This is a genomic window from Magnetococcus sp. PR-3, from assembly GCF_036689865.1.
GTDB lineage: Bacteria > Pseudomonadota > Magnetococcia > Magnetococcales > Magnetococcaceae > Magnetococcus.
Genome location: NZ_JBAHUQ010000025.1, coordinates 1 through 57,671 on the forward strand (window position 1 = coordinate 1; position 57,671 = coordinate 57,671).

Sequence of the window (57,671 nt, forward strand, 5' to 3'; positions counted from 1 at the left end):
TTCTGCATGCCTCAATTTTTTCCCTGAACATACATGGGGATTATACAGACTTATGGCCCCCTTATCCTGCATACCGCTCTTTCAGGATTTTATACTGCTCTGAGTACGCCTATATCTTACAGGTCAGAAATACCAAGAGAATAGATACAAAGGGGTATGATCAAAGCCCGCTACGTAGGATCCCGAAGCAGTCACTAAGAAAATCATACAACTCTTCAAGAAAATCTGATCATCCAAGAAGATCATAAATACCAAGAATCCGTTGCATGGCTGAACTATCACGTTTTTTATCCGAACATCTAACCTGATCATCCAGCGCCATGAGAATGCGGCCGAAACCTGCTTGAACGAACACAAATAGGTTACGTTGTCATACAGACCTGCGCTAACTATTATTAAACACTAAGAAGATTTATAAGGCATCACATCCATGGATCCTCAGAGATCCCACAAGACCTGCAGAGATATTCCACCTTCAGTCAACATCTCATTTAATCACAGACTTAGAAACTTTAATAACTGCTTGCTCTAAACCTACAAATATTCCAAGATCGAAGAGGAGAACCTTCGTTTTAAAGAACAGGATTAGGTGCAGTGGCTCTCAAACCCTGAAGAAAAGATGCGGCATGAAAATTCTCGCCTCACGACCTCCTTTTCAGATATTACGGGCCATTTTCTTGGTGCTGCTAGGGCTCTTAACCCTCCCTCCTATAACCATAGCTGCTACACCACAAACCCTGGTTGTGGCGACCTCTGAAGCATGGCCCCCCTTCTCCTTTACGGATGAAGACGGCACGCTAAAAGGCTTGGTCGTCGATTTTTGGAAAGCCTATGGTGTTCACACAGGGAAAAATATTCGCTTTCGACCCTCCCATTGGAAAGGAACATTGGAAGGTATAAAAAGTGGTGACGCACATATCCATTCTGGTCTTTTTTATTCCGATCATCGTGATACCTTTTTAGATTTTTCGGAAGATTTAGCGATCCCACTCGCTTCTCGGCTGTTTCTTTCAAGCCAACTAAAAGCCACAGGCTTTTCAGACTTAGGGCTAGAACCTGTTGCCGTTACAAAAGCAGGCTTTGCTGCAACCTTTCTTTCTCAGCACCACCCTGCCATACAGCTCCACCCCTACCCCAACAGCAAGCAGACCATGGAAGCCGCAGTTAAAGGAGATATTAAAGCCTTTGTTACGGACTACCCTGCTGCCATGTACTACTTACATAAACTGGGAAAGCCAGAACAGTTTCGTGTCGTCGATACGCTTTATACCAAATATCTAAAGGCCGCGGTTGCGCAGGGAAACCAAACTCTACTCGACGAGATCAACCTAAACCTTAAAAGTTTTCCGCCAAGTGAGTGGCAACGTATTGTTCAAAAATGGATTAGTATTGAGCCCATTGGTATCACACCCCCCTGGCTCTACCCAACGGTACTGGGATTAATGCTTATACTGGTTTTGTCTGGGGTTGCTATCCATACCCGAACACTAAGAAAGCAGGTCTACAACCGTACCCAGGATTTAGAACAGCAAATCACTGAACGACGACAGCTAGAGGTCAATTTAAGAAATTCAGAAAAAAGCTATCGAGAACTGTTTGATAGCATGGATGACGCCATTTATATCCATAATGCAACCGGGCACTTTATAGCCGTGAACCAAGCTGTTGAAAAACTGTTCGGACTTCCTAAAGAGACATTTGTTAACAAGACCCCTCATGATTTTAGAGCTGCAAACCTTAATGATATGAGCAGTATTGAACACGCGTGGAATCAATGCCTTCAAGGGTTTCAACCTAGGTTTGAGTATTGGGGTGTCAATAACCAAGGCATCCCTTTTCCCCAAGAGATCCAGCTAAGTTCTGGGGTGTATATGGGGCAATCAGTGATCATTGGGGTTGGTCGTGACATCACCCAACGAAAAAAAATGGAAGAGCGGCTAAGAGAGAGTGAACTACGATTACGTACTGCGGGTAAAGCGTCCTATGATCTTATCTACGAATGGAATGTTGATAGTGATGAACTACTATGGTTTGGGGATATAGACCATTTTCTTGGATTTAGTGCAGGTGAAATTTCCCGAGACATCCAAGCTTGGCTGGCTTTAATTCACCCGGACGATGCCCCTACCCTGGCCGATGCGGTCATCCACCATCGAGAATCGATAGAGCCGATCCGGTTTGATTACCGCATCCGCCGTAAAGATGGTAGTTATCGCTACTGGTCAGACCATGGTTTACCTCTTTTGGACGATCAAGGTAAACCCTACCGCTGGATTGGTGTTTGTACAGATATTACTGAACGTCAGGAGATGGAGATTGCCTTGCGGGAGAGCCGTGATCGAGCACAACAGGCCAACCAAGCAAAAAGCGAATTTTTAGCTGCAATGAGCCATGAAATTCGTACACCAATGAATGTGGTCATAGGATTAAGTGACCTGTTAATGGAGACCACGCAAGATCCCGAACAAAAAGGGTATTTGGATCGTCTACAACATGCCGGGCAAACTCTAATGGAGTTGATCAATAATATTCTTGATCTCTCTAAGGTTGAAGCAGGCCAACTTAATATCGATCACAGCCCCTACCCGCTCCAAACCATAGTGCATAAAAGTGTCGAACTTTTTCGTATATCGGCTCAAGAAAAAGGGGTTGAGCTAAACCTAACCCTAGACCCCACGTTACCTGAAATGATTATGGGGGACGCAGGACGGCTACAGCAAATTTTACTCAACCTGCTCTCCAACGCCCTTAAATTTACCGATCAAGGTGCTGTTTTAGTCGAGGCTCAACGCCTGGGTGATGGTGAACTGGAAATCTCAGTAATTGACAGCGGTATTGGTATTGACCCTAAAGAACTCCCGCGCATTTTTGAAAAATTCACCCAAGTCGATGGTAGCCTGACACGTCGCCATGGTGGTACAGGGTTGGGGCTGGCGATCTCTCGCCAATTGGTGGCATTAATGGGGGGAACGCTGCTGGCGTACAATAATCAGGTTCAGGGTTGTACTTTTCGTATCAACCTCCCATGCATAGAGAGTGATGCACGCCCCAAGGCGGAAGAAGATACGATTAATCTTCAGGCCTGTACGCAAAGTTATCGCATTTTAATGGTCGAAGACTCACCTGATAATCAAATTTTAATTCGCGCTTATCTTAAACAGAGTCATCACCATTTAGAGATGGCAAATAATGGCCAAGAGGGCGTTCTAAAAGCCCAAAAACAGACGTTTGATCTGATCCTTATGGATATGCAAATGCCAGTTATGGATGGCTACCGTGCTACCCAGGTTATTCGTCAACATGAAGCAACCCATGGCATAAAGCCGGTGCCCATTGTGGCGCTCACGGCCCATGCGTTGGCCGATGAACGGGACAAAACCCTCGCAGCAGGATGTAATGGTTTTCTCACCAAACCGATTAAAAGAGATCAGTTGCTCAAGGCCATTGTGCAGTATGCCCACACACAATCTAATGAAGAACTGGCAGCTATGACATAAGCACACTGCGGCACTCAACGCTTTGTCAGCAGATTCATAAAAGGTGGGTAAACAACACCGGCTGTATACAACCTACAGTCACATCATGTTAAGGCTCTAGCGCCCCACTCGTTTCATGCAGGATCAGAATATAGCTAAAGCCAATAGGCTGGATATCCTCTAAACCATATGGCGCACAGCTGCCCCGTAAAGACCAGAGGAGAAGCCTGCCGTTGGCGGGTATACCCAGCTCAAGCTAACCCTGTTTAGGGGTTAGCTTGAGTGGATAAGAGGCTACCACCATCAGGCGGCTTTGACCTCAGGGCGCAACAGCTGTTTTAAGTCACTTTTCGCATCGCTGGTGAGCTTAAGGTTAAAGTTTTTGACCAAGAACTCCAGGATCCCTTCATTCACAAACTGAGGAGCCTTCGGACCAATGGTAATATTCTGAATACCCAGGCTAAACAGGGCCAAAAGAATGATCACAGCCTTTTGCTCCATCCAACTCAGAACAATGGAGATGGGCAGCTCGTTAACAGGAGTATCCAGTGCAGCACTTAATGCCAAAGCAATATGCACGGCACCATTACTGTCATTACACTGCCCAAGATCCAGATAGCGTGGAATCTCCGTACCAGGAACAGTACCAAAATCGATATCGTTAAAGCGGAACTTACCGCAACTGGATGTAATGATCACACAATCATCAGGTAAAGATTGTGCCATTTCACGGTAGTAGTCACCCGCACTTCCAGGTGCATCACACCCTGCGATCACAAAGAACTGGCGGATCTTCCCACTATTAACAGCATCAACAACCGCAGGTGCCAGGGTTAACAGGGTTTTATAGTGGTGACCGGTCGTAATGGCCGAATCAGATTCAAAACCATCGACAACAGGCAGTGCCAAGGCTTGCTCGATCAAAGCTTCAAAATCATCGCCCTCAATGGCCTTAATCCCTTCAACACCAACCATTTTATAACCATAGAGACGGTCAAGGTAGTTGGCATCTTTACGTAAAGGGGCAATGCAGTTGGTATTGACCACCATGGGGCCATTCCACTGTTGGAACAGCTTCCCCTGATCATGCCATGCACCACCAATATTCCCCTTCAAGTGAGAATATCTGTTCAGCTCAGGGTAAGCGTGAGCTGGCAGCATTTCAGAGTGGGTATATATATTAACCCCTCGTCCTTCTGTGGCCACCAGCAGCTTCTGCAGCATATCCAAATTATGTCCAGAAACTAAAATAGCATGACCTTCAGCCCGGTTTTGAGAAACCTTTACAGGTGTTGGAATACCCAAATGGTTGGTGTGGGCATCACTCAACAGGTCCATGACTTTAACCCCAGCGTTGCCCACTTTCATCAATTGAGCAATATGCTGGTCAAAATTAAAATTTACATTGGTCATGGTAAAGTAGAGCGTCTCATTAATGACATCATCTACCTCAAGGGTATCTGCCTTTAACTCACGGGCATGCTCACGATAAGCGGCCAAACCTTTAAGACCAAAGATCATCAGATCTTGTAAACGTGCAATGGTGTCATCTTTACCACAGGTCCCCAGGGTTTGACCGGTAGAGCCACAACCACTTGGGGCACTCATGGAACATTGATAACAGAACATATCTACGGAATTGGCATCCTTCGCCATTGATCGAACTCCCACATTTAAACGTGATCTCTTTACAGGGCAGGAGGCCCTACAAAGTTATATTTGATAACAGGAGGCGGAGTCTACGACATAGGAAGGAGGCTGAAATTGATGCAAATCAACAACCACATAGTTAAGCTTAACTGTTGTTATTAAATGTTATTATAGGTTTATAACAACAAAATGCGGCTTAAGCCGTTGCAAAAACAAAAACCGTGACAGAAATCTGCCACGGTTTTTATCAAAAACATTCTGTCAGGTCTATCTTTTAGACCTTACCTTCCAGTACAGGACGGTATTGCATATCAAAACTCTTAATATGCACCAAAAGCCACTCTAACAGCCAACTACGCATCTTCATGGTGATCTCTTCGTTCTGAGACACAACACCATTTTGGAAGACCTGCAGTTCACCAACCAGCTTAACATGTTGTTGGCTGTGCTCGATGTAGCCTAAATAGTCATTGGCCCGCATCGCTTTCTCTTCATCTTCAAAATGCTGGCGAGTATATAGAACCAAGCTACCGATCAGGTCACCAAGGCTATTCCAGCTATCTTGCGCCAATTCACTTTCGATCATGCCCTCAAGAATCTGATCAATATCAATAATGATATCGACCAATTTCTGATGCGCATCATTAAAACGTGCCACCCCCACATCGGGTAGTGTTTCAGCCAACTTAGAACGAAACACTTCACCTGCCTGATTCATAGTCATCCCCCATTTAAATCATTAAAGTTTGAAGAAGTTACCAATTCCTGCAAAAGCGATCAAGCAGATTGTTACTTTTGTTAGAGAATGTGTCAATTTGTCAGGACTTGCCTTCAACTAGAACTGAGCAACACTTTCTTTGACGCCGACAATTCGGCACAATGCTCATCTACCCTCAACAAATGATAAAGTTGATCACATTATGCTTCAAGACCCTCGCTGGACACTGCTGCTATGGCTGGTCATGGCCGTGTTAGTACAAGCTATACCGATCATTCAATGGCCATTTATGCTGTTAGAAAGTTATTTTCATGAGCTCGGTCACGGTCTGGCAGCACTTCTTACTGGAGGTCATTTTCATCGCATAGAGCTGTTTGTGGATGGCCGAGGTTTGGCCACCACAGCAGGAGGCTGGCGTTTATTGATTCTTTTCAGTGGATATTTCATGGCTGCTCTAAGCGGTACCATCATCTACTTAGCCGTCAGTTTGCCCAATCCCAAACAAGCCCCACGATTGGCATGGTTGCTGGCCATTATTGTTGGATTAAGCGTTTTATTGTGGATGCGGGACGTAACCAGTTGGATGATTGGAGGCAGTTTAACACTGCTATTTCTCTTGGCCGTACAGTGGGGAAAAGCCCTATTTGTTCAGGCATTTTTGCAGTTTTGTGGCATATCCGTCTTAGTCAGTGCCGTGCAGTCCCCACTTTATCAGTTGGGGCAAACCGGGAGTGATGCTGCAAAACTGGCTAACCTCACCTTTATACCTGCAATCGTTTGGGTCCTGTTATGGATGGCAACAGCGTTATGGCTGCTCTATCAACTGTGGTCTTGGCAGGGGCGCCAAATGCATAAAGCAACGGACTAATTGGACTTTTCTTGGCGCATCTCCTTTAAGACCTCTAAAATCTCATTGGTATCTTCTTCAATTTTGCGGTTTAACTGTTCGTTCTGCTCACTAATGGCAACGATTTTTCGGTTAAGATCTTGATTCTCTACCGATACCTCTTGTATGGCGTGATTAAGATCTCGGTTCATGGAGACCAACTGCTCAATACGCTGATTCTGATCATGTAACATATCGGTCGTTGCGGCCCGAACCACTCGGTCTAGTAGCATGGAGCCAAAATAACCCGCTAGCGCACCAAAGACACCAATCCCTGTCGCCGCTAAAGGAATGGCCAACAAACGACCAACCAGGGTTACAGGGTAAAAGTCCCCGAAACCAATGGTCGTAACAATCATAAAAGAGAGCCAGGCGGCATCCCCCATAGACTTAACATTGGCTGCGCTATGGCTTGATTCAGCCCAGAACATGAATGGGGCGCATAAGATCACCATCATGGCGGTAATACCACCTAAGGTGGATATCACCATCAACCAGCTATCTCCTTGCTGACCCAGGTGACGTAAACGCTGCATTATTTGTGAAAAAACCACGCATGACTCCAGCATAAAAGGGGAATAAAACAGACAAGAGCAGACCCAACAGCCCTACCTTACCTATTCCATGGATAGTCCCTGCTCTACACCAGGCAAATTAAGATATCCAGGAACACCCAGACGCAACTGGTGCTTTCGGTTATCAAAGAGCAGGCGCACTGCAACCAAACCACTGGCCGGATCAACAACCGGGGAGATAAACTCTATTTGACCGGTGATTGAAAAACGTTTAGCGCCATTAAACAATGTTAATGGGATCTTCTGACCAATGGTAAGGCTCTCTGTAATTTGCTGACTTAAACTGCATACCATCTCCCCTTGGGAGACATCAACCAGCTCCAGAAGGTGGGCATTGGCTTCTGCCATCTCTCCTTGCTGGCGGTACCTTTTGGTTACTACACCTGCAAAGGGCGCCTTAACCTGTCGACGGGCCACCTGTGCACGGGCAATGGCATACTGAACGGATTCAACCTTCTCCTGCTGTTCCAGGCGGGCGACTTCAGAAACCGACAGTTTATACTCCAGGCGACGTTTATCCAGATCCTCCAGGCTAATGGAGCGGGTTTCCTTAAAGAGGGCTTCAGAAGAGTGCAGCATCTGTTGCTGTAGAGCAGCATTCAACTTTGCAGCCTTTAATATTTCCCGATCATAAAGAATCAGATACTGTTTGCGTACCTCCAGCGATTCCAATGAATCTTCCAACTGAACCAACAGCGCCCCAGCTTTAACCGCTTGCCCCTCCGTTACAGCCATTTTTTTTATGGCCCCTGCCACGGGACTACTCAGCGTCGCAATTTGTACTGGGCGACTCATACATGAGAGCGCATCCATCTCCTCCCCAACGTCCTCAGCCCACCCTGAAGTTGTGAGACATGCACCCAATAGGGCAACCCCCAGCCCTAGGGACCTGATCATTTATATCAGCTCCTGATTGTAGGCTTGCAGTAAAGAACCTTCCACAAGCTGTAACTTGATCATCGCTTTTTCCAATGCAACCCGAGCTTCCAGCGTTGCTTGCTGAGCCGTATTCAGGTTTTCCTCTCGCTCCAATACTTTACGGCTATTACTCTGTCCTATTTTTAACCGCTTCTTCTCTAAGTCATAGAGCTTTTGGTTAATCTGCTCAGCTTTTTTAAGCTTATTCAAGCGGGCTTCAGCATGTTCAATACCATGTAAAGCACTGTTAATACTGGTCGCAATGGTTACTTCAATCTCCTTCAGAGCAAACAGCGCACGGCGTTTTTTATGGATCTGGGACTGCACCGCACTCTTCGCGGCATTGTTACCCCCTAAAGGCATACTGAAGTTAACCCCTACGGACCAATCTTTATAATTTTCGGTAAACGCTTCATGAAAAGCTCGGTAGTAGCGCCGGTCGATCCCACTCCGTTCAAAACTGGCTTCAATATCCACCTGGGGTAGCTGTTGATCTTTCGCGTAGGCTAGGCGAATACCCTCTTGCTCAATACGATTTTTCTGAGAAAGGTATTCAGGGCGGGCCATGAACGCCTCTTTAAGACGCTCCAACTGATTTTGAGCAGGTAGCTGATAGTCACCAATCGCTGAAGAGACCACTAATTTGGCCTTATTAACATGGGGGAACATCACCAATTTGGTGCGTAGCGCATTCACCGCTTCCCAAACGCCTTGTTCCGCCAACTCCAGGGTTGCTTGACGGTTGGCCAAGATCGCCTCAGTTTCTAAAACTGTACTCTCCTGCCCTTTACCCAAATCCAGCCGCTTTTGGTCATCAGCTAACAGCTTCTCTACAATAGAGACGGATTTTCCACGTCTGTCCAAGATCTGCTGGGCTTGATAAAGATCCCAGTAACTCAAAAGCCCCTGATAGATCTGATCCATCAAGATACGCCGGAACTCCTGTACTGAAATTTTGACATCCTCTTGGGCGAACCGAATATCCACCATCGTGGCATCCTTACCGCGCCCTTTAAGCAGAGGCTGGGTAATGCTGACACCTGAGGTGAATTCGTATTCAACCTCTCTGGCTTCAGGCTCTAGAATATTGTTGTTGGTACGGTTTAGATCGGCCTTGAGTTCAACCAACATACCGGTGGAGAGGGTTTTCTCCACCCCCAAGGTATAGTTGGCCCCATAGTTACGGTACTCATCGCGATTATTGCGGCTGGCTTTCTGTTCATTGGTATTCGGATTAACGGTGTTGCCAAGAGATGCCGTAGAGCTTACAGAACCCTCAAAAATTGAACGGGCCTGTACAATGGCCAGTTTCGCCACACCCTGATCAAGACGGGACATCTGCACCTGCACATTGTGCGCAACAATCTGCCCGACCAGATAGGGAATCTGCAACTCCATCACCAGCCCAGTACCCTGTTTAGATGGCTTTGGTGCAGGAGCGGGGATGTCATTGGCAAGCTTGGATTGTGTATCCAACTGAATGAGTGTGGGACCTTTTTCCATCTCAGGTGGATCTGGATGAAAGGCTTGATCTGAAGCCATGTCACTCACACTGACCTGGCCAGCCTGGGCAACCATCATAGCCTTAGGCGCTGGCATCGAGACACTCTCCTTAACCAGGTGGGACCAGCTTGGGGTCTCTACAACCCCATCCACATGTTTAAGTGAGGCCAACCGGCTGTTCCAACGCGACTGGTATAGGGCATAATTATCAACATTCACCTCGACCACCAAGGGGGACTGCCCACTGGTTACGGCATAGTCTGCAGCGAGCTGTTTAGCGGCTTGATAGCTCACAAGACAGCCCGCCTGCAAGGTAAACCAATGTCTATTGTTCTGCCCTTTTTTTTCCAACACAGAGTAGTTAAATGTTGGATATTTGCGCTGCTGTAGCCGTTCTTGCAGAACACTCAATGACTGCGTTGAAAACGCCTGTACACAATAGACCTCAGTCACAGGCTGTTTTGCCATCACCAAACTCGGTGAGCCAAACAGTGCCACCGTTGCCAATAAAGAGAAGGGTACAATACCTTTTGCCTTGGTCATGATCAGACTCGTTTCCAGCAAAGTTTCAGCCCCACACAGAGCCGTAAAAAACATGTCAAACCCCTTGGCGTTTACCAAAGGAGAGAGATTCTTGTAGCCAATTATCCATCCATAACAACTGCATACGCCCTGCTGCACTGCGCTTTTCAGAACGATGTTGTGCATGGCGTAAACTCACGCCAGCCACCCACTGTGACCCGGGTAGTCTAAGTTTTAAACAGCTTTGTAGTAGACGTTGAACAACCCCAGGTAAATGTCGCTTGGCCAGTTCATCTTCCACAGAGCTAAAAAGTCGTACCGAGCCAGGGTCACCCTGCCTGGCACAGCGGCCATACAGTTGCCGGTCAATACGGCGGGCATCGTGACGTTCGGTTGCCATCACATGTAAGCCCCCAGACTGCGCAACCCCCGCCCCCAACTGTATATCGGTACCACGCCCCGCCATATTGGTGGCAATGGTCAGTTGCTGCGGCTGACCCGCACCGGCAACAATCTGAGACTCCTGCTCATCCTGGGTAGCATTGAGCAGATGACAGGGTATCTTTAATAGTTCAAACCGTTCAGCTAATTTTTCACTGGCATGAATGCTTCGGGTACCAATTAAAACAGGTCGCCCCAAACCCCGTTGTTGCAAACTCTCTTCCACAATGGCATCCAGCTTGGCGCTTTCACTGACAAAAACCCTTTGTGATAAATAGTGACGCTGACACGGGTTGTGAGGTGGAATAGGCAAAACCAACAGACGGTAAATACGCCAAAACTCACCTGCCCCATCGGCGGCGGTCCCTGTTAAACCACAGAGGTTACGGAACATCCTGAAAAAACGTTGATAACTAAGGCGGGCTAAACTTTCAGAAGGGGGCGTTATCTCCAAGCCCTCCATCGCCTCAACCGCCTGATGCAACCCCCCACCCCAGGTTCGCCCTGGCATCAGTCGACCACTGTATTCATCCACAATCACCACTTTTTCTTCCTGAATGACATAATCACGATCTTTCAGATAGAAACGTCTTGCCAATAGTGCAGAGTGTATAAGCTCTTCCTGGCGGCCTTCTGCACGCCAAACGGGTGGCAGTTGATGGGCCCAATCCCTTAATTTTTGTCGCCCTACTGCGGTTAAGGAGACCTCTTTATAGGTGGTATTGATCAAAAAATCTGTCTCTGGATCAAGTTGGTTGGCCAGGTCACTGGCTGTTTGTACCGCCTCTTTCCATAACAGGTTCTCCCGTTGTGTTGAGATCACCACCGGTGTTGTCGCTTCATCAATAAGCAGACTGTCCGCCTCATCAACAATGGCACTTTCAAGCCCTTGAAGAATAAGTCCAGCACTATCCTGGCCCGTTTTTCCGCGACGCTGCTGCTCAATCAACCGCCGTGTGGGGTGTTGCATCCCCCCCAACTTTAAGCGATCTCTTAAAAAATCAAAGACCAGCTCCTTAGCGGTCACATAGACCACACTTTGAGCATAGAGTGGTTGCCGCTGCTCAGGTGTCATACCAGACTGTATAACACCACTGCTCAGCCCACAGCGTTCAAAGAGCGGTGTAAAGGTGTCACAATCTCTTTTTGCCAGATAATCATTGGCTGTAATACAGTGGCAAGGGCGCCCACCCCAGGCGGCGAGTACCCCGCGTAATGCCACCACCAAACTCTTGCCCTCCCCTGTCTGCATTTCCGTCAAATAACCACGGCACAGGCCGAGAACGGCCATGATTTGAGAGGGGTAAGGGTGCAGATTTAACGTGCGCCTGGCCAGCTCTACCAGCAGCGTTAAACCTTCAGAGATCGGCTGTTTATGCGGCTGACCACTATGACGCTGAAATTGAACCTGAATGACCTCTACTTGAGCATTCAGTTCATGGTCTGTGCATGTCTGTAAAGCCGAGGCTTGTTGATGGATTTTTTCTGCCTGTTTAAACAGCTTAAACCTAAGAGGACCGTATCGCTGCACAGCCCCCAACAGATGGTGTGTCCACCGGTCCAACCCCGCATAAGGCGTTTTAGGCTGTGCCACCCAGGTTTGTCGGTAACTGCTATAAGGGAGCTTCATATCTGGAACCTCCCCTGGACAAAACGCAGAAACCTATCTTTTATTTGAGCAAAAAGAGGACTAGGCGGCAGCTCAAGCCGTAGATGGCCAAGCTGGCCATGATGAACCACAAAATGATCTGGCAGATCCAAGGTTGCTTTGAGCAGAAAAAAGTCTTCCATCGCCACAGGATTACCTGCTTCATCCATACGTACAGGCAGATCTCCACCACCAAACCAACCCAAAGCTGGTGAAGGCAAGTAACGGTGCTGATACGGAATCAGCGGCTGTGGTACAGCGGTTAGAGCAATATGCTCTTGCCCACTGATACGGATTTGAGCGTGGGTAATGGCATGTTCAAAAATAGCGGCTGCCTGTGCTTGGGAAACCACGGCCGAAAAGTGGTATTGCTCTGGGTTAATAATGGTTCCCAGTTCAGATCCTCGCGGTAGCCAGCTTCCCAATTGACGTCCCACCTGTGGAGCAACCCAAATACCCGCCTGTTTAGCCTCAACCGCCAAGGCTGCTCGGCTCTGCTCCAAGATCAAAATCTGTGCTTTAAGGGTCTGTTGTCGCTGACGAATGGTACTTAGATCCTCCACATCATAGTGTGCAGCTTTTTGTGCCATCGCTTGTAGCTGGCCATATTCAGCTTCAACCTCCTGCAGTTCCAGATCAAACTCAGGGTTACTCAATGAGACCAAAGCTGAGTGTGCCGTAACCGTCTGGTTGGGTTCCACCAAGAGCTTATCCAAACGACCGGGTGCATCGTTGACCACTTTGACATAATGGGCAGCCTCGACCACACCCGGCAAACGCACATGGTCTGCAACTGGCCACGAGGCCCCCCCTGCCCCCACAACCAGTGTAAGCGCCCCCACCACAGCCAAAGCTTGCAGACGGGTACGGACCAAACGCGGGCTAAAGAACAGAAAATAGATAAACTTGATCCATGGAATTAAGATCGATGTGGTTAAAACCATAAAAGCGATCAAAACCCCCAATACCAAATAGGCATCGGCAACAAACAGGGCAATACCTGAGAACAGCACCAAACGGTAAAGGGCACTGCCTATCCCATACAAGGGTAACCAAAAAGCCTCCGCGGTTGAACGGGCCATGGAGTCCGCCCGACCGTTCCCCAGCACAAACCGTTCCCCCAAATAAGTCAGCTCCTTACGGGCTCGGCTATATAGATTGGGTATATCCAGCAAGTCTGACAAAATGTAGTAACCATCGAGCCGCATCAACGGGTTAGCATTGAGCAACAAGGTAGAAACCGTGGTGACAAACAAAATGTTATAGGCCAAGCTATGGAGCAACCCAGGTTCGGTTTGGCTCCATACCACCATGGCCAATGCACCGATAAAAAACTCAACCAACATACCACCAGATCCAACCATGACCCGTTGCCAGCGGTTTCGCATCTTCCAACTGGAGGTTGCATCGACGTACGGCATGGGCGTGAAGATCAGAAACATGACCCCCATGGTGTTAACCGAGCCACCAAAGTGACGGCAGATCACACCATGCCCAAGCTCGTGTAGTACTTTAACCAGGAAGAACCCCCCATAAAGAAGCGCCAGATTATCCGGTGCCAACACCCCTTCGGTATCCCCTGCCAAAGCTTGCCAGTTCTGAGCGGCCAACGTACCACCGTAGAGCATGGTACCGAACCACAACAGCGCCCCAAATGGAGAGAAGAGAAAACGCACGTAAGGTAGCAGCGCTTTAATAAAAGGATCTGGATTGATCAGAGGCAGTAGAAAAAAGAGAAACCCTTTTATCTTAGCCTGACGCACTTTTTGGGTCCGTTTTTCATGGCGATCAAAAAAAGCCGCTGCACGGGTGGGTGTACTGTAGTAAAGAAGGTCGGCACCATGCAGTTGGGTGAGCATACGTACCACCTCTTCCTGGCCTGGAGCGGTTTCAGGCTCGACCTCCAGAGAGGTTTTCCACACCTCCTCAACCGTTTGCCTTGGGTTCAGGCGAGCGACAAAACGGTACACGTTGGGACGTAACCGGTAATAGCGATTACTTAATGGATCCTGCAGCACATACCACAACTGCCCGCGGAAGTGATGTTTGCGGATCTCCACCGTTGGGCGAATGGCCAGTTTTAAGTCCGCCACCCGGTACCATACATCGCTAAAGGTTTTTTCCCGTTTGGCCATGGCTAGTACCAGAACAGGAGACGTAAAAGGTTAACGGTCCGATGGGAGAGTATCCAAAACAGCCGACGTTCCCCCACCTCAATTTTTGCAACACCACTCATACCCGGTCGCCACCAATTGGCCGCTTCAACCGTGGTTTTTGCTCGAACAATATAGCGGTTGGCACTCTCCCGAGAGACCGCAACAGGATGAATAACCTCTACCTCAATAGGAAAACTGAGATCAGGCTGGCTGCGAAAAGCGATCTCCCCCACATCCCCAGGCTTAATTTCATGAATTTCCGTTTCATCCACCTCTATCTCAGCATAAAGATCATCGGTGGTGGCCAGCTTGAGCAACACCTCACCCTTGCGAACGGGGGAGCCCAACATTTTACCCAACTCCCCCTCAACCAACACCCCATCCATTGGTGCACGAAGTGTGGCATGCTCCAGCATATAACGAAGCCGTTTTAGCCGAGCCCGAGACTGTTTCCGTTTGGCTTGGGCAATACGCATATCGGCCAGTTTGCCCAGCGCTTTGGCTTTATCGACCGCCAGACTGTGGGAGAGAATATCGGCCAGGATGGAAGATTCATCCAGGTGCAACTCCCTAACATCCATATTGGCCATCAAATCCCCAGCCTGAACCTGATGCCCCAGTTGCACATGAGACTGGGCCAAAAAACCATCAAATGGTGCGGTTAAAAAAAGCACATTATCGGTCTGGAGTTGAAAGTCAGCTTCTACTCGGTAGGTCCATTGGGCTATGGCCAGATAAAGGATAGAGGCCGTGATCAACATACCCACCAGCTTACTTAAGGTATGTTCAGGACCTAACAGACCTGATGCCGCCTGACGGAGCGCCTGCACCATACGCGCCCCAACCCAACGGTCGGTACGCTTAAGATCATGCAACCGTCGACTGATCACATCACTGAGTAGGCGCAGATCCTGGGCGTCATCCAAGGTAAAACCTGTTTCCATACGCTCCAAGGTAACCACCCCCACGACCTGACCGCCAATACGGATCGGTAGTGAAATAAGATAGTTCACCCCTTCATGGCGACTTAAGCGCTCATGATCTCGAACAATAGCTGTTTCAGCCGCTGGTTTAGGCCACAGAATTTCTTGATCCTGATCCGCCGCCTCCTCCATCGCATTTTCCAGCCGTTGCAGGGCCTCCAAATTACCTTTGAACTGCTCCAAATGGCTGATGGCCTGCACTTTAATATAGGCTCCGACCTGCCAGCCCAACGCGACCCGAACACATTGATACCGCGCAGCTAGCTCATTGCACAAGGTCATGGCCGCTTTAAGGAACTTGCGGTCTTCATTGATAAGCACCAGCATATCCAGTGCTTGAGTGGTGCTGTGAACAGCCTGCTTTTGATCATGCTGGCTCAGGTTACCCGCATAGGTCCGGGGCAGATCCGCTGCCATGCCTAAAACCATGGCGCGTTGGGGACGCATACTCGCTTCGAGCATGGAACTAGAGAGATGAAAGATCAGTAAGCTCTGGGGCTGACCTTCGCCCAAAACCAGCTTAACCCCCACCAAAGCATGGTTTTGCCCACCGATCTGATGAGGGCGCTCCAACATACCTTTTTCGAACAGTTCCAGCGCAAAGCTTTGCAACCCCTCTTCGGTTAAACCTTGGGGGGTCAAACGGGCTTCATCCTGCCAGTCAGCCAGGACCTTCCACGTCACATCCTGTTCCTGAACCATAAGAAAACCACAATCTGCCCCAATCATCTGCCCGACTTGACGCATCAAATCGGGCCAGAATTGAGTCACATCGGCATGGCAGGCACGTAAGGCATAAAGAGCCTCAAGTTGCTGACGCAGTGCTGCAGAGATTAAAGCCATTTACGCTTTCTCACCTTTACCATCGGTGGAAGCCGGTTGTGGCTGTGGATCAATCTTTTGGCCTTTCAATACTGCTTTCAGGGCACTGTTATTTTCCAAAGTCGGTAAAGCGGCCAACTTTTCTAACATCAAGGAGCGCAGTTCCAGCATAGCCTCTGGTTCAGACGTGCCATCTTCCGGGGCCGTCTGTGTATCATCATTTGTACCCGGTTCTGTCGCAGGCTCTGTACCCTGGGTTGTTGTACCACTCCCCGTATCCGTTGGAGTTGTCGTATCCGCTCCCGAGCCTGTCGACGTGGAACCATCATTGATATCACGGGCTCCAGAACCATCTAAAGAGTTGCCTCCAGAGGTACCACCGGCTGAGGTACCACCCAGGCCACCCCCGGCTGAGGTACCACCCAGACTACCCCCGGCTGAGGTACCACCCAGACTACCCCCGGCTGAGGTACCACCCAAACTACCCCCGGCTGAGGTACCACCCAGACTACCCCCGGCTGAGGTACCACCCAAACTACCCCCGGTTGAGGTACCACCCAGACTACCCCCGGCTGAGGTACCACCCAGGCCACTACCGGTTGAGGTGCCACCCAGGCCACTACCGGTTGAGGTGCCACCTAGGCCACCACCGGCTGAGGTACCACCCAGGCCACTGCCACCAAAGGCACTTCCACCACCTAGACTACTGCCCCCAAAGGGACTACCCCCGCCAAATGGGCTACTGCCCCCAAAGGGACTGCCCCCACTAAGGCTACTGCTCCCGCTTAAGCTACTGCCCCCACCAAAAGCACGACTACCTGCCAGTGTAGATGCCCCGGAACTCAAGGTTGTTGAGGTCGATGACCCACTGGAAGAGGATGTTGGGGCACCACCACTGCCCAGAATGGGGACAGGAAGCAGCGAATGGGAGCCTGACCCACCATCCAGAATGTTCACACCAGAAATACTCTCACCTGGGGCATTGGTACCCAAAGGAGGTGGTGGCGCAACAGGATCTAAAGGATTACTACCCGGTTCAGTAGAAGGCCCATCATCAGGCCCATCACCTGGGGCTCCATCTGTAGGTCCTGATGGCACACCAGACATGGCTTGTTGCAGGAAGGGCTTGATGATATCCCCTACTTTTTCAAAATCTTTATTGGAGCCATCCAGAATAAGTGACAAGTTTCCAGGTACAGAACCTGAATCCGTCAGCTTCATCACCCCCCCACCAACATCAATGATGAGATCGGTAGAGGAAACCAGGTTCAGGGCGACAATATCCAGATTGTTGCGATCATGAATACTCACCCCCTCGGCCGATGCCTTTTTATCCGTCAGATTTAAGGAGAGGGTGTTGATCTCAACATCCAAGTTTGACATGGAGCCAGAGGTCACACTGAGTGCATTAGCAAAGAGCGGCAAATCACTGCGCAGCTGGGTCAGCGAGCTGGTATTCAACACAATATTGCCAAAGGTGGTTAAGTTCTCAAAGCCGAGGTTTCCGACAACATTGGCCGCAATGTTACCAGAGCCCGCTTTTAAGTTGGCCAACAAATCACCCTGGTTATTCAGTGTCATATCCCCAGGGCCACGCATCTCTACATCCGCTTGGCTAACCTGAGTTTGCACATTAAAGCCGTTTGCTGCCGATCCTGTGAGGGTTTGACCACTAAAGCTCGCACCACTTTGCTGAATTTGACCCCGATCTGCCCGCATGACAATATCACCACCTGTGGAACCTGACGTTCCCTGCATGATGATATCCCCATTAATGGCCAACAGATAGATGGTGCTACCTAGTGTTGTTGTCAGTTCACCCTGACTACCACCCGTCATACCCAGTTCTGCTTGAGCATTAATCAAGTGCCCAGCTTGCACCACACCATCCACCGCAATGGAAGCCCCAGAGGAGATCAGGTTCACTTCATCAGAAGCGTAGAGACCACCGGTATGGGTAATATCCCCTTCACTCTTCAAGGAAATACGGCTATCGGCACTCATAGCTGGGGCATTTTGGGCAATCAACAGATCACCACCTGCCACCATCTGACCGGCCACCTCGAGTGATTGGGTCGCGGTAACGGTCAGTTGGCTACCCACATCTGTGGTGGTCATCTCACTGCCTGCAAGCATCTGGAACGTGTTACTGGTGAACTGCAGAGTTTGCCCAGCATTGAGATCACCCGAAACCACCATCGAACCCGCAGCCTGGGCATTAACAGTAGATCCCACACCGCTCAGATTAATCTGTCCACTGACATCCAGATCTGTGCCGCTCTGGATCTGTAGGCTGTTATTTGCCCCAGACATATGGATGGAACCGGCAATGGTCACCGCAACATCCCCCACCAGCGTCAAGCTACTATCGGCATCCTGACTGGTTACCTGAGCCGCTGGGCCAATGGTAATTTGATCTGCTGCCACATTCAGCTGACTGCTGTTGTCGACCAACTGTCCAACCACCTCAATGGTTGCTGCTTGCAGGTCCATGACATGGCTTAGGGTAATACCATCCAGCGTTATGGTGTGATGATAAGTTTGGTTAGCATCACTACGCTGACCCAAGGTCAGTTTTTGCCAATGACTATCAATACTGGCGATTTCAGCACTGTTCAGCCCCAGGGAGCCAGCCGCCACACCATCCTGCCCCAAATGGTAGCTGCGTTGGGTTGAGACCGTTTGCAGCGTGAGGCTACCACCACTGCCTTGAATAGCCCCAACCCCGGCCAACAGCTCTAGATCATCGGCCAAGAAGGTAACATCAGCTTCTGCTTGAGCCAAAACCACCTCACCACTACTGTGACCAAGCACAGCATCCGCAGCAACCACCTGCACCATCAACTCACCAGCCCCCAAACCAATGGCCAGTTCATCTCCCAACGTGCTCATCCAATCACTGGATGCCAAGGTTGAAATGTCATAACCACTACCAACTTCACTGGCCAGGGTCAGATCATCCACATCAATAATCGTCAAATCCCCCTGCTCAAGGAATACTGAGAGAGAGCCGACCTCTGTTTTAAGCACAGCCTCGCTTCCGGTATCCAGGGTTGAAGCACGGACGACCAAGTGGCCTTGACTATTGTGGAGCTGAACCCCTTCATCAAGGTTGACCTGACCTTCATCACTGACCAAGCGAATCCAACCCGCACCCTGCTCACCTTCAACGGTGGCTGTTACGGCAAGGTCAGCCTCAATATTCAGCAGGGCTTGATCATCATAGACACGCAGATCAATGTAGCCATCCTTAATGGCGGTAAGGGCATGTTCCACGGTAAAGTTCTGGCTGGAGTCCACCTGGATATAATCTGCTGACATGGCACTGGCGATGGTGACATCACTGCCAATCACATGAAGCCCGACACCTTCCAACGTGAGTGTTTCACTGGATTTCATACTACTAACCAGAACAGAACCCGCGATCGACTCAATGGTTTCACCATCCATCAACGAGCCTTTGCCCATGACCGTTAGCCGTTCAACGGCCTCCGGTTCATAACGCACCTGCTCTTGCCCATTTAGTACACCGCTGTTGGCCAGTAACAGGGCATGCTCTCCATTGGCCTGCTCCAACTGCACATGGTCGAGACCGGAAGTATCATCAATGAACAGAATACCTGGACGTTGGGTCGCATCCGGATCCCCAAAGGTGACTCGGTAACGGTCGTCACCACCAGCATCATGAACATCCAAGCGTTCATGAGAGAACTTCAGCATGGAGAAGTTATCATCCCCCTGCCCCAAGTGCAGATCGGTGACGGTTGTTCCACTAACCCGCAGCAGGTTTTCATCACCATCACTGATCTCAAGAACAGAAACCGTACTGTTAAAGCTCAGATCACCAACAGCCTCTGCAAAATCAATGGCGGTCTCACCACTGCTATCGGTCAAACGCTCATAGCCAAAGCCATCGCTAAAGCGGTAGGTATCATCCCCCTCCCCACCCAGCAATTTATCGGTACCTGCCCCACCGGTTAGCTCATCATCCCCCCGTCCGGCGGTAAGACGATCATCACCATCCCCACCATCGAGCAGGTCATCCCCCAACCCACCGTATAGACGGTCATTTCCACCATCGCCATAAAGGGCAACCGCAACATCAGACTCCCCTTCCGCATAGATGGTGTCATCGCCTTCGCCACCACGCACGGTACCACCACCCTTACCGAGATAGATGGAATCATTACCCATACCACCATCCACCGTTACCGAAACACCCTCCAGCAAGGAGGCATCCAGAACATCATCGCCACTGCCTAGGTCCACAACAATATTGGTGATGTTGTCATAGGTCTGATAGTAACCGTCATATTCGACCCCTACCGAGTCACTATCCCCATACAGATTAACCAGTTCGGTGATGTCATCGGTATTGCTGCCCCACAAGCGGTCCCCAGCACGGGAGCCGGTGTGGACATAAAGGGTATCCCCTTCCACATGGGCCAGCTCAGGCTGCACGTTGGGGGCGTTATATTCCAGCTCAAAGATATTGAAAGAGAAGAGCTTAATTTTGAGAGAGAACCCAAAAGGACCTTTGATAATACCGTAGAGGTTACCATCCAGATCCGCACTGAGGTTGAACAGGTTGGCTGGGCCACCATCCTGATACTCCCACATGGTGATCATCTCAGAGACACGAATTTTACCATCGCTCTCCCAGGTAACATCCACCACATTACCTTCACTATCCTTGGTCAAGGTTGGATAGGAGATATCCTGCAAGTCTGCACCCACGGTGAGATCCAACGAACCGCCCACACCAATGGAGAACATAGGTACGCCGATTGTGGCATAGAGACCGATCTCAAAATTGGCCCCAAATTCATCTTTCTCTTCACCACCCGTTCCTGGTACGGCTTTACCATTAACGTAGGTAGGTAGGGAGTAATCCAGCACATGGAAGCCATCTGCCACCTGTAACCAGTTACCACTATCCATCGCCTGACGAATGCCATAGGTATCAAAACCAAAGGCCAGGTCGGCATAGGCACTGACCCCACCAAAGGCGCCCAAATTCACCACAAAGGGTGTTGCTCCCAAGGGAATGGTGGCCAAGATGGTGTCAAAATCAAACTCAAAGCTCAGTAGTGGCATCTCATAGGTAAAGAGGGTGGCATCGCCGCCCGTGAAGATCTGCATCCAGTTATTGATGTCCGTAATGTAAGGCATGATCTGGAAGCCCGAGCGATCCGTAACCTTGCCACCACCAGCAGCATCCTCTTCAATACCCTCCAGGGCACTGCGCATGTCATCCGACCAATCCAACAAGACATCTTGGCCCAATCCCAAACCATCGAGATCCTGCAACCCTTCACTGGTCGCCTTAACCGACTCCACCACGTCACTACCCAGGCCAACAATATCTCCCAGTAGAATTTCTCCACCACTATCCACCAGATCTTTGAGTACATCGACCAGATCATAAATGGCATTGGCGGCATCCAGGAAGGCCCAGTTAATGGGTTTTTCACCGCTGATCTTCACGATCTTATCAATCACACCCCGTAGCGTGGGGTCATCGAGCAGAATATCCAGACCGGCAATGGGCTCTGTAATCCCTTCAACAATCGGTTTAAAGGGCTCCAGAACGTTGTAGATTTTATCCACAATGGGCTGTAGGAAGTCTGCCACATACGAGCCAACATCCATACGCAGATATTCAATATCTACCGTGGCTTCTTGTGTCAGACCATTCTGTAGATCCCAGGCCCAGTCAAAGACCAGATCCCCTTTCATCTTAGGCAAGCCACCTACATCAGCAATACCAAGCTCCATGCCCAGCCGGATACCTGCATCCACACCAAAGTTGATATCAAAGGTATCCAGAGGTTTGGCCAATATTTGGTTAACCGTCAAGCGACCTGCCTCATTACCGGCATAGTCCAGCTCTAGACCACCACGGATACCACTGGATTGGAAGCCGTCCGTATTAGGATCTCGATCCCGATCTTCTACCGTGACTTCAAAGAAGAGCAGTTCGCCCGTGGCTTCAAAAGGTAGCGTGGTATCTGGATCCAGAGGTGTGCCATCCAGATAGAGCTCAACCCCCAGCTCCAACTCAGGATCATCAGCACTACTGTTGGTGTTCAGATAGAAGCCATCTTCGGTAGATAAACCGAAGCCAAAGTCGTAGCTCCAATCAACCTCCAAGGCAAAACCACCATCCACATCCAGCCCAAAACCAGGCAGGTCAATTTCCAAAGGAATGTCCAGACCAGTCGCCGCCAGTACCCCCCCCAGATCCATGTCAAACTGGATGGCATCGGCATCAATGCCTTCCAGCTCCATATCTGGTACCCAGTCAGCCAGCAGCACGCCATCGGCATCGTAGAATCCGACATGGATATCATCGAGGCTCAGTTCACCATCAGCATTGCTATCTTCTAGAATATTCAGGGCGGTAAAGGCGTCAAACAGTGTCTGTTGAACAATCTCCACCACTTTACCGTTGCCGCCAAACTTCTCACGCAGATCATTCAACAGGCCGGTGCGCAAGCTACCGATCATGGTGGCAGCCTGCCCCAATTTATCACCGATAATGGGCAGATCTGCGTTCATGGCAGACTCAAACACATCCTGCAGGGCGCCCAAGCCAATATCGACACCATCAATGATATGGTCAGGGTTGTAGAGAAGATCCAGCAGCGCGTTGGAGCCGCCATTATCTTTAAAGAGCTGTTGAATATCTGGGTAGGTAAAGACGATGGGGGAGTCAGAACCAGCTTCACCGGAACCGATAATGTGTAAGAACAGTTGCTCTAACCCCTGGTCACCATAGACAGGGTTGGTCGCAACAGATAAGGGATCACCCAGTTCAATCACCGTACCGTTGATATCCAACGCCACAGGTAGCTCCAGGCTGAAACCACCCACAAGGTCCACATTCAGGTTATCCAGTAGATTCTCTTCACCGACATGGAAAATTCCATCGTCACTGCTACTGGTATCACTGCTGTCTTGATCCAAGAAGACCGATAGCTGTACTTCATCATGGGTGTCAGGGTTGCCATCGCCATCCAGCGCCACATAACCATCAACCACCCCTAATTTCAGCGCACCCGCAGACATCTGCAAGGTTAGATCTTGTCCCAGCACTGCTGCGGTAAGATCCAGACGGTTGCCGCGCTCAAAGCCATCACTGGAATCCTCTGCCGAGACATAGTCGTAGAGGATCAACTCCATCTCTTCCAACTCGTTCAAGCTGGGTGGCAAGACAATACCGATGTCCAGCATAAGATCCACCCCAGCTTGCAGGGCGATCTCACCACCACCATCCAACAAGTTGGTTAGGTTGGCCAGTCCATCCAGACCAGTGGATTGACTACCCGCAAGAGACTGCATGGATGCGACATCCAGTGAGAAGTTATAGATCTCCTCAAACATCGCTTCCAGATTCATGCGGATGTTGAGCACATTCCCATCTAGAATCAGTGCCAGCTTCTGTTGCCCAACAGGCCGTGTATTGTCATCCTCAATATTAAAGGCACTTTCCAACAACGCTTCTACTTGCTGGAACAGGGCATCTTCAATGGAGTTGGCCTCCGCCAATTGATCCAGGAACCCTTCCGTGAAGTTAAAAATATCGCTCAGAGAGCTGTTGATAATCGGTAAGGTCTCTGTATAGAAGGGCTGTTCATCCAGGGTATCGATGATGAAATCAATCCCCATCTGCACACCAGCAATCACATCAGCATAGCTAAGGTTGGAGAGGTTAAAGGCATCACCCAGATCTGGTAATACCGCCACCACTTCCGTTCCATCCAGCGTTCCATCTGTGATCAGGGCATCCAGATCCAAAGACTCGCCAGCAGCCAGATTGATCACCTCCATGGTGTCAAAGTCAGTGATGTCTTGAATATAAATACCAATTTCAGCATCTGGCGCGATGGGTAGCTCCGCATCCATACCACCGGTAAGAGTTAAACCTTTGAGCGATGCGGAGGCATCCCCTTCCAACGCAAAGTTAAAGGCGTCAAAAGCTGTACCATCCAACAGCTCTTCGACCGTAAAGCGGGTATCCCCAGCAGTTACAGCATCGGGATCCCGATCCATATTAATGGCCGCATCCATGGAGAGGTGTAGTCCGGAGCCACTACCCACACCACCTGCTTTGGCACCGAGGAAGCCAAGCGAAACATCGACTTCCAAATCATCCAGATCCACATCGACAGAGCCCTCTAAGGAGATGTTCTGTACGGAGAGTTCTGGGGCACTTTCACCATCCAACCCATCCAGATCGACGACAATTTCCAAACCACCTTCAATCCCGGCAAGTATCGAGGCTACAGCATCTGTACTCAGGCCGATGGCATCCCCAAAGTCAAAGCCCAGATTAATGTCAGAGGTCAGAGATTTATCCACCGAGAAGGCAATGGGAATAACCAGCTCGCTGGTCTCAACATCAAAAGCAACCTCAACACCATTGGGGATCAGACTGGAAGCGTTCACCGCATCGATGAACTCCTGCAAGGTCTGAATACGTTCTGTCGGCTCTTGTATGGTATAGGCCAGATCGCTGCCAGCCGCTTTGGCCTCTACATTGAGAACCAGGGTAGAGCTGTTGGTTACCTCACTAATGCGGTAACTGGTACCATCGGCCAAAACAACAGAGTTCCCGACTAACGCACCGGTAAAGCTTGCGGTTTCATCGATAAACAGATCGGACGCCAGGGTCATCGCACCATGGGTTCCGCTGGAAAGTTCAACCACAGGCCGATTGAAATCAATTTTATCAATCACCGAGTCTGCAAAGGCATCCCCCAAATCCAGCAAATAACTTAAAGAGGCATCCAGGAAGGGAATTTCACCAATAAAGCTGTCAGAGATATTCACTGTATCCAGATAGTCCGCAATATCTGGCAGCATGGTGATCATGTTGGTGACAGAGAATGCTTTATAGCTCACCAGCTCATCAATATTCTCAGCGGTAAACGCAAAGCCATCACCACCAAAAATATCCCCACTCAACGTCACCCGTGCCACATCATCCCCACCCAAGTCATGCCCGGCTAAGGTGGCATAGAGCGGTAGATCAATATCAATGGCGTTGTCCCCAGCGGTGAAGGCTAAATCACCATCAACCAGGGAGATAGAACCACCCAGAGCAGCACTTAAGCTGCCATATTCACCACTCTCGCTCCCCACACCAATGGACATGGGGCCCAGTGACGCGGTTAGTTCCAGATCATCGGTCTCTACATTGGCTTGGAAGCCCAGCGTGTTTAGATCAAAATCAATTGCAACACCATCACTCCAATCCACACTCAGATCAAAGTCGATATCACTGGTCACGCCCATATCCATGGTAAAGCCACCATCAAACTCCAGCCCCAGTAGCTCTACATCCTCACCCAGCTTCAGCTCCAGATCGTTTAGGGTATAGTCTGCTTCATGATCAAAACTAAGGGTAAAGCCATTTTCATCCTGAATAAAATCAAGCCCCATACCATCTTGGGCAGGCAGGTTGTTTAACCAGTTGGTGGTTAAATAGTCCAGCATATCGTTTAAGCTGGCCCCATACTCAGGGTAGGTCACAGCAGCCAAATGGCTATAGGTCGTATCGGCACGATCTGTACCTGGAATATGTGCTTCATGCAGATAGTTCTGCATGTAGTTACCCAGCTCAAACAGCTCTTGCAGCCCTAACAATGCGCTAATGGAGCTATTAACGACCGGAAGTGCCTCACTTAAGGGGCTGTACTCAATAATGTCATTACCATCGGCATCCTGACTGGCGGTTGGTAACAACTGATCCTGAAGGTCCACCAAATTATCTGCCAGATCATAGACCCAGCCAGCCATATTCCCTTCCAATGAAACATCAAGTGCCTCATTGGGGTTATCCGACAAGGCCAGATCGGTGATATCGTCAAATACCGAATCAACCACACCATCGGACTCATCCGTAAACAGAACATTTATAGACTCACCACCCACGGTAATGGTCTCATCTACCGCTTCACCTGTGCGGTTAATATCCAGTGTCACACCACCAAAGACGGTAAAGTCATTGACGGAGATGGAGGCCACACCACTGCCGGTTAAGGCAAAGTTACCTTCACTATTAATGACCAACCCCAGTTTGCCATTTTCAAGCCCAACCCCTGAGCCATTAATATCCAAGGCTGCGTTAACATTGGCTCCACCAATCTGGATGACATCCCCACGCTCAACAAAGCGGAAGTCACCCGTCAAATCAAACAGGTCGGTACCAAGCCCCAACGTCATGGAACCTGAGATATCTGTTATCGCCTCTGCCATTTTTAGATCAACGGTGTCCGAACCCATGCTCAATGAGGTCTGACCATCGCTGTCGCCATCCCCATCCAGATCCCCTGCACTGAAGTCGACACTCAAGCCACCATCACTGCTGTTTAGCTGTACTGAAGCTGCACTGGCACTGATCGCTATGCCAGGAATACCGGTAACGGCGAGATTATCCACATCGGCTTGCAAGCCGTAGAAGGTACCACTTTCAGAACCGGTGGATTCCAGGATCATCAAGGCAAGATTGGCATCATCCAAAGCAAAGCCAACAGCACCCATGGTCGCTTCAATATCCAGATCACTGGCCGTCAAAGCTGTCACATCCATGCTCCGTGTCGAACCATCACTCATGGTTGCAGTTCGGCTACCAGCACGGGTTAACGCCACATCTCCCGAGGCCTGTAGTAAAGAGCCAACGGTTAAGGCCACATTCGAGGTCAAAGCAACAAAGTCACCTTGAGCTGAACTGTAATCCAGGATGATGGTTTCATCCCCAGCAGAGATTGATAGATTCTCTTCCGACCAATCCATGACCTGGGTATACGCAGCGCCATGATAGGTTCCACTGGCCGAGTTAGCCTGAATACCAAGATTATTGGCCTCCAGCGTGATATCCCCCAGCCCAAGATCCAAAACATCCAGCGCAACGGTGTCAGCCTGCGCATTCAAACTCATCCAGTTACGGCCATCAGCCTTCGCGGTGAGCAGGGCCAACCCCATATCCAGATCTGCCACACTCACGGAGGCATTAGCCCCAAAGTTCTCTGCACTGATGGTTGCGGATAGATCAGCAGCACCAACCACCAGCCCGGTCACCTCAATAACCTCATCGCCCTGAGTGACCTCAAACTCACTTTGGGTAAAGGTAATGGAACCTTCTGCAGATAAAGCATCTGCCAGAGCAATGTGTACATCTGCCTGAATAGAGAGGGTGGTCTCACCACTACTATTCAGCACCAGACCGTTTTCCATCGTCCAGCTATCTGCGCCCCAATTAATGGCGGTATCCGTCCCACTACCACTGTTGCTCAGCAAAGAGACAGAGGCCCCGGTTAAGGTCAGACCAAAATCATCCATGCCGGTGGTACCCATGCTATCCACAGCAGCAATAAACGAGGTCCAGTTCCGATCGCCATCCACCTCATTGGCTAAGGCAAGGCCAAAGTCCAGGTCGGTCATTTCCAGGCCAAACCGCTCTGTCCCTCTGTCATAGCCCGCAAAAGCATGGATGTTCTCACCTTCAATGGTGAGCATGTCCACCTCAACCGACGTTGTATCATCCAATGTCACTGTTCGGCTATTGCGCTCAAACGCCACAGCACCATCCAGCTGAACAAAGCCCCCCAGGTTGATTTCCACATGGGCTTCAGCTTGGGCAACCACACCTAAGGATCCATCAATACCCAAGGTTTGGTATTGATCAGGCCCAGCAATGACCTCCAACGGTTGGATCGCAAAATCGATAACCTTATCGCCTTGATCCACCCCATCAGCCACACCAGAAACGGTGTTAATGGATACCCGGACATCCTGCGCAGAAAGGGTGATGGCATCCCCACCAATAAAGGCGGCTTCATCGGCCGAAGCATCTAAAGCCGTCCAGGCATAACCGCTATACTCTGTAGCCTCACTGTCTGGATTAAGCATGGCCAAAGCAAAATCCATATTGCTTAGGGAGAGACCCACGGCCTCTTCATTCACCGTGTCACTGTCATCAATATCCCCATCACCATCGGTGTCGGTCTTATAAGGACCACCGACCCCCACAAACCCTTGGAGGTTGGAACCCGCAACCGTCATCATATCTGTTTCTACCAGGGAGCCATCCGCCAGCTGTACATTTTGGCTGGACTTTTCAAAGCCCAAGTCACCGGAGACATGGAAGAAATCCCCGACAGAGATATCGACCGAACCCGAGGCTTGAATCATCTCCCCTTTGCTGCCATCCATCAGCAGTTGCACACTGGAGCCTGTTCCTGTAGGAACGGTGATCGCCTGGCTCTGGTAGTCGATGACTTTATCATCAATATCGACCCCATAAATGCCACTGGCCTGGTTGATCTCAACAGAGATATCCCGTGCATTGAGCGTCAGTCCCTGCACCCCAACCACATCGACAGAGCCTGCTTGTGCGGTTAAGCTAACCCACCTGGCGGTATCCAACGCCTGACCAGATTTGGCCCCTGCCATCGCTAGGCCGAAGGAGACATCACCTAGTGAGAGGCCCAAGGCATCATCATTAGGGGTGTCCAGATCATCAATGACACTGTCGTCATTACTATCAACCAAATAGGGACCGCTGATCCCGGCAAAGGCGTTTAGACCTTCCCCACCAACCGTGATCATACGAGTCTCTACCTGGGTACCATCGGCCAAGACAACATCTTGACTGGACTGTTCAAAGCCCAAAGAGCCAGAGACATGGAAATAGTCCGCGACAGAGATCTCAACATCACCAGTGGCACGAATCAGCTCCCCTTTACCCCCATCCATATCCAGATCCATGGTGGTGCTGGTACCGGTCGCAATGGTGACGACATCTTCACTGAAGTCGATCACCTTGTTATCGGCACCCATCCCCGCGTCAAGACCCTCAACCCGGTTAATGGCAACTTCCAAATTTTCAGCTTTTAAGGTAATGGGGGCGCCAATAAAGCCCACTTCACTGACAGAGGCCTCCAGGCCGAACCAAGTGGTATCCTCATACCCTTCACCATCCTTGGCCCACTGTAACGCCAGGCCAAAGTCGACATGGGCAGCGACCAGGCCCAAAGAAGCACTGTTAACGCTGTCCCACTCATCAATATCGCCATCCCCATCACTGTCGATCAGGTAGGGTCCGTTGATCCCAATAAATCCTTCTAGATCCTCACCACCAATCCCCAGAACATCGGTCTCCAGGGTGGTGCCATCCGCTAAGGTTACGGACTGGCTAAATTTCTCTACAGCCACAGAGCCACTGGCATGAAAGAACTCAGAAACACCCATATCTACAGCGGCAGAGGCACGTGTCATCTGGCCACGGCTACCCTCTAAATCCAGAACCATGCTCTGGTTGGTACCGGTAACGACATCGAGCGGGGTGTTGGAAAGATCCATCACCCAATCATCTGCATCGGCTTTGGCCTCAGCCCCCTCCACCTTGTTAATGGCCACCCCAAGATCGTTGGGGGTAAAGGTCAAGGCATCTGGTAATCCAACAAAAGAGGCTGTTTCTACAGAGGCATCCAGGGCGGTCCAGGTCATGCCCTCGACTTCAACCTGTCCAGCCTCTGGGGTCATTAAGGCCAAGCCAAACTCAACATCATTAATGGCAAAACCTTTGGCAGAACCATTGGGGGTGTCGTTGCCGTCAATCACACCGTCCTGGTTTGTATCAACATAGTAAGGTCCACCAATGCCCACGAAGCCATTGAGGTTATCACCACCCAGGGTCATACGATCGACATCCACAGCGGTACCGTTGGCCAAGGTCACCGTATCACTGGAGCGTTCAAAACCCAGATCGCCGTTAATATGGAAGAAGTCCGAGACAGATACGGTCATTTCACCCGCAACACGGACCAATTCACCCTGACCACCATCCATACTGAGATCTATGGTGGTGCCGGTACCGGTGGTTATGGCCAGTGGATCATGGTTGTAATCCACCACCTTTAGCTTGGCTTCAGAGTCGGATAGAGAACCACCATCCACCTGATTGATCGCCACACTTACATCATTCACCGCCAACGTGACCTCAGGTATACCCACAAAGGCCGCTTCACCAGCGGTGGCTTCCAAGCTGGTCCACTTCAACCCCTGGACAAACGCTTCATCGGCATCTGGCGTCAGTAATGCCATACCAAACGCCACATCGCTGAGCGCAAAGCCAATGGCATCACTCTCGGTATCACTGGCATCATAGGGGCCACCAATACCGGCAAAGGCATCCAAACCTTCACCACCAATGGTGATCATGTCCGTATCTACAACCGAACCATCGGCCAAGGCCACCCGGGTATGGGATTTTTCAAAACCAAGGGAGCCTGAAACATGGAAGAAGTCAGCTATACCCAGCTCAAAGTCACCAGCCAGGCGCAGCATTTCTCCCCGGTCGCCATCCATATCCAGGGTCACACTGTCACTACCGGTATCCACCACCAGTGGTGAGCCAGCCAAATCCACAACCGTACTGTTGTCACTACCCTGATTAATGGTTACCGATACATTACTGGCCTCTAAGCTAAATCCTTCCAACCCCTGAGGGGCCAGCTCTGCCGCTTCGCCATATAAGCCACTCCAAACACGGTCACCATCCTGTTCACTAAACAGGCTGAGACCAAAATCAAAGCCATCCAGGTCAAAGCCAATAGCATCAGGGTTGGAGCCAGGGCCGTTAATGCCGGCAAAAGCATCCAGGTTTTCACCACCAATACGCAGCATCTCTACCGCTACGGTTGTGTCATCGGACAGCTCCACCTCATTGACGCTACTAACCAGTTGCAAGGGTCCATCGGTATAAAGGAACGCCCCCATGGTCAATGCAGCACTGGCGGTAAAGCTGCCGTAGCCAAAGTACCCACTATTCAAAAAAGTACCAATGGTATTGGCATCTTGCTCCGTGCTGGCTTCAATCTCCACCAAGTCACTGGAAACCCGCTCGGCGACCTCCAGGCTTAAGGCGTTACTGGTAACCACGATATCCAGATAAAGCCCGCCATCACCAAAGCCAAACAGCCCTTCACCCGCCTCAAACCGATCTGAAAGCGTACCAAAGGTGATCAACTCAAAGCTGTCACCCAGTACCGCTTCATACCCTTCACCTAAATCTACATCCAAGGTCCCACTTAGGGTCAGCTCCCCGCTGACCTCAATTTGGTCATACCCACCAAAGGGACTGTTCTGCAGGCTACCAATGGTCTCACTGGCTGCTGTTGTACTATCCAGACGGAACGTTAAATCTTTACCAGCCACCATGGTCTGGTTACCAACGATCTTCAAAAGACCACTTCCACCACTAAAGGCGAACCCGCCTTGTGCACTCAATCCCTCGGCAGCTGTCACAGTAATCAACTGATCATCCGCATACAGGCCAGATCCAGCGGCCAGGATCACCTGATTATCGGCACTTAAAGCGATGCTACCCGCTTCAGATTGCACATCAGCATTGAGGATTATGGTGGAGTCCTCCCCCTGTGCGGCCAAGCTAATGGTCCCATCCCCTTGGGCCAGGATCATCGCATCGGCCGTTATAGAGCCTACTGTACTGGATACCGATAGGCTTCCACCCGCGGCTGAGGTCAAACCTGTCATACTGCTTTGCACCACACCGGTGCTTCCATCGCTGCCAACCTCTGAGATATCAACGGTTACGGAACCCACGTTGAGCGTGTCTGCCTCTGTCAGACTAAGGCCATTTTCACCAACATCTGCAGCCAGATGTTCTACCGCTATTTCCAGCCCATCCACCTGTAACCCAGCGCGTAGGATCAGGTTGGTCGCCTGAATATCGGTTTGTGTATCTCCACCATCGGTGATCGATCCACTCTGTGCATGCAGCACAACATCTGTCGCTTGAACATCAGCCACGCTCATATCATCGGCGGCCAGTAACTGGATGGTTCCACTGGTTAAGCGGCCACTTTGGGTAAGTGATGCGGTCTTGGATTGTAGATCTAAAGAACCTTCCGTAGTTTGTACGGCACCACTGAGGGTGAGATCCCCATAAGCAAAGATCGAAGCGGTGGTACCCTCTGCGGTTAAATCTCCACTAAGGGTGAGATCGGCACTGCTACTGGCCAGACGCATGGTACCTGTCGTACCCGCGGTCATGGTGACATCACCGGTGATGTTCAGATCCCCATCCACCGCCAGCAGCAGGGTGCCACTGCCGTCGGAGAGGTTCAAACTGGTGACGGTCAAATCCCCACTATTTTGTAGATTTAGCCCATCATTCTGTGCAGAGGCCGCCAGGGTAGAAGTGGCTGTTTCAATGCCATTTTCGCTACGACCAATAGCGCCACCCACACTGGTTAGGGACAGACTTGTGGCAATAAGGTTGGCCTGTTCTGTCGCCGCTTGATCAACAAAAGAACCGGATTCCGTGGAGAGAGTGATCTGGCCTGTGGCAGATTGCAGCAGCCCAAGATCCATATCTCCACTGGTTTCATTAAGATACATATCACCAGCCGCTGTCACATTAACAACAGCGGTGGTGGTGTCATCCAAATTCATATCCAAAACCTGGGTGGCCGAACCAATCGTGCTGCCAGCCAGCAGGTTTAGATCATCCGCAGCGATCACAGCATCACTACTGGACTGTTCAATGGCCAGGCCTGCTTCCAGATCCACCAAAAAGCCATCGATGCTGGAGCCTAAAGTTAACGTTCCCTGCTGAGCGCTTAGATGAAGGTCCCCCTCCCCGGCACCCAGATCAATTTGGGCTGCAACGGTCAGATTATCGGTCGCGGTAATCCACACATGGCCAGCATTAACCGTACTAACCCCACTGCCGCCAAGGGTTAGATCACCTTGGTCCGCGATGACAATGGTGCTGTTGTGTGCGGCGGCTTGCAGCGTGTTGATCTCTGTACGCAGGGCGTCGCCCATCAAACCAGCTTTATGGCCGACATCCAGAACCAACGTATCGGCACTGATCTCTGTTGTTTCCCCAGCAACGCTACCCACCACCTGATTACCCGCTGTTAATGTAACCGTTGCCAAGGAAGTCAGAGTGTCTTGCAGATCCAGGATCGAAGCATCCCCCCCAGCGGTCAGGGATAGATTGCCCTGAGTCGTATAGGCATTTCCCTCATCCAATACCGTTAAGTCACCATCGCTGGTGGCAATGGTTATGCTGCCGCTGTAGCTGTCGGACTGTTCAATACGCTCCAGGGCCAGATCACCACCTGCACTGGTCTGGGTAAGGGTTGCGGAACTGGCCTCCAAAATGGCCAATCGATCCAGCGCGGTATTCAGGGTGATGGTACCAGCACTATTGATACTGGCCGAGCGCCCTTGTACCAAGCTGCTGTCATCAACGACCGTGACATCCCCAGATGCCACGACACTTATGCTACCTAAATGCCCCAGATCCAACGTTCCGAGGGTCAAGGTACCGGCTGTCGTGGTTAAGGTTGCTGTTGTGGCTGCTGCACTGGTTAGGGCCGTTAGTTGTAGATCCCCCGCCGCACTGATTGCCAAAGCCCCTTCACCCATAGCAACACTGCCCACGGTCAAAGTATCTGTGCTATGGATACGAATATCCCCGTTACCATGGCTGGCCAAATCAAGTTGACCATCAACATCCACATTAATGGCACTGCCATCGGCCATTGTAATGGCCCCATTGGCACTGAGTGACAAATGACCTGTGGTGGTGAGATCAATCCCCTCTGCGACCAACAGATCTCCATCGGTAAGGATGGTGCTGTCCACACTACTGAGTAGTGCTGAAGCTATGGAGACATCACCCCGTGCAGTGACACTAACGCTATTCAAAGCGCCTTCTGTAATGGTGCCAAAGGTAATGGATCCGGTGGTGTTTAAGACCAAATCTGCACCAGAGGCAACACCTAGTGAGGTTAACAGTGCATCATCCAGGGTCAGGTCACCCAGCATATGCTCGGCATCCAGAGTATTGACGGCACCTTGGGTCAAAGCCAGTTCAAGACCACCATCTGCTTCGTTATTGGCCCAACTATAGGCACTGCTGTTTAGCGTAACCGTTCCACCAGCTTGCAGGTTGGCCTCATAACCGGTTAGGTCACTGTCCCCATCCTGCGTACTATCTTCAGAAATATTGCCACTCTGGGCACCGATATAGATCAGACCATCGGTGGTATCCACCGTGACGGATCCAACGGCAACATCTCCACTGTTGGCGCTCAATGTAACGTGACTGTCAGCAACAACATGGGTGGCGGTAAGGGTGCCACCACTGACCACTTCAACCATGCCAGCAGCCGCGCTGACACTGTTCAGAGCGATGGCATCCGTTTCTGTGATCTGTAACAGACCACTACCGGTAAGCGTCGCAACCACGCTCTCTACATGGGTAACCAGCGACATTGCATCTGTCGCTGAAGCGGTAAGGCTTGTCGAACTGATCAGACCACTGTGGTTGTGGCTCAACGTTCCACCCGCAGAGAGTTCAACCGTACCGCTGCTGGAGGTAAGGTTCATGCTACCTAAGGAGAGATCTTCCTGGGCGGAGAGTGTGACGGCCCCTCCAGTGGAACTGGTTAGCGTACCCCCACTAAACGCCATAGATGCAGTGGTGTGGCTGACAGAGATATCCCCAGCTGCCGTAACATTTAGTTCATCGGTATGGATAAACAGCGTGTCGGTTTGCGCCATAGAGAAACCGGCACCACTGTTGATGGACACACTGGCAAGGTTCTGTCCCTCCTCCAGAGCTTCCACCTGACCATTAAAGCTATAAGCGCTGCTGCTGTTGTGGTTGATCACCACACTGTTGGCTGCTTTAAGGGTTAATTCATCCACATCGATGGTGCTATCACTGCTCAAAGTGATGCTGCCACTATCGGTTAACTCACCCTGCGCCGTGACCGCCAGACTACCGACATCGCTCAAAGTGCCACTTAGGGTAACGCTACCATCCGAGCTGAGCTGAGCACTACCCACACCATCTAGATCTATGGCCAGGTCCAGGGAGCCTTGGCTGGCGATGGTTAAACTCTCGGAGTGCACACTACCTAGTTCATCTGCCGTTAGAGCCAGATCTCCACCTGTCACATAGTGTGTGGAGGTGGCACCTTGAATTAAATCGGCCAAATTAAGGTTACCCGCAGCCTGTAGATCAACGGTATCTGCATCTGTGGCAGCGGTAACTGTTACCTGCCCACGGGTACTGGTTAGGCTTAGTCCAACTTCCTGGGTGGTCGTGGTGACGGATAGGTCATGATCGGTGGTCACGGAAACCGAACCAGCAATGGCCGATAGACTGGCAACACTCAGGCCGCTGTTGGTCTCACCCAAGCCATCCAGATCAATGATCTCAATATCACCCGTGGTGGCAGAGGCGGTTAACTGATTGGCGGCCATGGTCAGGCTCGCGACCCCTTCACCGGAACTAACGCTCACACTGGCTGCAATGAGGTCTACATCTTCACCCAGACCACCACTTACCGAGCCCCCCGCACGAATGGTGACATCACCCAACGAGGTCAAACCTGTCTCATGCGCGCCTTGAGTATAGAGATCAACTTCTGAAGTAACATAAGCCCCGGCATCTACCGTGGCCAACTGCACATCATCCCCTGCGGTCAAGGTAATATCACCATTGGCGCTGTTACCTGAGACGATACTGGCGCCCGCAGCCTGGGTGATATCTCCAGTCGTTGCGGTTAGGCTGATGGTATTTCCATCGGTGTGAATAGAGGTATCAGCCGCTTGGGTAATGTTCTGTTCGACTTGGATACTGATGGCACCACTGTCGCTTTGTACCCCACCGTTGAGGGTTAAGTCCGACAGATCGCCATCTATGGCCACCGTGACCGAGCCCGAACCCTGGGCATCAATACCAGCCTCTTCTCCATATAGATCCCCAGCCTCAACAGTGACTGAGCCACTGGCCAACAGTTCTATGGACCCCCCATCACTGGTGACCAACCGGCCAAAGCCTTGTTCACTTTCGCTGCTGGTACGGCCATCACTCCCCACACGATCAATCAGTACATCCTCAATGGCATCAACCGTTAGCCCATCTTCTTCATCCAGGCTAATACCGCCACTACCCGCTCTTGCGGCCATGGTGGACGCTCGGGTTTCTAACCGGCTGTTCTGACCAATACCCAGAGAGGCTGTCATGCCAATGGCTGAAGCCACCAGATCAAGAGTTTCATCGCCTGCATCTTCAATAGAACCGCTATCAGCCTGGACCCAAATGGCCCCATCGCCGGCATCCAACCCAGCCAGGGTTATGGATCCGTTTGCAGCTAAGCGCATATTGCCACTGGTGGTTGCCCCTGAGGTTGCAGCCATGGTTAGGCTACCACCCAAGGCCGCCAGATCCATATCCCCATCACCAACCAACAGTTGGGCTTCACTACCCAAAACCAGATTTTGCCCCGCCAGCAGTGTTAACGCACCAGACTCCATACTAATACCACTGTAGAGCAGAACATCGGCACTACTACCGCTGGCTAAATAGAGGTTACCTGTACCGGTAATTTGCACATCATCGTTAACCGTAATGGCCCCACTGTCAGCGGAGATCACGACAGCGCCATCAGCGGTCACTAGAACGCCTGATCCACTCTCTGTGAGGATAGAACCACCAATGCGTGTGACAGAAACCGAGACCTCACCAAGGGTGATCCCATCACTGTCAAATAGATGAATATCCCCAGCTGCTTGAGCCGCCACTGTGGTCAGTGCCACCTCCAGACCATTACCATCCTTACCTGTGGTGCCAATACTACCGCCAGCTTGCAGCAACGCGGCAGCCCCACTCAGGTCTGTACCACTGTCCCCACCATCTAAAATAGAGCCATTGTCAGAGATAATGGCAATGGCGCCACTACCCGCCTCTATTTGGCTAATCACAATATCTTCTTGGGCTGAGAGACGTATATCGCCTTCATCCGATGCACCGGTACTGAGGGTGGCACTATCCTCCTGAACAATACCGCCAAGGGTTGTTGCCATATCAATGGAACCACCGGCGGTTATGACATCGGAGCCGGCATTTTGAAGAATCGTTCCATCAGCCAGCAAAGAGATATCACTACGTCCGCCATCTACATCGGCATTCAGGTTTAGCCCACCCCCAACCGCAGAGAGTCGGATACCCCCACCACTCCCCAGACCAATACCCACATCACCATTCACGGTCATGCTGCCACTGGTGGTAACGGCTATATCCGCTACGGCTGTTGTTGCAACACCAGCTTCGGTAAGGGTGAGATCCCCTTCATTATCCAGGGTAATACCAAAGACCCCGGTACTCTGTGCCTGCAAGCTGTTAACGTTGGTGATTAAACCATCGGTCGCCGTGGCAATACTGCCATTTTCTACATCAATGGCCAGATGGTCTGCACTGATGTGGTAGGTCACCTCATCATGCTCAACCGTACTCAAACTGCCACCATCGACCGCCAAGGTGACATCGCCAGCGGTAGCTACGGTCAATAGGTGCATGTCACTGGCTTCTGCGGTCAGCACCACATCCGTACCTGCCTCCACCCACAAGGTGGCCTCGGCACTTTGGGCCATGGTCAAAGCCCGGCTACTCTCCCCCACATGGCTATCCGCCACCAAGGTGATATTGCCACCTTTCAGGTGGCTACCCCGTTCAATAATGCTACCGGTGATCCCCCCTTCACTGGCAATGCGGATCTGGCCATCTGTCTCTACTTCTTGAATTTGCATATCCGCGGTACTGGCGACAATAACCTGCTCTTCTGCCGTGAGCTCAATTGAACCCAATGCAACAATATTGACGTCATCCCACACCTGCAGAATGACCGACTCAATATCCCGCTGGTTCTCAACCCATTGCCCATGACTAACAGAGGTCACACCATCCGAGCTGTGTAGGAGGGTGTCATCATACGTCTCTGAGGTATTAACTTTGCGCCACAGCGTATCGTCACCATAATCTGTCGTACTCAGAGAGATATTGTTATCCTGGCCGATATACTCGTAGGTCGCGTAGTTAACCTCTTTAATATCCCGAGCCGAGGCATCAACCAAGGCCTGCTTATCCGTATCGCTCAGGTTCTCAAAATCATCAGGATCCAATATCGTCAATTCATCGGTGGCATAACCAATGGACTGTGTCGCCCCACCGGCAATAATGGTAATGGCATCCCCTTGCACATTGACCAGTTCCGACCCTGTGTTGGGGCTAAAACCCAACATCTCAGCATGGGGGTACAGGGCCTGCATAAAATCAGGCGCCAGAGCATAGCATAGGGCACTCTCTTCAAAAACACCGGTATCCACCAGCGCTTGCATCTCATCGGTCAGACTACCATCGGCATTGGTCAAGACCGGGCGGAAGTTTTCATGGCGGCTATCAACCACCGAACCATCTGTGGTTTGCAGATGTACATCACCACTGTCGGATGCCACATGTTCAACATGTAGATCACCACTGGTTTCCACAATGGTGATATCCCCCTCGGAAGTGGCACTTACATCCCCCTGGCCATACTGGTGGCTATCAATATTGACATCAATGCTGCCTTCACCACCATCAAGCTCCACACTACGGGCGGTAATGGTGCCACTCTCTATTGAAGTCATACCTTCATTGGAAGTAATGGAAACATTAGCTACCGTGAAAACATCACCCAACATCAAGCCATTACCACTCAGGCTATGATATGCGGTAATGTTAACATTACCTCCAGCCGTTACGTTGAGCACACCACTGAACTGATCCATGTTCAGGTTAACACCACCACCGGTCACCACATCGGAAACCGCACCACGCATGGTGACATCTTCAGCAATGGTCATGGTCGCTGAGGCCAACCCAATGCTGGAACTACCTGTCGAGGTATCTTCTGCCGTGGCATCCACCTTTTCGGTAATAATATCGCCACGCAATATAAGCTGACCCGCACTCTCAATGTTTACATTGGGGGCATCGTCGCTCTGGGTAAATTCAATAGAGACAGGATAGTCTGCCTTCAGGGTGTGGGTATAAAAATCCTTCAACCCCTCTGTGGTGGTGATTTTAGTGTGGTAGGTCTTTTTACGCAGCCAGCCGCCACCGGTCTTCCAGGTTTTTTTGGTTTCGGTATAGTTCTCATAGTCACTATCATACTGCTCCGAATCCACATCCTCCCAGTCGCTATCCTTCTCCGTCTCTAGGTAGGTCCATAGGGTATCGTCCTCGAAATCCGCCTCACTCAACACCATCTGTCCAGTGGTGCCAATGTAGCGGTAAACTTTGTTGTTATCGGTATCCCGCACCTGAGTGATGTTTTGGGTAAGATCAACACTCAGATCCTTCTGCAGCTCATAATCGATGCTGTAGACGGTTTCAGGATCCACATCAAACATGACGGCCAGTTCGGACTCAAGCAGGGGTGCACCATCCCGATACTCAATATCCTCCCACTTGTACTTCTTATCTTTGACCAGACCGTCCCAATCGAAACCAAGCAGGTTAAAACTCTTCTTCTCATATTTACGTACCGTGGTTTTGGTCTTCTCCTGCCCTTCGGTCCAGACGTAATATTGTCCCTCTGGGGGTTGGTAGAAGATCGCGTCATCAAAACCAAAGCTGGCAGAGTTCGTCTCTTCATAGCTAATGGTGGAGATCTGGTTGACGGCACCTTCCTCTGGTGTCACCAGCGTACCGGTCTCAACACGCATTTCGATCTGATCATCCACCACAGTGTAGATGGTCTTCTCCAATGAAGAGGAGTCGATGAGCGTAATAATACCTTCCCGCTCGTTTGAGACATCAATGGTGCCCAAGGCCAAGTCGTAGTCGGTTTTATTAACAATATCGACATCGGTATAGCCGTTTGCTACCCGCAGGCGCCCATTACCGGTACTGAGAATTTGACCGGTAATGGTAATTTTGCCCCCTTCCGGGGCGATTTCATCCACCACAATGGTACCGGTATCGGCGTCAAAGTATCCATCCACCGGTACATTTTCATCCCCAAAGCTAATGCCCTCCAGCAACTCACCGCTGCTATCGGTAAAGGTGGTGGTAGCCGTGGGGGCAAAGGTCTCATCAATATGCAGCACAACTTCCTGCACACCCGACTGCACCAGACCATTGATGTTGATATAACGGGCGTTAATATTGATCTCGCCCATGGCCAATACACGGCTTGAATCCTCAGCCAGAGCCTCTTCCAACTCCAGAATTTCTGGATTGGTTAAATTGGTAATCTCGTTACCCGCGCTTATGAAAACCGTCTTATAAATGGGGTCAAAGTTAGTGTAACTAACACTTTTTGGGTCCCCCTCATCATTGTAAACTTGGCTGTTAAATAGGGTCACAAAATCTACATACTGGCGGGGGTCGGTACCACTGTGGTACCAGCCCTCACTGTTCAGATTAAAGCTACCGGCGGCTGAGAGCTGTACTGACCCGGCCCGGAGTTCGCCGGAAACATTAATACTACCCTCCATGTTGGTCACATTGAGCGCACCATCCTCATTGTGTACCTGACCCAGAACATAGATATCCTGGGGACCATCGGGGATCTCCAGTTCACCCAGATCATACATACTGCTTTCAAAGGCATCCTGCATGATGGTGATGGTCTTATCACTACCATCACTGGTATCGGTTAGGCTGACCTTATTAAAGAAGACATTACCTGCCTTCATGCTGATCAACTGACCATTAAGTACATCGGTACGGTCGGCATCGCTCAGGCCCAGATCATTGACCTGTAAAGCAAAGGGTGTCTTGTTGACCAAATCAATCTGGGCACCTGTGCGGGGCAACAGTTGCGTACCCACCAGGGCATCCATGTCGTTGCTGTAGGCTTTGTCAGCCTCAATAAAGATCGAACCGGGGGAGGCATAGAGATTGGGGATATCCAGGAACAGTTGGTCGTATGACTCATTGACCAGTGTCTCAGTGGTGCCATTGGCATTCACCGTCTCCATCAACCCCATATCTTCCAAGGTTTGATCGATCTGTGACAGCTGTTCGGTATAACGGGCGATGGCTTCAGCATTACCCGCATGGCTGGCCATCCAGTCGAGCACCTGCTCCCGTTGCTCAAACAACAGGTTGCCAATGTTGGCGTAGAGTAGTGTGGGGACCTCCATAGAGGTTGGCTTGACGACATAAAATTTTTGTTCCAACTGCTCACCGAAGGTTTTTCCACGATCACTCTCGTAGGTAAGCGTCTCTTCCCAATCTTCGGTATTTTCCAGATAATAGTCATCTACATAGACCGTTGTATCCAGCCCGCTGTAGATCCACCAAGTTCCATCCGAGTGATGTACCAAATCACCCCAGGTCAGGTCCACACTGCCACCTTGAACTTCGGTCAGGTCAATGGCAGCCTCAACTTTGCTCCATTTGCTGGTATCGGTATAATCCGCTTCATGCAAAATTTCTGAACCATCACTTAGATCAGATGGTGCATAGACGTAGGCATCACCCACCTCACCCTTGCCAAAAGCCCCTTCTTTGACCTCTACGAGGGTGCCAAAGCTTAAACTCATAGCCAAAGAACCTGTGGGCAGCTCAGCATACTCATACTGCTGATCTTCACTCAGCCCTAGCTCTAGTTTTTCTGTCTCTGTCAGTTCGGTCCCAAGACGGTCACTCTCCAGCATGGTCTGCCCGTCAACTGTTAAGGGCAGAAGGTGCATTAAAGTCTGATTATTAATGCCTGCTTCTACAGTCGCGGTATCACTGACCAATACTTTATTGGTGCTGTCGATATCCGTACCATCGGGAATAAAGACAGCGTAGGGTATGCCCCCTACTGAGACCACAGAGCCTTCTGTGGTTCCACGGCTGTTGCCGCCAATCCCCTCTTTGGCAACCAGATCCACATTTTTCAAAGCTTCAATGGTGGTGGTTCCAGCAATTTCTACCTGGTTAACCTCGTTGATATCCATGGTAGGTACCGGCACACCGATACCAGCCAAGCTGACCAGGGCCATATCAGCCGCGGAATAGCCATCAATCAAATTGCCTACACCAAAATTGTTTTTACCCGCGTAAATTTTGACCTCACCACCCTTAATGGTGGCATCGGTGACCGTGACCCGGTTGGTGGCATCGACATCCCCAGCAGAAAGCGCGGTTGCCCCCGCGATCACGGCTGCCGAAAAGACATTGGCGCTGGCGTTGGTTTCAGCCGCAGTACGCGTGGTTAACACCACATCACCACTGACATTTTGCAATGTCGTACCGTTAAGATCGATCTCTGAAAGTGTGTTAGCCTCAATATCCGACTTGGCGATAGAGAGCGCTAAACCACCGACACCTTCAACCTTTACACTGTCTACAGCATAGGCATCGGCCAAGGCTTCAACCCGCAAAGTACCGGGGTTTTCCAAATTACCATCCACATCCAAGGTCGTGCCTTGACCCATTTGTACACGGGCTCGGAAGGGATCTTTATCGGTGCCAAGGTCGGAGTCACTAAACAGCGCGCTCACGCCAATCGCACCGGCTGAGCCCGAGTAGATATTGTTACTGTTGGCGTACTTCTCTTTAACCGCTTTGTTGGTGGCGGTAATGACAATACTACCGGCCTCCACCGTACTGTTATCGCCAATGATGACATCGGAGCCAGTATTCAGATTATTCTCGACATAAGCGCCACTTCCGGCAAATGCCCCCACAGCCAGATTCAAGGCCTTACTGTCGAAATCCTGATCACGTTTGGCACGGATCTCCATACTATCGACGTTGACGCTGGTGTTATCCCCCAAACCTGCCACCGAATCCCCAACCAAATTAAGGCTTGAGAACGCACCCGCAATACCGGCAAAAACACCACCACTGGCCGCGTTGGATTCCATATAGAGGCTGTTTTCACTCTCCGCCACAATGCGTAGAATGCCTGCCTCCAGATCCACACCATCCCCCAGGTGCGCCCCAACATCGGAACGACCCACAACGGTAGAGACCGACATACCCATGGCGGCACCACTGCTGACGCTAATGGCCACCGTTTGGGTATCGGCAATCATACGATCTTCAGCGGTAATGGAGACCTCACCCGCTTTGATGTTGGATTCGCTTATGCCAGCATTGACATCCTCATTAATGGAGACCGTCGCCACCGTACCGGACGCTGCTGCCCCGACCAGACCCAGCGCTGCGGATACCGCCGCCACATCTGCATCAGCAACCGCCTTGTTCTGTGCAGCCAAAGATAAAACACCGCCAACGGTTAGATCGCTGCCGGTAATATCTGCTGTAATCTCACCACTGATACTACTTTCAGCATCGGCCCCACCTCCGGCAATGGCACCGCCAAGTCCGGCAGCCGCTGCTATGGCAGCAACCTGAGAGGTCGCATCAATGGCAGCAGATTCACTGGAGGTTAAAGTAACATCACCCCCAGCGATCAGATCCACATTACTTAGGGTGGTATCCACCACATTATCAATGGCATTTTCAGACAAAGAGACACCGATAGCCACTGACACCGCAGCCGTCCCAAAGGAGAAGGCCACCGAGGCCGCCTGCGCATCTGAATCAATGGTGGAATTATCTGTCGCGCTGAGTGCTACATTGCCGATAACCCGGATACCATCATCCAGCGTGTCGGTAATAGAACTTTTAACTTGGGCTGCAATTCGGTTTTCTGCACTCACCCCAGCTCCAGCGACAGCAACGCCAGCTGTACCGCCGCCCGCCATCGCCGCAGAACCAGAGAATACGGTGGAATCAATAGCCTGTTGAGCATCAGCCGTTAGGGTTAGATCCCCACCCGCTACAACGCTTGAAGCCGTTATGCGGGCTTGGGTCTCAGCTGAACCCTTACCTAGTACCTGTTCCCATTTGGTGTGATCAGCAAAATCTTGGTAGTAGAAGAACTCTGCGCCTTTGGTATTGCTTAGCTCATCACCAATGTAGCGGTAATACTCCCCTTCCCGCTGGCCGAAGTTATCCCCAATAAAAACAATTTCCCCGTTGCTGATGGAGTCTGGCGTGGTCAAGTCATCGGTATCATAGGTGTGGATTTCGGAACTCTCATACGGGTCATAACCAATAAAGTTACGGGCCAGCGAGACACCAATGGAAGCACCAATACCCGCTGAGCCACCGATGGAGGCCGCAAAGGATGCGGTTGCAACGAGGGCATCAATCTCCGCACTGTTTTGCGCATTGAGTACCACATTTTTTTGACTGATCAGCACCGAACCATCGACAAAGGCGTTCACATCGGTCTGGATAATATTGACCGCATCTGCCCCGGCGCCACTTAACCCCACACCAGTTGCCCCACCAAACCCCAGAGCAACCGAGGCCGCTGCGGAAATGGCCTGAATTTCAGCAGTCTCCTGCACATCCAAAATCAGGTCACCATCACCCGCATTTAGCCCATCATCAACATTAACAATGGAGACTTGCAGATCATTTTCAATGGTGTTGCGGGCTAAAGAGATCCCCACAGAAATGGCCACACCTGTAGATCCTCCAAATGCAGCCGCCAATGAAGCAGCCGCCGCTTTGGATGAGATTAAAGAGTCATCTGTAACCGTCAGTGTGACCCCTTCAGCCTGGATCCCATGCTCACCATCGCCGGTGATGGAGGCATTGACCTCCACACCCATAACGTTCTCAGCCCAGACCCCTGAACCACTTACCCCAACACCGGTACTACCCCCAGCGGCAATGGCAGCCGAACCGGCAAAGACCAGGGCGTTGATATCCTGCTCAACAATGGCTGTTTGGCTCAGTGCACCACCCGCTGTCAGGCTGCTGTCTTCTAAATACGCCTGCACCGTCGCCTGACCACTTTGACCAATCAGGTTTTTGGCCACGGCAATACCCAAGGAGGCTCCAACACCGGTACTCCCCCCACCCCCAATGGCAGCCGACGCGGCAATGACCGTCGAAGAGATGGATGACTCACTGCGGGCATCCAGATCCACATCACCTGTGGTGGTGATGTGGCTATCCAAAATATAGCTGTCCGTATGGCCACTAAGCTCATTAATGGCAACAGCGCCCGCACCACTAACAGCCAGACCTGTTTGCCCTGCAACACCAATGGCCAGAGAGGCTGCTGCAGAAACGGCGTTAATATTATTGCGGGAGACCGAAATGGTCTGCCCAAAGCGCTTTAAGGTATAGGTGGTGCCATCGCCATCGGTAAAGAGCCAAGCATCACCTTCATCCAGAGAGGAAAGCTTGTATTTTACCGGGTCGATCTTCCAACGGCTGCTGTCGCTGTAATCCTCTTCACCCAGGTCTACGCTCTCCTCTGTATCCGCATCCCCCCCAATAAAGTGATAAACAACATTGCTAAAACCACCCGCCTCATGCCCCCCCATAACCCGTACCGTGCTACCGTTGGCGACCTCCTGCTCCCCTTCATTAGAGGAGAACATCCAGCCGCCTGAGACACTGTTTTTGTCGGAAAGGGTAATCCCACCCTCAGCCATAGCCGAGGTTAGCTGTGCCATAATTAATGCATCGGCATCGGCATCCACCTGCGCTTCATCAACGGCATCATCTGTGGGATCATCCGAATCGTCGGCATCACTGTTAGGATCATTGGGGTTATCCTCCTCCTGATCGGCCAGATCATCCAGACTATCTGCATCAAAGCTCACCTCATCCAGATCAATATCAAACAGGGGCACACCACGACTGGTGGCTGAGATACTTAAACCACCTGCGGTAACATCCACCCCCGTGTCGGCGTTGGCCATATAGGCCACCACATCACTATCAATGCTGTTAAACGCCAAAGAGAGACCAATAGAGACCGCATAACCTGACTGACCAGCGATCGCTGCCGCCACAGAGGCAGCCCCGGCAACACTATTAATGGAGCTGGTGTCATCGGCACTAATGGAGATCGCCCCCGCTGAGATGCCCTCAGCGCCATCCCCATCCATATAAGCTTTCACATCCGTGCGAATACGGTTTTCACTGAACACACCACTGGCACTGACACCAATGGCGGTTTTACCACTACCCGCTACCGCAACAGAGCCCGCCAAGACAACCGCATCAATCGAAGCGGTTGAACGGGCATCTAAGGTAAGGGTGCCATCCGCATGGATGCTACTTCCTTTGGTTGTGGCCGTAACCGAAGTCGCACGGTCACTGATGTCCACACGCTGCCAGGACTCTGAATCGCCAAAGTTCATGGCATTCAGGTCAATAATCTCACCCTCTTCAGCGCTAAAATCCTCACCAATATATTCATAGACATCACCGCGTAGCGCCCCGCTAACCACCTCAATACGCGTACCATTTTCCAACGTGACCAGATCAGCTTTTTCCGTATCATAGTCGGCATCGGCATCCTTAGCTGCCGCACCGATGATATTCCGGGCAACCGAAAGCCCAAAGGCAACCCCCGGGCTGGTCTTACCAGCACCCAGCGAGACAGCAATAGAGAGAGATTTTAACTCTGCATCAATACTGGCACTGTTTTCCGTGGTGACCGAGACATCCCCACCTTCGCCCGTTAAATCACCCGCGGTGACTGTACTGTTGGAGATGGTGGCATCGTTGTTACCCAGAATATTATTGAAAGCCAGCACCCCGCCGCCTGCGACGGCCGTACCACCTTGAGCAGAGGCCGCAATGGCCAATGCCGTTGCAGAACCGACAGCATCCACCACCCCACTTTTACTGGTGGCAACCGTCAGGTCCCCATCCAACAACTCCACCTGACTGATACTTGTAATGGAGGCTTCAACATCACTAAGAATTTCATTCCGGGCTGAGCTTAAGGCCACCGAAATGGCCATACTGTTGCCCCCCAATGATCCGGAAACACCGATGGCACTGGCAGAGACTTCAGAGACTATGGCGGTATCATCCGTTGCTTTAACGGTGATATCACCAGCTTTGGCCTGTATGGTGGTTGCATCTCCCAAATAGGCTTCCACATCCACATTGATCTTGTTCATGGTGATCACAGGCGCCACACTAATGCTGGTCGCTTTGCTATCACTACTAAGGCTTAAACTCAGTGCTGAATTGACAATATTGGCATCGATATCACCATCAAAATCAGCGGTTACCTGAATATCGCCCGCGGCAAAAATATCTGTCCGTTCCGTATAGGCTTTGACCGTTGCAGGTTGGGCATCTCCAATACTGGTTCCAAAAAGAGCATCGGCACTGTTATAGAAGATATTTTGTGCTTCCCACCCAACCGTATTAAAGGCCAACACCACCCCAACAGAAGCCTGGCCCGAAGTCAGGGCGCTATCAACCGAGGCTTTAATTCTCGAGGTGTTCTCAGCATGGACCTCAACATCGCCACTCTCTTTGGTGATGATGCTGCTATCAATGACATACGCTTCGGCACCACTAAGCACATTGTTGGTGGCAATAACCGCCCCCACCGCCATGGATGTAGAGCTGCCTTTAAGCCCACCAGGGCTAGCGGTGACTTCACTAATATCCTGCGCTTGGATGGTGGCTGTTTCATAAGCTTTAACCGAAACATCCCCCCCAGCATTGATCTCTACCGTATCAATATGGGCATCCACATCACTGCGAACATCGTTGCGCACCATCAAACCACCAACGCCAGAAGCCTTGGAAGCTGAACTATCCAGACTGGGGAGATAGCTAAGGACGTTCTCTACATCTGCAATGTTGAACCAGCGCAGGCGGTCGGTAAAATCCTCTGTGGTTAAATCAATGGTCTCTGACAGGCCGTCCCCTAAACCGATAAAGCGGTAACTCTGCCCAGCATCTCCCAACAACAATCGCCAATTTGAGCCATCGGAATAGGTTTGAGTATCCAGATCCACCCCATCCACCAGATCTTCGCCAATGTACTCATAGACATCTCCGGCTTCTCCACCGCCTATGTCAAAAGCCAGCTCGACCCGGTCACCTTCCGTCAACTCATCAGGCTCTTCATTGCTGCTGTAATCCACATCATCCACATAGACCAGATCATTGACCTTGACAGTCACCTCACCCGAACGGTCGGTGTAGTCAATTTTTTCAATTTCAGTCAGCGCCGCACCGATCAGGCCGTCAACAAAGCCCCCCCCCTCATCATCCCCTGCAGAGACGGTAGAAGATTGCGCGGATGCCACGACCTCAATTTTGGCATTGGCCAAAATTTCCGCCACATCTTTAGCCTGTACCAACACCTCACCTTCCACAGTGGAAAGAGACAAAGCATCGTTGCTGCTCGATTGGATATAAGCGGTGCTCTTGCTATTGACCATATTGCTACTGAGCACAAAGCCCATCGCCAGGGCAGAGGCTTGGTCGGTAGAGGTGGTATCCGCACCCGCAGCATCTGTCGATTTTTCGTTCTCAGCTTCGGCCTCTGCAGCCGATTCATTGGAGGTCATGGACTGTACACGGGCAGTGGAGTCTGCCAGTACTTTTATACTGCCCTGGGCTGCGACATCACTATCCAGAATATAGGCGGTGACAAGAGAGGTCTTTTCATCCCCCAAAATGTCACTACCCAACATGGTGTCCACCGCATTGGCAAAGATATTTTGGGTTTCCCAACCAATGGAGTTAAAAGCCAGTGTTGCGGAGATAGAGGTACTGTCACTACTCCCCCCACTCATGGTATTGGCATCCACCAAGCCACTATTAGTGGCCTGCACGGTGACATCAGCTATCGAGGTCGTTACATCACTATCCTGCACATAAGCCAATGCTGAGTTTTGAACAACGTTGGTGGCAATAGATCCTGTAATACTTAGGGAAGATCCTTCACCAAAACCACCTGTACTACTGCTATCGACCAATGCTTTAACCGTGGCACTCTCTTCACTTTCAACGGTTAAGGCACCCGCTGTAATGGTCAGCGCTTGTACAAAGCTTTTGGCGCCTCCCCGTGCATCGTTCACCGCAAAGGCAAACCCTACAGAGGTTGCACCACCAGCGGCTTCTTCCTCTGTGTCTGTACCGGCATCTGGGTCAGCGTCAGGATCAACCTCGGGCTGCGCCTCAGCAGCAGGCTCTTCCGAGGGATCTTCCAACAGGGGTGCCGCCAGCTCAAACGGATCCAGGTGGCTGGTATCATCTTCAATCCAGTAGCCCATATCCTCATAATCTTGCTCACTTAGATCCAGGGTCTCACCAGGGCCCATATACTTATAGACGGTACCTGCCGTACCGCCGGCTTCATGATCCTCTGCCACCAGGACTTTGTCATGTAGGGTGAGGGTCTGCTCCCCACTAGCTGACTCATAGTCCACAGCCGCAATCAGGCTTGCAATTTCATCTTTAAGAACGGCCACATGACCATCATAGAAGTTCCCCTCCTCGTCCTCAGTCTCTTCCTCTTCGACCTCTTCAAGAGCTGGTGCTTCAATCAAGGTATTGGAGTAGATCCCGACCTCATCCGCTGAAGAGACGGTGACGGTACCTTCTGCATGCAGGGTATTATGGGTAGAGCTACCGGTAATAGAGGATTGCATTAAGCTACTTAGACGGTTACTGGCCAGTAGACCCGCCACGGCCACACTGGCGTCACCCCCGGCAGAAGCACCAGTAGCCGCGGTGGCATTGATTAGGGCGGTTGAGGTGGCATCCACCGTGACATCCCCCCCAGCCACCATCCGGCTATCGGTGATGGTGGCGGTGTTGTCTGAAGCTCCAGCGGTTAGCCCTAGCTCGGTACCCAACATGGTATCAATGGTGGCACCCAACAGATTATCCAGCGCCCAACCGATGGCATTAAAGGCCACGGTCAAACCAACAGCGGTCCCGCTGCTGGCCCCATTCGCCTGGGCATCGGCCCGGACATTGGCATTAATACGGGTATCGTTACCAACCAGGACCTCAAGATTCCCCTTGCCCGCCGTTACCGCACCCACCGAGAGTACAGAGCCACGGATGAAGGCATCGTTATCACCAAGGATGGTATTAAAAGCCATAATACCGCCGCCAGATGCCGCACTTCCGCCAGAGACCGCCGTGGCTGCACCAAGGGACTCAATTTGAGAAGCTTTACTGGTTTCTACTTTCAAGGAGCCATCGGTAAGATCCAGATCCAACACATTGCTCATGTGGGCGGCAAGATCGCTTTGGATCTCATTCCGGGAGAAACTCATGGAGAGCGAGACCCCCATATCCTCCTCACCACCACTGGCACTTACCGCACCAGAGAGTACATTGGTGTCAATATCGGCCGCTTCTTTGGCTGAAATGGTTAGATCACCCGCACTGGAAGCCACAGAAATAGTTTCACTTAAATAAGCTTGGGTATCCACATTGAGCTTGTTCATAGCAATAACAGGCGCAATGGAGACCGATGCCGTACCTTCGGGGGCTTCTACTTCAATGGTAGAGCTGATGATGGCTGTAATGGTTGCCGTAAGATCCGCCGTTATGGAGATGTCACCTGCGGCATCAATCTCCGTATTGGTGGCGTAGGCGTGCACCACCATGGGCTGGCCATCCCCAATCTCGGTACCCAAAAGGGCATCCACGGTATTAAATAGAATATTTTGCGCTTCCCACCCGATGGTGTTAAACGCCATGACCACACCAATGGAGGTGCCGGTCGAACTAATTTCACTGGAAGTTGTTGCGGTAATGGTGCTGCTGCTCTGCGCATCGATCACCACATCACCCACATTGGTGGTGGTAATGGTGCTATCGGTTATGGTGGCGGTCGCAGAACTCAGAACATTGTTGGTGGCAATGACACCGCTGGCGGCTAAGGAAAAATCACTACTTCCTTCGCTATCAGAAGTCGGATCTTCAACAGGATCTTCCTCCTCCTCTTCCTCAGCAGGCGCTATGGTAATAGCCCCAACCTCTTCTGCCTCAATAACCGCACTCTCCAACGCCTGCACGGTAACACTACCTGCCGCCTCAACATCGCTATCATCAATAGTCGCGGAGACTTCACTACGTACATCGTTGCGTACCAGGAGAGCACTAACAGCCACGGCACTCGTGGAGGTGCTGGAAACGGTGATTGAACCGGTGGAGATAATCTCGGAAAGATTATTGGCCGCGACCGTCACACCACCATCGTTACTGACCAGGGTGATAGGCTCCACGCCGGTGGATTGAATGTACGCACTGGCACGGCTGTTAACCAAGTTACTGGTGAGTACAAAACCAAGACCAAAGCTTGTACCATCCGCTTCTTCTTCAGCAGGCTCTTCCTCGTCGACAACCTCTTCATCCGCTTCAACAACCGCTTCGGTGTCTTCCCCGGTCAGATTACGAACCTCAGCATGGATCGTTGCTTCGGCATTGGCCGTAACAGAGATGGCACCAGCGGCATCGACATCACTATCCAAAATATAAGCCAGCACCTCTGAGGTATCGGCATCACCTAAAGCGGTATCACCAATCAATGTGTCAAGGGCATTACTGAAGATGTCTTGGGCTTCCCAACCCATGCTATTAAACGCCAACGTCCCACCAATGCCCACACCGCCACTGGCGGCACCACTGGCTGTGGTGGCGGTAATGGTACCGGTGTTGCTCGCCTCAACCTGTACATCCGCAAGGGAGGTAAGGATCTGGCTATCGACCACATAGGCTTTGGCACTGTTTAAGACCACGTTGGTAGAGACGGCTCCATTAATGGCGATGTCGGAACTCTCACCATACCCCCCACCCGCATCGTTACTATTAACATTGGCTGTAATGGTGGCCCGCTCATCGGCCGTAACCACCAACGCCCCACTGGTCAGATTGACATCATCAACAAAACTACTGGCCCCACCGCGTACATCGTTGACTGAGAAGATGGCCCCAGCCGAAACCGACCCACCCTCTCCCGGTGCGACAATAACGGAATCGGCCTCCACCCCCGCACGATCGGTCGCAGAAACGGTAACTGTGCCATCGGCCTGGACCGCATAATCATCCAGGTCCATACGACTGACGCTGGCTTTGGTCAGAGAACTAACCCGGTTATTGGCCAATAGTCCCGCTGCGGCCACGCCGGAAGCTTCTCCACCGGCTGAAACCTCATTGCTAATGCTGGCACTGATTTGTGCTTGGTTCTGTGCGGTTACAGATAGATCACCACTGGCTATGGTTGTGGCGTCTGTTAGAAAAGCGGTGGTTGTGCTCTGCTGTTCGGTCAAACCCAACTCGGTCCCCAACAGGGTATCAACCGTGGATCCCACCAAACTATCCAGCGCCCAACCGATGGCATTAAACGCAATGGCAATACCTGCAGCCACCGCGTCATCAGCACCTTCAACCGTGGTACCAGAAAGGGCATTGGCGGTAATAACCGCATCATTACTGGCAGAGATGGTGACATCCCCAGTTGCGCCACTGGTGGTGACGGTAGCGTCAGCAATACCCGCCTCGACATCCCCTAAAACCTGGTTGCCCACATAGTTACCACCCACCGCTACGCCGGTTCCACCATCCTCCATGGTAATGGTTGACTCTGCTGTAGAGTCTGCAGTTACCGTGGTGCTGTTATCGGCAGAGACAGAGACCACACCACCGGCAACATCAATGGTGGTACTCTCACCCGTTATGGTGGCACTGGTATCTTTATCGATGCTGTTAATGGCCAGAGATTTACCGAGGGTCAACCCATCAAACGGGCCTGTAGCATCTGCCTGTAGATCATTGGCGGTGGCGCTGTAGTGGCTACGATCACTGGCAGTTAAGATCACCCCTGTGGAACCATCGCTGGCAACGGCATCAACACTGCTCGCCACTAAACTGGCAGAGGTGGAACCTGTGACCACATTTTGGGAAACCTTGGCGTCTGCTGAAACGGTACTATCACTGATTGCCGTAATATCCAGGGTATCAAGTTCCATATCCGCCATATGCACGGTTGCCGAAACCACCTCATGAACCGTATTGGTTTGTACCCCCAACATGTTGGCGGTGACAGAACTGTTCAGACCTGGCGTACTTTCACTCTCCAGATCTTGACTGGTGGCAGAGACGGAGACCTGCCCTGTACGGCTACCTGTACCCCCGGACCCAGTGATTAACACCTGTTCCGTACCATCACCAATATAAGCCTCTGTCTGTCGCCCGATATCCACACTGCCCAGCAGCAGGTCAAAGTCCAACAATCCATCCACACCAATGGCTTCGGTCATTTCATCGACAATTTCCGAATCCACAACAGCCGCTGTGGTGGCAACATCGGTCGCATCGGTCGCTTCGACCTTAATACTGGCAGTTTCACTACCTGGAATGGTAGAACTGCCAATGGCTAGCGTCGCCCCCCCCGCAATACCAGCCTGGGTTGTCTGGCTACTATCGACATCAATGGAACCAAAGACAAACAAGCCTTCACTGATCACCTTAAGCAGGGTCTCTGTGGTTGCTGAAAGGTGCAGGCTTTCCGCACTAATGCTTGCGCCATCTCCAATCAAAGCCCGAGAGAGTGAGACCGAATCAATGGTAGCCGCAGGTGTTAAGGTGCCCCCCTCCAGCTCAATGGTATTGGCCACGGTCGAGGAGATGGTGACATGGCCAACCACATCCAATGATCCATAAATGGCAACCTGAGCCGTTAAATCTACATCGGCACTGATGCTTAAATCTGCACTGGCGACATCATCAACAGCGTTGGTGACACTGGCAGCCAACGTAATATCCGCATCACTGGTAATAATGGCATCACTAGAAACCGTTATTATTTCAGCATCAACAATCAGGTCTGTCTGACCCATATCCAGTGAGCTTAGGGTCAGACTATCCTGCCCCCCCAACCCTTGGATGGTTAAAGACTCATCCAAATTGTAGATGGTAATGCCTTCAAAAGTGCTGCCATCCAGAACCAGGTTACCAGCATCATTCATAGAGAGCGTGGCGTCGTGATCATCACCACTGCTCATATTAACAACTTTATGGGTGGCTTCAGTCAGGTCATCGATAGGCTCCAGACCTGAATAGGTGATGACATCCACACCACGGGTTACTGTGCCGGCGTCGGGGCTAAAAGCCGTAAAGGAGACACGATCATAGGAACCTTCCCCCACCACCAGCGTATCAAACCCTCGATCCCCCCCTTCAATACGACCTTGCAGAGAGCCCGAAGCCTCAAACAAAAACTCATCTTCACTATCAGCCCCGCCGGTCAGATCTTCAAACCCCTCAAAGGTCAGATCCCCTACCCGGCCACTGCCGATACCATCCACCACCCAATCACTGTCGCCACCTTCTACCTTAAGCTCATCCCAACCCTCACCACCAAAGACGGAAACGTCTGTGGCATAATCCTCAGCAAACTGAAACAGATCATTGCCACGGCCACCGATCAAGGTGTGGGCATCGGTCAATGACCAGCTCTCATCCCCTTCGTTGAATGAAACCTGCACATTGCCCGTGGTATCGATCAAAAATGTCAAATCACCAGAAATGGCGGAGAAATCGTACAGGCCACCAGCAGAACCCAAACCCAGCAGATCTTGCAACACTTGGGTCTCATCCAAGGGCACGTTACCAACAGACCAGACCCCTTCATCATTAAACCCACCAAATAGATCTGAAGGCATTTGACCCTGGAGAGGGTCCCCCCCATAAAAGCTTCCAGGGGCTGCTAACGCCTGCCCCTCCTCCAGTTGCACCTGAAACTCTTCGACCGCCTGTTCCTGGGGATCAAACACCTCCTCCAGGTTAATGCCGTCCAGCGGACCAACCATAGGGTCAGCCGAAAGCATAATGCGATCTTCAAGGGGCTCAATTTCGAAGCGCTCTGGGAAGAACCCTTCTACTTTAGTCGGTGACTTGAGCTTTTTCATGATGCGAACCTTTTGCATCGGGAGACACCAACATGGTGCATCCTGGGGAATGCCATTGTTTTCAACCTGTCGAGCTTTGCCACACTCAACGGCTGAAAATCCTTAACACAGATAACCAACATGCTCTGCCAAACAGACGGACACCTGTGTAATGGGTCACTTTTCGCCGGGAGACGTTACAACATCTGGTGCTTCCGGTACCGCAGGGGTAAGCACAGCGCCACCATCCTGATCACGACGCTTCAGCACACCTGCGTCGACCAGCTTATCCACCATATTTTCCATGGCCGCTAAAGAGACTAAAAAACCACGTAGCGACATAACGGCCTGCTGCTGAACCACAGGTGTGGGGTTTCCATTTTCATCTTTTTCCGATAGATCCAAGCCCATGAGATTCATACGAATCATGCCCAGATGAAAACCAATTTCCCCGATACCTTCGATGTACATTTCGTCTTTCATGTGCGCGCCACCTAACTATAAGAAAATAACAACCCAAACCTATCCAACGATTGAGCCACTTTAACGACAACCTACTTTTAAAAATCGGCCACTTTTCATCATATCAGAACAACCGTGTAATCACACGGAAATGAAAATGCAGTTTATCATTCGTAAGATTTTGTAAAATCAAGATTTTAAAACCTTGAACAGCCCGCTAAACAACTAAGTTTTTAGCGGTCTATTATAAAACAACAGATCATCACAACGACCCTGGCTATAAATTTTAATATTTACCTCTATTTCATCACCTTGCAAAGAATATGCACGCTTAAGAACCCAGGCCTAAACACCATTAACCCCATGAACAGACACAACCCGAAGTCTTACCGGTTTTACGAAGCTTGATGAATAGCTTTTTCAACCCATCTTTTAGTATATAGAACATCGTCAAGATTATTGTGCCAAACGCGTGTCAATTCGCTTTTTTTATAGTAGGTTAGGCAACATATGCTTACAAAAGGCATCTAATATATAACCAATATTATTTATCTGCTCTATTTCTGCTATTTATTTTATTATCAGGCCCATCTATAAACTGTTATTTTTTAAGAGAGGGGAATTTTACTTTTTTCTGTTCCTGCAATATCTATAGACATAACAACCAGACAAAACCCACCTAAACACTCGACAACCACTTATTATTAATGAGTTTTCAATTTATAGCCTTAGCCTTCACCATAATTTAGTGCAAATTTACACTGGAAAAACATTTACAATGCGGCCATCTATCCCATAAATAAGGTGATGTCATTCAGCTGCCTTATGGCTATTTAGTACCGGAGAGTCTGCTTCATGAAAACCAAACTCCTACTGGTAGAAGATGAACCTGTGGCACGCAATCGACTTTTAAGTCATTTGCAAGATAAGCCGTATGAAATAGAAGTGGCAGATACTTTAGAGGGTGCCTTTGACCTTTACCGGTACTTCAATCCAGAACTGGTTTTATTGGACCTTAAATTACCAGATGGTTCAGGCTTCTCTTTTGCCAAACAGGTACAAAAGCAGTTGGACGTCGGTTTGATCATCATCACCAGCCTCAACAGCCAGTCTGATGTATTACGTGGCCTGAAACTAGGGGCAGATCACTACCTGACCAAGCCTGTAGATTTACAAGCCCTCTGCCTAATGCTTGATAAACTACGGCAAAGAGTGCACGCCTACCGTGCCCACCAAGCGATACGCCCAAACCGTTTGTTTTTCTCTGGCTGGGTTTTTGATCTCACAGGAGCCAAACTGACCTCCCCCCAAGGAGACCCCTGCCCCATCACCCAAAAAGAGGTTGAAATTTTAAAGGTTTTTACTGAACATCCACACATTTGCCTCTCTCGGGAACGACTTCTTATTCTAACGGGGCGCGGTGATCAGGATGTTCTGGATCGCTCCATAGACTCTATCATCACCCGCCTGCGCCGAAAAATAGAACCGAATCCAGACCAGCCCTCCCTCATTACAACCATAAGGGGAAGTGGATTTATGTTTTGTGCAGACGTAACCTCATCGTGACTCACCGTTTACATAAGGCCCTATGGATCATACTGCTACCGTGGCTAAGCTCTTTTTACCCACACCACAGCCTGGCAGATGGCTTGGTGATTGAGCCCAAGTTTAACCACATAAGAAGTGAGCATGGGCTCTCCAACAATGAGATCACAGATATTGTTCAGGACACCAAAGGGTTTCTATGGTTTGGTACCTTAAACGGCTTAAATCGTTATGATGGCCATACGTTCCGAACCTACAGTCACCAGCCAGATAACATCAACACGCTAGCAGGTAACTATATATGGAGCATGACCTCCTCAAAAACTGGCCATTTATGGATTGGCTACTGGGGGCATGGCGTCTCACGGTTTGATCCATCAACAGAAACGTTTGTACATCTACAACATAATCCTGAAGACCCAACCAGCATCAGCCATAACAATATTTGGCATATTATGGAAGATCGCCATGGTGGAATTTGGATTGCGACCGATCAGGGCATCAACCACATTGCCCCATTAACCTTACAGGTGACGCGCTACCTTGCCGATCCAACCAATCCCCATAGTATAAGCAATAAACCGGCTATGCATCTGCTTGAGGATCAGCAAGGCATGATCTGGGTGGCCTTTATTGAGGGTGGTGTGAACCGGCTAGACCCCAAAACAGGGCGAGCTCTACACTTTCGACATGATGCTAACGATCCAACATCCCTGCAAAATAATATTGTTACCAGCCTCTACAACCACTCAGATGAGAGCCTACTGGTCTCAACACTCTCTG

14 protein-coding genes (1 of these 14 running past the window's edge) are annotated in these 57,671 nt (G+C 50.7%); 4 read left to right on the forward strand and 10 right to left on the reverse strand.

Annotated features, from left to right (window positions below):
• Positions 1–626: 626 nt before the first annotated feature.
• Positions 627–3,497 (forward strand): ATP-binding protein, encoded by a 2,871-nt coding sequence (locus V5T57_RS13790; protein ID WP_332891816.1) that lies wholly within the window; start codon positions 627–629, stop codon positions 3,495–3,497.
• A gap of 282 nt (positions 3,498–3,779) precedes the next feature.
• On the opposite strand, the gene hcp is transcribed toward V5T57_RS13790, so the two are convergent.
• Both hcp and V5T57_RS13800 read right to left on the reverse strand, forming a co-directional pair.
• Positions 3,780–5,132: a hydroxylamine reductase gene (hcp, locus tag V5T57_RS13795; RefSeq protein WP_332891817.1), complete on the reverse strand. Its 1,353-nt coding sequence runs from the start codon at positions 5,130–5,132 to the stop codon at positions 3,780–3,782.
• Positions 5,133–5,400: 268 nt separating this feature from the next.
• Positions 5,401–5,844, reverse strand: a complete 444-nt coding sequence (locus V5T57_RS13800) for a bacteriohemerythrin (protein WP_332891818.1) — start codon at positions 5,842–5,844, stop codon at positions 5,401–5,403.
• 202 nt (positions 5,845–6,046) lie between these two features.
• On the opposite strand from V5T57_RS13800, the gene V5T57_RS13805 reads away from it, so the two are divergent.
• Positions 6,047–6,712: a M50 family metallopeptidase gene (locus tag V5T57_RS13805; RefSeq protein WP_332891819.1), complete on the forward strand. Its 666-nt coding sequence runs from the start codon at positions 6,047–6,049 to the stop codon at positions 6,710–6,712.
• Here the strand turns inward: V5T57_RS13805 and V5T57_RS13810 are convergent.
• The 8 genes from V5T57_RS13810 to V5T57_RS13845 all read right to left on the reverse strand — a co-directional run bounded on the left by V5T57_RS13810 (position 6,709) and on the right by V5T57_RS13845 (position 55,364).
• Positions 6,709–7,284: a potassium channel family protein gene (locus tag V5T57_RS13810; RefSeq protein ID WP_332891820.1), complete on the reverse strand. Its 576-nt coding sequence runs from the start codon at positions 7,282–7,284 to the stop codon at positions 6,709–6,711. The two genes, V5T57_RS13805 and V5T57_RS13810, sit on opposite strands and share 4 nt — an antisense overlap.
• Before the next feature lie 63 nt (positions 7,285–7,347).
• Entirely contained in the window at positions 7,348–8,202 is an 855-nt protein-coding gene (locus tag V5T57_RS13815; protein ID WP_332891821.1) for an efflux RND transporter periplasmic adaptor subunit, read from the reverse strand.
• Entirely contained in the window at positions 8,203–10,269 is a 2,067-nt protein-coding gene (locus tag V5T57_RS13820) for a TolC family protein (RefSeq protein ID WP_332891822.1), read from the reverse strand. It lies immediately after the preceding gene.
• A 55-nt stretch (positions 10,270–10,324) separates the two neighbouring features.
• A complete protein-coding gene (locus tag V5T57_RS13825) occupies positions 10,325–12,319 on the reverse strand; it encodes a preprotein translocase subunit SecA (protein WP_332891823.1) in 1,995 nt (664 codons plus the stop codon).
• The gene (locus V5T57_RS13830) at positions 12,316–14,472 is read right to left on the reverse strand and encodes a hypothetical protein (RefSeq protein ID WP_332891824.1); all 2,157 of its coding nucleotides are present in this window, start codon (positions 14,470–14,472) and stop codon (positions 12,316–12,318) included. Before V5T57_RS13830 ends, V5T57_RS13825 begins: the two co-directional genes overlap by 4 nt.
• Before the next feature lie 2 nt (positions 14,473–14,474).
• Complete coding sequence (locus V5T57_RS13835) at positions 14,475–16,319, reverse strand: GAF domain-containing protein (RefSeq protein WP_332891825.1); 1,845 nt, start codon at positions 16,317–16,319, stop codon at positions 14,475–14,477.
• On the reverse strand, positions 16,320–54,902 hold the full coding sequence (locus tag V5T57_RS13840) for an LEPR-XLL domain-containing protein (RefSeq protein WP_332891826.1): 38,583 nt from the start codon (positions 54,900–54,902) through the stop codon (positions 16,320–16,322).
• Positions 54,903–55,058: 156 nt separating this feature from the next.
• Positions 55,059–55,364 (reverse strand): hypothetical protein, encoded by a 306-nt coding sequence (locus V5T57_RS13845; RefSeq protein ID WP_332891827.1) that lies wholly within the window; start codon positions 55,362–55,364, stop codon positions 55,059–55,061.
• 834 nt (positions 55,365–56,198) lie between these two features.
• Here V5T57_RS13845 and V5T57_RS13850 point away from each other — a divergent pair.
• Positions 56,199–56,909: a response regulator transcription factor gene (locus V5T57_RS13850; RefSeq protein ID WP_332891828.1), complete on the forward strand. Its 711-nt coding sequence runs from the start codon at positions 56,199–56,201 to the stop codon at positions 56,907–56,909.
• Positions 56,885–57,671 carry the 5' end (the start) of a two-component regulator propeller domain-containing protein gene (locus V5T57_RS13855; RefSeq protein ID WP_332891829.1) on the forward strand. The gene runs 3,341 nt beyond the window's last position, so the window shows 787 of its 4,128 coding nt (coding positions 1–787); its start codon is at positions 56,885–56,887; the stop codon falls past the right edge of the window. Before V5T57_RS13850 ends, V5T57_RS13855 begins: the two co-directional genes overlap by 25 nt.

Coding starts and splice junctions, on each gene's coding strand:
- V5T57_RS13850 (WP_332891828.1), top strand. CDS start 56,199: ATGAAAACCAAACTCCTACTGGTAGAAGATGAACCTGTGGCACGCAAT.
- V5T57_RS13845 (WP_332891827.1), bottom strand. CDS start 55,364: ATGAAAGACGAAATGTACATCGAAGGTATCGGGGAAATTGGTTTTCAT.
- V5T57_RS13800 (WP_332891818.1), bottom strand. CDS start 5,844: ATGAATCAGGCAGGTGAAGTGTTTCGTTCTAAGTTGGCTGAAACACTA.
- V5T57_RS13820 (WP_332891822.1), bottom strand. CDS start 10,269: ATGACCAAGGCAAAAGGTATTGTACCCTTCTCTTTATTGGCAACGGTG.
- V5T57_RS13835 (WP_332891825.1), bottom strand. CDS start 16,319: ATGGCTTTAATCTCTGCAGCACTGCGTCAGCAACTTGAGGCTCTTTAT.
- V5T57_RS13790 (WP_332891816.1), top strand. CDS start 627: ATGAAAATTCTCGCCTCACGACCTCCTTTTCAGATATTACGGGCCATT.
- hcp (WP_332891817.1), bottom strand. CDS start 5,132: ATGGCGAAGGATGCCAATTCCGTAGATATGTTCTGTTATCAATGTTCC.
- V5T57_RS13840 (WP_332891826.1), bottom strand. CDS start 54,902: ATGAAAAAGCTCAAGTCACCGACTAAAGTAGAAGGGTTCTTCCCAGAG.
- V5T57_RS13815 (WP_332891821.1), bottom strand. CDS start 8,202: ATGATCAGGTCCCTAGGGCTGGGGGTTGCCCTATTGGGTGCATGTCTC.
- V5T57_RS13825 (WP_332891823.1), bottom strand. CDS start 12,319: ATGAAGCTCCCTTATAGCAGTTACCGACAAACCTGGGTGGCACAGCCT.
- V5T57_RS13830 (WP_332891824.1), bottom strand. CDS start 14,472: ATGGCCAAACGGGAAAAAACCTTTAGCGATGTATGGTACCGGGTGGCG.
- V5T57_RS13805 (WP_332891819.1), top strand. CDS start 6,047: ATGCTTCAAGACCCTCGCTGGACACTGCTGCTATGGCTGGTCATGGCC.